58 protein-coding genes and 1 other RNA gene (1 of these 59 running past the window's edge) are annotated in these 57,329 nt (G+C 52.9%); 52 read left to right on the top strand and 7 right to left on the bottom strand.

The genetic code is table 11. The features are described from left to right. The 26 genes from efeB to rnpB form a co-directional block, all read left to right on the top strand. A protein-coding gene (efeB, locus tag N0M98_RS25405; RefSeq protein WP_259619551.1) for an iron uptake transporter deferrochelatase/peroxidase subunit crosses the window boundary here: on the top strand, positions 1–1,027 show its 3' portion. 272 nt of this gene lie to the left of the window's left edge; only the last 1,027 of its 1,299 coding nucleotides appear in the window; the start codon falls outside the window, past its left edge; its stop codon occupies positions 1,025–1,027. Between the two features lie 46 nt (positions 1,028–1,073). After that, positions 1,074–2,870: an FTR1 family iron permease gene (locus tag N0M98_RS25400; protein WP_249862486.1), complete on the top strand. Its 1,797-nt coding sequence runs from the start codon at positions 1,074–1,076 to the stop codon at positions 2,868–2,870. Positions 2,871–3,000: 130 nt separating this feature from the next. Beyond that, a complete protein-coding gene (locus N0M98_RS25395) occupies positions 3,001–3,345 on the top strand; it encodes a histidine triad nucleotide-binding protein (RefSeq protein WP_249862487.1) in 345 nt (114 codons plus the stop codon). Between the two features lie 108 nt (positions 3,346–3,453). Then, positions 3,454–3,627: a 30S ribosomal protein S21 gene (gene rpsU / locus N0M98_RS25390; RefSeq protein WP_010491812.1), complete on the top strand. Its 174-nt coding sequence runs from the start codon at positions 3,454–3,456 to the stop codon at positions 3,625–3,627. Positions 3,628–3,639: 12 nt separating this feature from the next. After that, positions 3,640–4,083, top strand: a complete 444-nt coding sequence (locus N0M98_RS25385; protein ID WP_259619546.1) for a GatB/YqeY domain-containing protein — start codon at positions 3,640–3,642, stop codon at positions 4,081–4,083. Between the two features lie 155 nt (positions 4,084–4,238). Beyond that, the gene (locus tag N0M98_RS25380; RefSeq protein ID WP_259619545.1) at positions 4,239–5,621 is read left to right on the top strand and encodes an NfeD family protein; all 1,383 of its coding nucleotides are present in this window, start codon (positions 4,239–4,241) and stop codon (positions 5,619–5,621) included. Positions 5,622–5,725: 104 nt separating this feature from the next. After that, complete coding sequence (gene floA / locus N0M98_RS25375; RefSeq protein WP_249862490.1) at positions 5,726–6,715, top strand: flotillin-like protein FloA; 990 nt, start codon at positions 5,726–5,728, stop codon at positions 6,713–6,715. Between the two features lie 33 nt (positions 6,716–6,748). After that, positions 6,749–7,246 carry a YqfB family membrane protein gene (locus tag N0M98_RS25370; RefSeq protein ID WP_259619544.1) on the top strand — a complete coding sequence of 166 codons (498 nt, stop codon included), beginning with the start codon at positions 6,749–6,751 and terminating at the stop codon, positions 7,244–7,246. A 402-nt stretch (positions 7,247–7,648) separates the two neighbouring features. Then, complete coding sequence (gene yqfC / locus N0M98_RS25365) at positions 7,649–7,927, top strand: sporulation protein YqfC (protein ID WP_249862492.1); 279 nt, start codon at positions 7,649–7,651, stop codon at positions 7,925–7,927. 8 nt (positions 7,928–7,935) lie between these two features. Further along, complete coding sequence (gene yqfD / locus N0M98_RS25360) at positions 7,936–9,123, top strand: sporulation protein YqfD (RefSeq protein WP_310944481.1); 1,188 nt, start codon at positions 7,936–7,938, stop codon at positions 9,121–9,123. A 28-nt stretch (positions 9,124–9,151) separates the two neighbouring features. Continuing rightward, the gene (locus N0M98_RS25355) at positions 9,152–10,117 is read left to right on the top strand and encodes a PhoH family protein (RefSeq protein ID WP_249862494.1); all 966 of its coding nucleotides are present in this window, start codon (positions 9,152–9,154) and stop codon (positions 10,115–10,117) included. A 71-nt stretch (positions 10,118–10,188) separates the two neighbouring features. Next, complete coding sequence (locus N0M98_RS25350) at positions 10,189–12,450, top strand: HD family phosphohydrolase (protein ID WP_259619542.1); 2,262 nt, start codon at positions 10,189–10,191, stop codon at positions 12,448–12,450. Further along, positions 12,447–13,013 carry an rRNA maturation RNase YbeY gene (gene ybeY, locus N0M98_RS25345; RefSeq protein WP_259619541.1) on the top strand — a complete coding sequence of 189 codons (567 nt, stop codon included), beginning with the start codon at positions 12,447–12,449 and terminating at the stop codon, positions 13,011–13,013. Before N0M98_RS25350 ends, ybeY begins: the two co-directional genes overlap by 4 nt. Continuing rightward, a complete protein-coding gene (locus N0M98_RS25340) occupies positions 13,010–13,711 on the top strand; it encodes a diacylglycerol kinase family protein (protein ID WP_259619540.1) in 702 nt (233 codons plus the stop codon). Before ybeY ends, N0M98_RS25340 begins: the two co-directional genes overlap by 4 nt. A 2-nt stretch (positions 13,712–13,713) precedes the next feature. Beyond that, on the top strand, positions 13,714–14,175 hold the full coding sequence (cdd, locus tag N0M98_RS25335) for a cytidine deaminase (protein WP_510823382.1): 462 nt from the start codon (positions 13,714–13,716) through the stop codon (positions 14,173–14,175). A 61-nt stretch (positions 14,176–14,236) separates the two neighbouring features. Further along, positions 14,237–15,148, top strand: a complete 912-nt coding sequence (gene era / locus N0M98_RS25330; protein ID WP_249862499.1) for a GTPase Era — start codon at positions 14,237–14,239, stop codon at positions 15,146–15,148. Between the two features lie 151 nt (positions 15,149–15,299). After that, complete coding sequence (locus N0M98_RS25325) at positions 15,300–15,446, top strand: YqzL family protein (RefSeq protein ID WP_249862500.1); 147 nt, start codon at positions 15,300–15,302, stop codon at positions 15,444–15,446. 34 nt (positions 15,447–15,480) lie between these two features. Further along, positions 15,481–16,227 carry a DNA repair protein RecO gene (recO, locus tag N0M98_RS25320; RefSeq protein WP_249866501.1) on the top strand — a complete coding sequence of 249 codons (747 nt, stop codon included), beginning with the start codon at positions 15,481–15,483 and terminating at the stop codon, positions 16,225–16,227. Positions 16,228–16,431: 204 nt separating this feature from the next. Beyond that, entirely contained in the window at positions 16,432–17,244 is an 813-nt protein-coding gene (locus tag N0M98_RS25315; RefSeq protein WP_249862501.1) for a pyruvate, water dikinase regulatory protein, read from the top strand. Between the two features lie 95 nt (positions 17,245–17,339). Further along, on the top strand, positions 17,340–17,801 hold the full coding sequence (locus N0M98_RS25310; RefSeq protein WP_249862502.1) for a YaiI/YqxD family protein: 462 nt from the start codon (positions 17,340–17,342) through the stop codon (positions 17,799–17,801). Between the two features lie 40 nt (positions 17,802–17,841). Beyond that, on the top strand, positions 17,842–19,674 hold the full coding sequence (gene dnaG, locus N0M98_RS25305) for a DNA primase (protein WP_249862503.1): 1,833 nt from the start codon (positions 17,842–17,844) through the stop codon (positions 19,672–19,674). A gap of 48 nt (positions 19,675–19,722) precedes the next feature. Continuing rightward, on the top strand, positions 19,723–20,841 hold the full coding sequence (gene rpoD / locus N0M98_RS25300) for an RNA polymerase sigma factor RpoD (protein ID WP_249862504.1): 1,119 nt from the start codon (positions 19,723–19,725) through the stop codon (positions 20,839–20,841). Between the two features lie 128 nt (positions 20,842–20,969). Next, entirely contained in the window at positions 20,970–21,800 is an 831-nt protein-coding gene (locus tag N0M98_RS25295) for a hypothetical protein (protein ID WP_259619538.1), read from the top strand. Between the two features lies 1 nt (position 21,801). After that, on the top strand, positions 21,802–22,581 hold the full coding sequence (locus tag N0M98_RS25290) for a tRNA (adenine(22)-N(1))-methyltransferase (RefSeq protein WP_249862506.1): 780 nt from the start codon (positions 21,802–21,804) through the stop codon (positions 22,579–22,581). Continuing rightward, entirely contained in the window at positions 22,548–23,663 is a 1,116-nt protein-coding gene (locus tag N0M98_RS25285) for a Nif3-like dinuclear metal center hexameric protein (protein ID WP_259619537.1), read from the top strand. Before N0M98_RS25290 ends, N0M98_RS25285 begins: the two co-directional genes overlap by 34 nt. 91 nt (positions 23,664–23,754) lie before the next feature. Continuing rightward, positions 23,755–24,164: RNase P RNA component class A (gene rnpB / locus N0M98_RS25280), an RNA gene on the top strand. A gap of 290 nt (positions 24,165–24,454) precedes the next feature. On the opposite strand, the gene N0M98_RS25275 is transcribed toward rnpB, so the two are convergent. Then, a complete protein-coding gene (locus tag N0M98_RS25275) occupies positions 24,455–26,362 on the bottom strand; it encodes a S8 family peptidase (protein ID WP_259619536.1) in 1,908 nt (635 codons plus the stop codon). 194 nt (positions 26,363–26,556) lie between these two features. Here N0M98_RS25275 and N0M98_RS25270 point away from each other — a divergent pair, with 194 nt between their 5' ends. The 13 genes from N0M98_RS25270 (at position 26,557) to N0M98_RS25210 (ending at position 37,060) form a co-directional block, all read left to right on the top strand. Beyond that, positions 26,557–27,057 (top strand): YpuI family protein, encoded by a 501-nt coding sequence (locus N0M98_RS25270; RefSeq protein WP_249862509.1) that lies wholly within the window; start codon positions 26,557–26,559, stop codon positions 27,055–27,057. A gap of 74 nt (positions 27,058–27,131) precedes the next feature. After that, complete coding sequence (locus N0M98_RS25265; RefSeq protein ID WP_259619535.1) at positions 27,132–28,262, top strand: glycoside hydrolase family 15 protein; 1,131 nt, start codon at positions 27,132–27,134, stop codon at positions 28,260–28,262. 48 nt (positions 28,263–28,310) lie between these two features. Continuing rightward, positions 28,311–28,514 (top strand): DUF1540 domain-containing protein, encoded by a 204-nt coding sequence (locus N0M98_RS25260; protein WP_249862511.1) that lies wholly within the window; start codon positions 28,311–28,313, stop codon positions 28,512–28,514. Positions 28,515–28,547: 33 nt separating this feature from the next. Then, entirely contained in the window at positions 28,548–28,967 is a 420-nt protein-coding gene (locus N0M98_RS25255; protein WP_249862512.1) for a hypothetical protein, read from the top strand. A 139-nt stretch (positions 28,968–29,106) separates the two neighbouring features. Then, positions 29,107–29,802, top strand: coding sequence for a lytic transglycosylase domain-containing protein (locus tag N0M98_RS25250; protein ID WP_259619534.1), 696 nt, complete (start codon positions 29,107–29,109; stop codon positions 29,800–29,802). An 88-nt stretch (positions 29,803–29,890) separates the two neighbouring features. Continuing rightward, positions 29,891–31,063, top strand: a complete 1,173-nt coding sequence (locus N0M98_RS25245) for a cysteine desulfurase family protein (protein WP_259619533.1) — start codon at positions 29,891–29,893, stop codon at positions 31,061–31,063. Then, positions 31,060–32,262 carry a tRNA uracil 4-sulfurtransferase ThiI gene (gene thiI, locus N0M98_RS25240; RefSeq protein ID WP_259619532.1) on the top strand — a complete coding sequence of 401 codons (1,203 nt, stop codon included), beginning with the start codon at positions 31,060–31,062 and terminating at the stop codon, positions 32,260–32,262. Before N0M98_RS25245 ends, thiI begins: the two co-directional genes overlap by 4 nt. A 116-nt stretch (positions 32,263–32,378) precedes the next feature. Further along, positions 32,379–33,047 (top strand): TerC family protein, encoded by a 669-nt coding sequence (locus N0M98_RS25235; RefSeq protein ID WP_249862516.1) that lies wholly within the window; start codon positions 32,379–32,381, stop codon positions 33,045–33,047. Positions 33,048–33,248: 201 nt separating this feature from the next. After that, positions 33,249–35,096 (top strand): translational GTPase TypA, encoded by a 1,848-nt coding sequence (gene typA, locus N0M98_RS25230; RefSeq protein ID WP_249862517.1) that lies wholly within the window; start codon positions 33,249–33,251, stop codon positions 35,094–35,096. A 73-nt stretch (positions 35,097–35,169) separates the two neighbouring features. After that, complete coding sequence (locus N0M98_RS25225; RefSeq protein ID WP_249862518.1) at positions 35,170–35,442, top strand: YlaH-like family protein; 273 nt, start codon at positions 35,170–35,172, stop codon at positions 35,440–35,442. 45 nt (positions 35,443–35,487) lie between these two features. Next, complete coding sequence (locus tag N0M98_RS25220) at positions 35,488–35,925, top strand: hypothetical protein (protein WP_249862519.1); 438 nt, start codon at positions 35,488–35,490, stop codon at positions 35,923–35,925. Positions 35,926–36,147: 222 nt separating this feature from the next. Continuing rightward, positions 36,148–36,420 (top strand): hypothetical protein, encoded by a 273-nt coding sequence (locus tag N0M98_RS25215; protein ID WP_249862520.1) that lies wholly within the window; start codon positions 36,148–36,150, stop codon positions 36,418–36,420. Positions 36,421–36,607: 187 nt separating this feature from the next. Then, entirely contained in the window at positions 36,608–37,060 is a 453-nt protein-coding gene (locus N0M98_RS25210) for a pyridoxamine 5'-phosphate oxidase family protein (RefSeq protein ID WP_249862521.1), read from the top strand. Positions 37,061–37,096: 36 nt separating this feature from the next. On the opposite strand, the gene N0M98_RS25205 is transcribed toward N0M98_RS25210, so the two are convergent. Next, a complete protein-coding gene (locus N0M98_RS25205; protein ID WP_249862522.1) occupies positions 37,097–37,642 on the bottom strand; it encodes a YhcN/YlaJ family sporulation lipoprotein in 546 nt (181 codons plus the stop codon). Between the two features lie 104 nt (positions 37,643–37,746). Here N0M98_RS25205 and N0M98_RS25200 point away from each other — a divergent pair, with 104 nt between their 5' ends. Then, positions 37,747–39,078, top strand: coding sequence for a PhoH family protein (locus tag N0M98_RS25200; protein WP_249862523.1), 1,332 nt, complete (start codon positions 37,747–37,749; stop codon positions 39,076–39,078). 77 nt (positions 39,079–39,155) lie between these two features. Here the strand turns inward: N0M98_RS25200 and N0M98_RS25195 are convergent, their stop codons facing one another. From N0M98_RS25195 to N0M98_RS25185, 3 genes are all read right to left on the bottom strand, one after another. After that, positions 39,156–39,662, bottom strand: coding sequence for a hypothetical protein (locus N0M98_RS25195; protein ID WP_259619531.1), 507 nt, complete (start codon positions 39,660–39,662; stop codon positions 39,156–39,158). 26 nt (positions 39,663–39,688) lie between these two features. Continuing rightward, the gene (locus N0M98_RS25190) at positions 39,689–40,795 is read right to left on the bottom strand and encodes a hypothetical protein (protein WP_259619530.1); all 1,107 of its coding nucleotides are present in this window, start codon (positions 40,793–40,795) and stop codon (positions 39,689–39,691) included. A gap of 121 nt (positions 40,796–40,916) precedes the next feature. Continuing rightward, the gene (locus N0M98_RS25185; RefSeq protein ID WP_259619529.1) at positions 40,917–41,882 is read right to left on the bottom strand and encodes a hypothetical protein; all 966 of its coding nucleotides are present in this window, start codon (positions 41,880–41,882) and stop codon (positions 40,917–40,919) included. Between the two features lie 151 nt (positions 41,883–42,033). On the opposite strand from N0M98_RS25185, the gene N0M98_RS25180 reads away from it, so the two are divergent. Further along, positions 42,034–43,143 (top strand): class I SAM-dependent methyltransferase, encoded by a 1,110-nt coding sequence (locus N0M98_RS25180; protein ID WP_259619528.1) that lies wholly within the window; start codon positions 42,034–42,036, stop codon positions 43,141–43,143. 70 nt (positions 43,144–43,213) lie between these two features. Here N0M98_RS25180 and N0M98_RS25175 read toward each other — a convergent pair whose 3' ends face one another. Beyond that, complete coding sequence (locus tag N0M98_RS25175; RefSeq protein ID WP_249862528.1) at positions 43,214–43,444, bottom strand: DUF2626 domain-containing protein; 231 nt, start codon at positions 43,442–43,444, stop codon at positions 43,214–43,216. 659 nt (positions 43,445–44,103) lie between these two features. Here N0M98_RS25175 and N0M98_RS25170 point away from each other — a divergent pair. The 3 genes from N0M98_RS25170 (at position 44,104) to N0M98_RS25160 (ending at position 46,255) form a co-directional block, all read left to right on the top strand. After that, positions 44,104–44,751 carry an RsfA family transcriptional regulator gene (locus N0M98_RS25170; protein ID WP_249862529.1) on the top strand — a complete coding sequence of 216 codons (648 nt, stop codon included), beginning with the start codon at positions 44,104–44,106 and terminating at the stop codon, positions 44,749–44,751. A 115-nt stretch (positions 44,752–44,866) separates the two neighbouring features. Further along, positions 44,867–45,841, top strand: a complete 975-nt coding sequence (locus tag N0M98_RS25165) for a ketopantoate reductase family protein (RefSeq protein ID WP_249862530.1) — start codon at positions 44,867–44,869, stop codon at positions 45,839–45,841. Positions 45,842–45,859: 18 nt separating this feature from the next. Beyond that, positions 45,860–46,255 carry a DUF3397 domain-containing protein gene (locus N0M98_RS25160; RefSeq protein WP_249862531.1) on the top strand — a complete coding sequence of 132 codons (396 nt, stop codon included), beginning with the start codon at positions 45,860–45,862 and terminating at the stop codon, positions 46,253–46,255. Between the two features lie 112 nt (positions 46,256–46,367). Here the strand turns inward: N0M98_RS25160 and N0M98_RS25155 are convergent, their stop codons facing one another. Next, on the bottom strand, positions 46,368–46,724 hold the full coding sequence (locus tag N0M98_RS25155) for a helix-turn-helix domain-containing protein (RefSeq protein WP_249862532.1): 357 nt from the start codon (positions 46,722–46,724) through the stop codon (positions 46,368–46,370). A gap of 164 nt (positions 46,725–46,888) precedes the next feature. Here N0M98_RS25155 and N0M98_RS25150 point away from each other — a divergent pair, with 164 nt between their 5' ends. The 8 genes from N0M98_RS25150 (at position 46,889) to N0M98_RS25115 (ending at position 57,142) form a co-directional block, all read left to right on the top strand. Next, positions 46,889–47,875 carry an asparaginase gene (locus N0M98_RS25150; protein WP_259619527.1) on the top strand — a complete coding sequence of 329 codons (987 nt, stop codon included), beginning with the start codon at positions 46,889–46,891 and terminating at the stop codon, positions 47,873–47,875. 365 nt (positions 47,876–48,240) lie between these two features. Next, positions 48,241–49,896 carry a peptide ABC transporter substrate-binding protein gene (locus N0M98_RS25145; RefSeq protein ID WP_259619526.1) on the top strand — a complete coding sequence of 552 codons (1,656 nt, stop codon included), beginning with the start codon at positions 48,241–48,243 and terminating at the stop codon, positions 49,894–49,896. Between the two features lie 232 nt (positions 49,897–50,128). Then, a complete protein-coding gene (locus tag N0M98_RS25140) occupies positions 50,129–51,064 on the top strand; it encodes an ABC transporter permease (RefSeq protein WP_259619525.1) in 936 nt (311 codons plus the stop codon). Continuing rightward, positions 51,064–51,978 (top strand): ABC transporter permease, encoded by a 915-nt coding sequence (locus N0M98_RS25135; RefSeq protein WP_310944457.1) that lies wholly within the window; start codon positions 51,064–51,066, stop codon positions 51,976–51,978. The genes N0M98_RS25140 and N0M98_RS25135 overlap by 1 nt, the downstream gene beginning before the upstream one ends. Positions 51,979–51,997: 19 nt before the next feature. Next, the gene (locus N0M98_RS25130; RefSeq protein WP_259619523.1) at positions 51,998–53,023 is read left to right on the top strand and encodes an ABC transporter ATP-binding protein; all 1,026 of its coding nucleotides are present in this window, start codon (positions 51,998–52,000) and stop codon (positions 53,021–53,023) included. Next, positions 53,020–53,976 (top strand): ABC transporter ATP-binding protein, encoded by a 957-nt coding sequence (locus tag N0M98_RS25125; RefSeq protein WP_259619522.1) that lies wholly within the window; start codon positions 53,020–53,022, stop codon positions 53,974–53,976. Before N0M98_RS25130 ends, N0M98_RS25125 begins: the two co-directional genes overlap by 4 nt. A 159-nt stretch (positions 53,977–54,135) precedes the next feature. Then, positions 54,136–55,779 (top strand): bacillithiol biosynthesis cysteine-adding enzyme BshC, encoded by a 1,644-nt coding sequence (gene bshC, locus N0M98_RS25120; RefSeq protein ID WP_375295552.1) that lies wholly within the window; start codon positions 54,136–54,138, stop codon positions 55,777–55,779. 100 nt (positions 55,780–55,879) lie between these two features. Then, on the top strand, positions 55,880–57,142 hold the full coding sequence (locus N0M98_RS25115; protein WP_259619520.1) for an adenosylhomocysteinase: 1,263 nt from the start codon (positions 55,880–55,882) through the stop codon (positions 57,140–57,142). Positions 57,143–57,329 lie beyond the last annotated feature (187 nt).

Genomic DNA, 57,329 nt, shown 5'->3' with positions numbered 1-57,329 from the left:
TGATCTAACGACGACTCGCGTCGAGGAAGTATCGAAGCTTTTTCGCGTTTGGACCGAAGCATCCGCCAATATGGCCGAAGGCCGGATGGTCGGCCCGGACAACGACAAACCGAATCTTCCTCCGGAGGATACGGGGGAAGCGGCAGGGCTGAATCCGAACCAATTGACGATTACGTTCGGCGCGGGACCTACTTTATTCGACGAGCGATTCGGGCTGTCCGCTAAGCGGCCGGAAGCGTTCGTCGATTTCCCGCGGTTTGCGGGCGAGAAGCTGCGCCCGGAATGGTGCGGCGGAGATATCGGAGTGCAAGTATGCGCCGACGATATGCAGGTGGCCTTTCACGCGGTGCGCAATTTGGCTCGGATCGCCCGCGGCACGGCGGTGCTCAAATGGACGCAGGAAGGGTTCCAGCGGACGGCGACCGCCTCCAACAGCGGCGAGACGCCGCGCAACCTGCTCGGCTTCAAGGACGGCACCGGCAATCCGGATACGAATGACGCCAAGCTCATGAACGATCTTATCTGGGTGCAGCCGTCCGACGGGCCGGATTGGATGCGGAATGGAACTTATATGGCGGTCCGGCGCATTCGGATGCGTATTGAAGTATGGGACCGCTCGACGCTGAAGGATCAGGAATCGACCTTCGGGCGGTACAGAAAGAGCGGAGCGCCTTTGGGGGAACAGAACGAGTTCGACCCGATGAGGCTCGATGCGCAGGGACCCGACGGCAACCCGCTTATTCCGGCCAACGCCCATATTCGTCTGGCGCACGGCGAAGGGCAGGAGAAAATATTGCGCCGCTCTTATTCTTATTCGAACGGCATCGATCTGCAAACCGGCCAGCTGGATGCAGGCTTGTTTTTTATTTGCTATAATCGCGATCCGCGCAAGCAGTTCATTCCTGTTCAGCAGCGCTTAGCCAAAAACGACGCCTTGAACGAATATATTTTTCATATGGGAAGCGCGGCATTCGCCTGTTTTCCCGGAGTGCGGCAGGGCGGCTATCTGGGAGAAGGATTACTGTGAGATACTGTGAGAGAGAAAACTATGTGCGACAAAGGGTGGAAGCGCCATGATAAGTAAAACACAACGGCCGCGCTTCGTCGCGGCGGTCGGCGTCATACTGCTGCTTCTTGCCCTGCTCGCTCCGTCAGTCCGGGCCGCGGCCGAAAATTCCGAGCTGGAGAAGCTGCTGCCAATCGTGGGAGGGGCTTTGGTGGAAGCCGGCGACCGTCATTGGGACGAAGCGTCCAAAGAGCTGGAGCAGTTCGAAGCCCAATGGAGCCTGCTGAAGGCTCCATCGTCGGCGCTTGCCGATCAGGTGAGCGCGGCGGCCGCCGAAGCGAAGAAGGCGCTCGGCAATGCGCAGCAGCAGCCGGATGAAGCCTACCAGGCGGTCTCCAGGCTGGCTAAGGCGGCGGGCAGTTATGTGTCGGAGCAGGAACAGGGTGCGGAGAAGGAGGACGGCAAGCAGGCCGCCCGGTCGCTGCTGCCTGTTCTTCAGCAATGTCTGGATGCGATCCGGCAGAACAATTGGAGCAAGGCGCAAACCGCGTTCAAGCAGTTTGTCAAGGAATGGGGAAGGAAAGAAAACGCGATCCGTGCGGATAATACACAAGTCTACGGACAGATCGAGACGCTCTCGGCGATGGCCCGAGTCTCCGTGCAGGCCGATCCGCCGAAAGCCGATTCGGCGGCCGACGGCGTTACGACGCTGATCAAGACGATAGAGGATTATGCGAACGGAACCTTGCAGGAGCAGGCTTCCGCTGCCGGCGGGCAGACGATCGGAGACGCGCTGGCGCTTCTGCGCCAAGCGGACGGCAGCTTAAGCTCGGGCCATACGGCCGAAGCGGTTCAGCAGCTGCAGAGCTTCATCGCCTTGTGGCCGTCCGTCGAAGGAGCGGTCAGTACCCGCGCTCCGGACGTGTATACGAACGTAGAGAACGAAATGACGGAGGCCTTGAGCCGGCTGCTCTCGACCCCGCCTCGTACGGAGGAAGCGGCCGCAATCGTCAATTCGATGCAGACGGAGCTTGAGCCTTTCGCTTCGCAAACGAGCTATACCGCCTGGGACGCCGGGCTGATTTTGCTGCGGGAAGGCATGGAAGCATTGCTCGTACTTGCCGCTCTCGTCGCTTTCTTGCATCGCACGGGCAACGCCGCCAAGCAGGGCTGGGTCTGGTTCGGCGCGCTTACGGGACTTCTGCTTAGCGGCGCTCTCGCGCTTCTGCTCAACTATATGATCGCCAACGTAGCCGCGGGCAGCACACGCGAAATGCTGGAAGGCGTAACGGGGCTTGTCTCCGTCGTGCTGATGCTGACGGTGGGCGCCTGGCTGCACAAAAAATCGCAGATCAGCGCATGGAACAAATATATCGAGAAGCAGGTCGGCGTCGCGCTGATGACCGGCAATTTATGGTCGCTGTTTGTCGTGGCCTGCCTGGCCATTTTGCGGGAAGGGGCGGAGACGACGATCTTTTATATCGGCATGGCTCCTGCCATCGAAGGCGGGCAGCTGGCTGCGGGGATCGGCGCCGCGCTGCTCTTGCTGGCGGTGATCGGGTTTGTCATCGTCAAAGGCAGCATCCGGCTGCCGATCCGGGTGTTCTTCCTCGGAGCTACGGCGCTGATCTATTATCTGGTGATCAAGTTTCTCGGCGAAAGCGTCCATTCGCTCCAGGTTGCGGGCAAGCTCTCCTCGCATGTTCCGGGATTCATTCCGTCCTGGGGCTGGCTCGGCGTGTACCCGACTTGGGAGACGTTCGTTCCGCAGCTTGTCGTCGCGGCGTTTATTATTTTCCAAGTGCTGCGTTATGAGCGCAGAAAAAAGTCGGATACGGATCGCTTGAAGTCGAATCTTGTCTGAATTCAAAACGAGAAAAGAAACTTCGTATTTTTCTTTCGCGCGGAGTTTCTTTTTTTCTCAAAATTAGGTATAGTATTATAAGTAAAAAAGAAGCCGTCAAAGTTTAGGTAGCTGGGAGGACAAACCCGTCATGGATTGTATTTTTTGTAAAATTGTTGAGGGATCGATTCCTTCCAAAAAGGTGTATGAAAATGAGCACGTACTGGCGTTTCACGATATTCAGCCGGCCGCTCCCGTACATATTTTGATCATTCCGAAGAAACACATAGCAACCATGAACGACGTTGAGCCCGGCGACTGGGGCTTGATCGGTGAAATTCATCGCGCCGCCCAACATATTGCCAGACAGGAAGGTGTAGCGGATAGCGGATATCGGCTCATCAACAACTGCGGCAAGGACGGGGGACAAGTAGTTTATCATATTCATTATCACCTGCTTGCGGGTGAAAAACTGGGTTCGCTCGTTGGGAAGTAAAGAATCTTTTTCCCTAGGTTGACACCTAGTTTGTGTATACCCTATAATGAGGTTTGATGAACTGCTTTTTTTCGTCTTGGACGGTCTGTTCGGAGGGAGGGAAAACTGGTGTCAGAAACTCGAGTTCGCAAAAATGAAACTATAGATGCTGCACTTCGTCGCTTTAAGCGCTCCATCGCAAAAGATGGCGTACTAGCGGAGGTTAAAAAACGCAAGCATTATGAGAAGCCAAGCGTAAAACGTAAGAAGAAGTCAGAGGCTGCTCGTAAGAGAAAGTTCTAGGAGGCTTAATCGATGAGCTTAAGCGAGAAACTAAACGAAGATATGAAGCTTGCGATGAAGAGCCAGGACAAGTTTAAACTCACCGTAATCCGTATGGTTCGTGCAGCTATCAAGAATATTGAGATAGATCAGCGTAAAACCTTAGATGACCAGGAAGTACTTGATGTTCTGAGTCGCGAGATCAAACAGCGCAAAGATTCCCTCCAAGAATTTGAAAAGGCCGGACGTGATGACTTGGCCGAAACCGTTAAGGCAGAGATTGAAATTCTGATGGAGTACTTGCCGCAACAGTTATCTGAGGAAGAAGTAAAAGCCATTGTACAGCAGACCATCCAAGAAGTGGGTGCTTCTTCCAAAGCGGATATGGGAAAAGTCATGGGTGCGTTAATGCCTAAGGTGAAAGGACGGGCTGATGGCAAACTTGTCAATCAAGCCGTTCAACAACTATTATCATAGCTAGTAAGGTAAGGACACTCCCGTTTCGGGGGTGTCTTTTTCTATAGGCTTCGCAGCGTTCTCGGAGGAAATTTTTGCAAGAATGAATCGAATCCGTTATGCTTTACGTAAGTATGTTATGGATTTGGAAAATGGTTGAAGGAGGTCTCAGACGGATGTCCAAAGCCAAAACCGGAAAGCTGGCGCTAAGGTCTTGCTTTCTGCTGCTGTTAGGTCTGCTTATGCTGCTCCCGTATGCAACGGCTTTCGCAGACAATCAAGCTCCGCCGGCCCCTCCCGTTTCCGCTCCGGTAGCCGTCATTCCCGTCCATCAGACGATCGAGACGGGGCTTCAGAAGTTTCTGGAGCGGGCGATACGCGAAGCCGAGGATTCGAGCGTGGTATGCATCATACTCGATATCGACACGCTCGGAGGCAGAGTCGACTCGGCGGAGGAAATCGGCGAGCTGATTAAAGGGAGCAAGGTGCCCACGGTCGCTTATGTTCACGGGCGAGCGGTCTCGGCCGGAAGCTACATTGCGCTGAACGCCAATCAGATTGTGATGGAGCCGGGCAGCACGATCGGGGCGGCGGCCGTTGTGGATGCCGGCGGCAATGAAGTGGAGAGCGTCAAAGTTATCGCTCATTGGGCAAGCCAGATGCGCTCCGCGGCGGAGCTTCGGGGGCGCGATCCGCAAATCGCCGAGGCGATGGTGGATAAAAACGTCGGTGTCGACATGAAGGCGATTAATCGGACCGTGCCGAAGGGCCAACTGGTGTCGCTGACCGCAGAGGAGGCGGTAAAGGTAGGGTACGCGGAAGCGACGGCATCGAATATGCAGGAGGTTATCGGTTTCATTAAAGCTGCCGATCATCCGGTGCTCAACATCGAACCGTCGCTTGCCGAGAAATTTTCGCGCTTTCTGACGCAGCCGTGGGTATCGATGCTGCTATTGTTTCTGGGCATTGCCGGCATCGCCATCGAACTGTTCGTTCCCGGCTTCGGTTTGCCCGGCATTATCGGTCTTCTTGGTTTCGGTTTGTATTTCTTCGGGCATTATATCGTCGGGTTCGCGGGGGTGGAGGACATAGCGCTCTTTATTATCGGCGTTGTGCTGCTGGTTATCGAAATTTTCGTTTCGAGCTTCGGGATTTTGGGGCTGATCGGCATTGCGTGTTTGTTCAGCAGCGTCGTCATGGCCGCTTACAATACGAAGCAGGCCGCGCTGCACTTGAGCGTCGCGTTCGTGCTCGCCGTCATCGTCGTGGGGATTTTTATCTGGATCTTCAAGGACCGAGGCGTTTGGAACCGATTTATTTTGAAGGAGGAGCTCAGGTCGGAAAAAGGTTATAATTCAGTGCCTATTCGCACCGATTTGGTAGGCAAGTCGGGAACTTCGATCACGCCGCTGCGTCCGGCCGGAACGATTTATATCGGCGACGAGCGAATCGACGTCGTCACCTCCGGCGAGTTTATCGCCGTGGGCAAGCAGGTGGTTATCGTCCAAGTGGACGGAGCGCGTATTGTCGTGCGCGAAGCCGGCGGAACGATGCATTAGCTCCGCGATGCTAACGAAGCTAGTTTTTTCTGGCGAAAAAACTCAAAGCGAATGCTTACGAAGCCAGTTTTTTCTGGCGAAAAAACTTTTAGGAGGTTCAACCCATGGATCCAATTGTGTATTTCCTTTTGCTGGCGGCGATCATTATTATCGCGCTGTCCGTATTTTTAAGCTTTGTGCCGATTATGCTGTGGATTTCGGCGCTCGCCTCGGGCGTCCGCATCGGTATTATTACGCTGGTGGCGATGCGGCTGCGGCGCGTTATTCCAAGCCGTATCGTCAATCCGATGATCAAGGCGACCAAGGCGGGGATCGACGTTACGATCAATCAGCTGGAGAGCCACTTTCTGGCGGGCGGTAATGTAGACCGCGTCGTCAACGCGCTGATCGCCGCGCATCGCGCGAACATTCATCTGGAATTCGAACGCGCGGCAGCCATCGATTTGGCGGGCCGGGACGTCCTGCTGGCCGTACAGATGAGCGTCAATCCGCGCGTTATCGAAACGCCTACGGTTTCGGCCGTCGCCAAAGACGGGATTGAGGTTAAAGTTATTGCTAGAGTAACGGTAAGAGCGAATATCGACCGCTTGGTCGGGGGCGCCGGGGAAGAGACGATTATCGCCCGCGTCGGCGAAGGGATCGTTACGACGGTAGGCTCCTCCGGTTCGCACAAAGACGTTTTGGAAAATCCGGACATGATTTCCCGTACGGTGCTCGGCAAAGGTTTGGACGCCGGGACCGCCTTCGAAATTTTATCGATCGATATTGCGGATGTCGACGTCGGCAAAAATATCGGGGCGCATCTGCAAACCGAGCAGGCGGAAGCGGATAAGCGCATCGCCCAGGCCAAGGCGGAGGAACGCCGCGCAATGGCCGTCGCCCAGGAGCAAGAGATGAAGGCCCGCGTCGTTGAGATGAAGGCCAAGGTGGTCGAATCCGAATCGCAAGTGCCTTTGGCGATGGCCGAAGCGCTCCGCGGAGGCAAGCTCGGCGTCATGGAATATATGAACCTGAAAAACATCGATGCCGATACGCAAATGCGCTCTTCTCTGGGCAAAATGAATGAGACCGGCAAACATGAAGATCAGGAGTAACGCTTCCTCCATGATCGCAAGGAGGGTGAGAGCATGAAGCTGATACAATTTCTGCTCAGCAACTGGTATATCGTGGTTATTCTGTACATCGTCCTCAGGACGATTGCCAGAACCGTGAAGCCGCCTGCCGGCAGCCCGCCTAAGGCGGGTCCTGGCGGAGCGTCGAAGCAAGGAATGCCTTCCTTCGGAGGCGGAGAGGGCGGCTGGGGACGCACGGTCAAGCAGACGGTAACCAAGACGATGCAGAAGTCTGCTGCGAACAACAGGCAGAACGACCAAGGCGCCGCCTTGTCGTCCCAATCCTCTCAGCAGCCTCAGAATGGCGCTGGGAGGGGTTACCAGTCTGCGGAAGGCCTAACTTCCAAAGCAAGCTCTTCCGCCGCTCCCAGGCGATTACAGAGCGTGCCCGCGGCTTCACAGGCGGAGCCGGCGCAACCGACTGTCGCTCCTTCGGCGAGCCAACTGGCGCAAGGCGTTATCTGGGCCGAAATATTGGGGCCTCCGAGAGCCAAAAAGCCTTACGGCAAGTAATGCCGCAAGCACCGACTTTCAACCTGAACAGGTTGGAGGCCGGTGCTTTTTTTTGTTGTTTAGGAAATGATGCGCAGCCATATCCTGCGGATATCCGGGGGCTCCCCCGAAAGTAGTGTCTAACCATAGAACGATCCCAGAGGAATGGTTAGACGCCGATCCAGCTTAGGCTGGATGCGGAAGGAATAAGCTCTAGAGTATCACGTCACTTTTGGGGGATTTGTTCTTTTCTCAAGAGACGCCGCCGCTTTCGGGATATGAACAGGAATTGCTGTGCTCTTTCATAATTCGCCCGCTTCCAGCATATGGTGTAAATAGCCTGTGCTGCGTTAGCGGTGCTTTGAACGGCATGGCGAAAGCAAGTTAACTGATAAGCTTACACCAACTTTAAGGGGGAAATGTATGCGCAGTCTGACCCGCAAGTTCAATCAATTGACCGCTAAGCTGCTGGACCTTCCCCAGGACGTGGTGCTTGATTTGCCCCGAATGACGCTGATCGGCAACATGCAGCTGTATATCGAGAATCACCGCGGCGTGCTGCACTTTTCCGGCGAGCTGATGAAGCTGGCGCTTTCCAAAGGAAGCTTGGAAGTAAGGGGAAGAGAGCTGGTGATTCGAGCGATTTTACCGGAAGAGGTATTTATAGAAGGGGTTATAGAGGACGTTAAATTTATCCCGTAAAGAGGTGCATGTCATTGAAATCATCTTTTCTCTTATCGCTGCGAGGTTATGTGCTGGTGGAAGTTAGAGGGGGACGCATCGAGAAGCTGGTGAACGGCTTGACGGATAAACGGATGACGGCATGGGATATTCGCATAATGGACGAGTCGCATGCCCAAATGCATATACTGATCAAAGATTTTTTCCGGCTTCGTCCGCTGTTGAAGGAGACAGGCTGCCGGGTGCATGTGAAGCGGCGCCACGGCGTTCCTTTTTTGTTGGACAAACTGGAGAAGCGCAAGCTGTTTGCCGTAGGTATCGTCGGCTTTATCGTCGGGCTGTACTTGCTCTCTTCCGTCGTTTGGCAGGTGCGGGTCGAGGGCAACGAGACGATCAGCACGCAGCAGATTTTGCAGGCGGCCAAGGGCGAAGGCATTTACCAATGGCAGTGGAAAAACCGGCTGCAGGATGCGGACGTGCTGTCCAAGCTGCTGCAGAGCAAAATACCCGGCACGGCTTGGGTAGGCGTAGAGGTTCACGGTACGCATATCGTGATCAAGGTGGTGGAGGCGACGATTCCGAACAAGCCCCCGCTGCTGAGCCCGCGCCATTTGGTCGCATCCAAGAACGCGATGGTGACGTATATTTTGGCGGAAAAGGGGCGGCCGGCCGTCAGGCCGAATACGTATGTGAAAAAAGGGGACATCCTGATCTCGGGCATTCTGGGCGACGAAGTCAACCAGCAGACGGTGGTCGCCTCCGGCGTGGTGAAAGGGCTCGTATGGTATACGCCCAAGGTCGAGGTTCCTTTGGTGCAGCATTATAAAGTGTATACGGGGGAAACGAAGGATCGATCGTATCTGGTAATCGGCAGCAGGGCGCTGCAGCTGACAGGCTACGGCAAGCCCGGCTTCGAGCAGTCCGAAACGATCGCGGATCGGAAAACGCTGCAGTGGAAAAACTTCGTCCTGCCTTTCGGCTGGCTGAACGAGCGGGTTATGGAAGTGAACGTAAGAGAGAAGCAGATCACTCCGGAGGAAGCGAGACAACTGGGTGTAGAGCACGCGAAGCAGGCGATTATAGAGGCGGCGGGCAAGGACGCCAAGGTGGTCAATGAAAAAATTTTGCATGAAAAGACGGAGAATGGTAAAGTTTATATGGAAGTACATTTGGAAGTGGAAGAATCTATCACTGAGGAGCAACCTATCGTATCATAATGTGTTCGCTTGAAGGAGAAGAGGCCTGTTGATTGACAATGTACGGATTGTGAAAGTGGCTTTGAAAAACACGGCGGAAGGGCTCGCTTTATTCGGCCCGCAGGACAAGTTTCTGCATTTGATCGAGGAGCAGACCGACGCCAGAATTCAGTCCCGCGAGGAAGAAATCGTCATCCAGGGAAGAGCGGGAGAGACGGAATCGCTGCTGCAGCTCTTCGAGGTGCTGCTGGAGCTGGTGCGCAACAACTACATTTTGAACGAACGGGATATCCACTATGCGATCGAGCTGTCCAAACAGATGAAGGCGGACCAGCTGCTGGATTTGTTCAAAGGGGAGATCGCCACCACGCATAAAGGCAAGCCTATCCGCGTGAAGACGATCGGGCAGAAGCAGTACGTTTCCACGATCAAACAGAAGGATATCGTCTTCGGCATCGGTCCGGCCGGTACGGGGAAAACGTATATCGCAGTCGTGCTCGCCGTTGCGGCTTTGAAGCTGGGACAAGTCAAGCGGATCGTTCTGACGCGTCCGGCGGTGGAGGCGGGAGAGAGTCTCGGCTTTTTGCCCGGCGATTTGCAAGAAAAGGTTGACCCTTACTTACGTCCATTGTATGATGCTCTTAACGATGTATTAGGGCCTGAACAGGTCATCAAGTCGCTGGAAAGAGGGCTTATCGAGATCGCTCCGCTCGCCTATATGCGCGGCCGGACGCTGGACGATTCCTTTATCATTTTGGACGAAGCGCAGAACACGACCCCGGAGCAAATGAAAATGTTTTTGACCCGTCTCGGCTTCGGTTCGAAGATGGTCATTACAGGCGATGTGACGCAAATCGATTTGCCGCGCGGCAAGTCGTCCGGACTCGTGGAAGCGCACCGCATTTTGAAACGAATTGAAGAAATCGGATTCATCGAATTTGCCGAAGCGGATGTCGTCAGACACTCATTGGTTCAAAAAATTATCGTCGCCTACCATGAGGATAAAGAAAAATAGCTCGCCTCGGTCCTGTGCCTGCTTAGGTTCCGGCGCCCACGGAAGAGCTGTGAAAGGGATGACCTTTCGAGATGAAAAACCAGGTTTCGATCCAAGGCAAGCTTCAATACCGGCTTGCAGGCTGGAAATACAGCGCCCTCGTGCGCTTTCTTCTGTTTTTAGTGCTAACCGTCCTTTTTTATACGGCGCTGATGGGCAGGCTGATTCCGCAGACGTACGACATCACGCTCGGCTCGGTCGCGGAGAAGGATATTTTGGCCCCTCGGGCCATCGAGAACGCCATCGCCACCGAAAAGGCCAAAGAGGATGCCGCTCAGCGCGTACAGCCTGTCTACCGGATCGTCTCGCTGAAGAACGAGCTGATCATCGAAGCGATGTTCGAGAAGCTGCAGCAAATCAATGCCGATACGGAAGTGACGCTTGGCGACAAGGTCAATATTTTCAAAACGGTCATTCCGAATCTGATTGACGACCATGTGAACAGACAGATCAAGCTGTACACGGACAGCGGACAATATAACGATACGCTGCTGCAGGAAATGCGGCAAAAAATTACCGAACAGCAGTACCGCATACCGGAAGAGACGTATTACAAGATGCCTCGCGTATCCAAGGAAGACTTGACCGCGATGGAGCCGGTAGCCAAGGAGATCGTCACCCGCCTGATGAACGACCAGATTATGGACGCTCAGACGGCTAGGGCCAAGGTCGCCGAACTTGTAAATACGTCGACGCTGACCAAAAGCACGGCCCGCGAAATGGTGCAGGAGCTGGTGCGGGAAGCGATTACGCCGAACAAATTTTTCGATCAAAAAGGCACCGACGAAGCGAAGGGGCATGCCCGCGACAACGTGAAGCCGGTGTATATCAATAAAAACGATGTGCTGGTCAAAAAGGGCGACATCATTTCCGAGGAAATATATCAGCGTCTTAGCGGGCTGGAAATGTTGAAGGATGAAACAAGCTATGCGCCGAAGCTCGGACTGGCCTTGCTTGTGGTCATGTTTACGTTCGTTATCTTCATGTTCGTGAAGCAGAGCGCGCTGTCGATCAGCCACAGCAACGTGCAGCTGTTGATGCTTGTCCTTATTATGTTTTTGAATATTCTCGGGATGAAGCTGTTCTCGCTCGTGCAAAACCTCGATTATCCGTATATCGGTTTCCTGGCGCCGACCGCCATGGGAGCGATGCTGATTACGATTTTGCTTGACGCCAATTTGGCGTTTATCGCGGCGGTGTTGTTCAGCGTCATTGCGAGCGTCATCTTCAATACGGATCATTTGCAGGCATTCGATTTCCGTTACGGACTGCTTACCCTTGTGACCTCGTTCGCGGCGATTTTTTCGATTCAGCGCGCGAGCCAGCGTTCTTCCATATTGAAGGCAGGGGTTATCGTGGCGCTGCTCGGCATGGCTCTCGTAGGGTCGCTGATGCTGATCGAGGATCACGAGACGAAAAAGAGCGTGCTGTTCGCCTTCTCCTTCATTGTGGGAGGAGGGCTGTTGACCGCGGTGTTCGTTATCGGCTTGCTGCCGTTTTTCGAAGCGGCGTTCGGCATCTTGTCCCCGCTGAAGCTGGTGGAGCTGTCGAATCCGAATCATCCGCTGCTGCGCAAGCTGCTCACGGAGACGCCGGGCACTTACCATCACAGCGTTATGGTGGGCAATTTGGCGGAGGCGGCGGCCGAGTCGATCGGCGCCAACGGACTGCTGTGCCGGGTCGGGGCTTATTATCACGATATCGGCAAGACGAAGCGGCCGAACTATTTTATCGAAAATCAGTCGAACATCGAAAATCCGCATGACAAGATGGACCCTGCGCTCAGCAAATCCATCATCGTCGCCCATGCCAGGGACGGAGTGGAAATGCTCAGCGAGCATCACATTCCGAAGCCGATTCGGGACATTGCCGAGCAGCATCACGGAACGACGCTTCTCCAATTTTTCTATCATAAGGCGAAGAAAATCGCCGAAGCGGAGAACGACCCGAAGCCGGTGGAGGAAGCGGATTTCCGCTATCCGGGGCCGAAGGCGCAGTCCAAGGAGGCCGCGATCGTCGGCATCGCCGATTGCGTGGAAGCGGCCGTGCGGTCGCTGCGCAGCCCGACGCTGGAGCAGATCGATTCGATGGTGCGCAAAATTATAAAAAGCCGGCTGGATGACGGTCAGTTCAACGAATGCGATCTTACGATCAAAGAGCTGGATCAAATTGCCAAAATTTTGAATGAAACGCTGCTTGGCATTTTTCACTCCAGAATCGAATATCCGAACGATCTGCAGGCGCAAAATCAGAACGACGCGTCCAAGCAGGTGAAAAGGAGTCAGAACGAATGAGTTTGCGCTTGGAATGGAATAACGAACAAAATGAATATGCGATTTCGGATGAGCTGGCCGCCAAGCTGCATCAATTGCTGCGCTTGGCCGGCGAAGCGGAGAACGTTACGGACGGCGAAGTTGCGCTGACATTCGTCGACGACGCGGAAATCCATCGCTTGAACAAAGAATACCGCGGCATCGACAAGCCGACGGATGTGCTTTCGTTCGCGATGCAGGAGATGGGCGAGGACGAGATCGAGATCGTGTTCGACGAAGACGATTTCGTGTCCGAGGACGAGCTGGAGCAGGTTCGGGCTCTTGACGGCGAGCCGGCCCAGATTGGTGAAGACGAAGAAGATGAAGAGTCTTACGAGGAGCCGCTCGGGGATATTATCATTTCCGTTCCGAGGGCCATCGCGCAAAGCGAGGACTACGGCCATTCCGTGGAGCGCGAGCTCGGATTTTTGTTCGTGCACGGCTTCCTGCATCTGATCGGTTACGATCATCAGGATGAGGAAGAGGAGAAAGTGATGTTTGCGAAGCAGGAGCAAATATTGCAAAAGGCGGGATTGATTCGTTGAGACCTAAGGTGAAGTGGCATCGAAGCTTTCGGTTCGCGTATGAGGGAGTGAAGTACGCTTTATCCACGCAGCGCAATATGAAGTTTCATTTTTTCGCCGCTTTCGTCGTGCTGCTGATGGCCTTGTATTTCCATCTGCACAAGCTGGAGATTTTATTTATTCTGCTCGCCGTGACGCTGATGATCGTCACCGAGCTGATCAATACCGCAGTGGAAAAAGCCGTGGATCTTGCCATGCCCGACCGTCATCCGCTGGCTAAAATAGCCAAGGATGTGGCCGCAGCCTCCGTACTGGTGTCTGCGGCTTTTGCCGCTATCGTGGGCATGATCGTGTTCTATGAGCCGATCGACGCGCTGTTCCGCGAGGCGAAGGGAATCGAGGGACACAGCTTTTCCGCTGCTATGGTCTGGATTTTGCTAATTCTTGTCATCTTGACGGTTACCGTTGTGGAGACGCGATTTTCAAGCAAAGGAAACCGTGTGCAGCCGAGCTTGCTTTCGGCCATAGCATTTGCCGTCGCAACTTTTATCACTTGTTACGTTACGGTTGCCTTTGTAGCGCTTCTGGCGTATTTGCTGGCTTTTTTGGTTATGATGGTTTTATACGATAAAAGAAGCCGGGCTTTCCCGTCGCTGGCGCTGGGAGCCGTGATCGGCAGCTTTGTGTCGGTACTCGTCTATTATTTGGTTCATATGTAGAGCTGCAGCAAGCACATCAAACGAAAACGGGGTTGGTTGAGATGAAGCGAGATGCGTTGGTCGCCATGGCCAAAGAGGCTATGAAGAAAGCTTATGTGCCGTATTCCAAGTTTCAGGTAGGCAGCGCTCTGCTAGACAGCAAAGGGAACGTGCATCTGGGCTGCAACGTGGAGAATGCCGCCTACGGCCCTACGAATTGCGCCGAGCGAACCGCGCTGTTTCGGGCGATTGCCGACGGAGAAGCGCCGCGCTCCTTCCGCGCCATCGCGGTTATCGGCGATACCGCGCAGCCGATCACCCCTTGCGGCGTATGCCGTCAGGTGCTGATCGAGCTGTGTCCGCCGGATATGCCCGTGTATATGGCTAACGTCCGCGGAGACATTACCGAGACGACGGTAGCCGCGCTGCTGCCGGGAGCTTTTACCCAGGATGACCTTGGCTCGGACGGGAAACGCTCGAACTGAACGGGGAGCCGAAGAAAGATCATCATTGCAATTGATTGACAAATGGAGGAACTTTACTGAAATGACATCGACCGCTAATAAAAAAGCATTCAAATCCGGGTTCGTCGCCATTATCGGCCGGCCTAACGTGGGCAAATCCACTTTGATGAACCACGTCATCGGGCAAAAGATCGCGATTATGTCCGACAAGCCGCAGACGACGCGGAACAAAATTCACGGGGTATATACGACAAACGATTCGCAAATCGTTTTCCTCGATACGCCCGGCATTCATAAGCCTCAGTCCAAGCTCGGCAACTACATGATGAAGGTGGCGGAGGGAACGCTCGGCGAGGTCGATGCGATCTTGTTTCTGATCGACGTCGTCGAAGGGCTCGGCGGTGGAGACCGCTTTATTATCGAAAACCTGAAAAAAGTAAAAACGCCGGTCATTCTCGTCATGAACAAAATCGATCAGGTTCAGCCGGAAGAGCTTCTGCCCGTCATTACCGCTTATAAAGATCTGTATCCGTTCGCGGAAATCGTGCCGATCTCGGCTATTCAAGGCAATAACGTCAATACGCTGCTGGAGCAGGTCGTCAAATATTTGCCGGAAGGACCGCAGTACTACCCGGCGGATCAAGTGACGGACCATCCGGAGCAATTCGTCTGCGCCGAGCTTATCCGCGAGAAATTATTGCACTTGACCCGCGAGGAAGTGCCTCATTCGATCGCCGTCGCCATCGAGGATATGAAGGTCGAAGAGAACGGCGTCGTCCATATTTCGGCGGTTATTTATGTGGAGCGCGACTCGCAGAAAGGGATTATTATCGGCAAGAAGGGCGCTTTGCTGAAAGAAGTCGGCCAGAAGGCGCGGCGCGATATCGAAACGCTGCTCGGCTCGAAAACGTTCCTGGAGCTGTGGGTTAAAGTGAAAAAAGATTGGCGAAATCAGGAGCGGGTGCTCCGCGATCTCGGATTCCGCAACGACTAAAGGCAGAACGGCGTTCAATCCAGTTATTACTTGGCATACTTCCGTCTTCTTCGTATCATCCTATATCTTGTCGACAGGTTTGTTCATCTAAAAGCCTTTGTTTACAAGCAGCTTTCCTACAGCACGCACTTAGGAGAGGAGATGGATACACATGAGAGATTTTTCGTGGAAGTATTTTTCAATGACAGGCGATGTGGACGCCTACCTGCTTTACAAAGAAGTATCTAACGATGAACATCATTCCGAGCCCGATTCGGAAGAAGATCCCCTACTTGAGACAACGGAAGGGATACAATAGCCTGCACTTGCTTGGCATGGGAGAAGAGAGGACGATGCAGTACAGAGTTCAAGGAATTGTGATCCGCAGTATGGATTACGGGGAAGGCAACAAGATCGTAACTTTATTTACCCGGGAGCTGGGCAAGGCAGCCGTCATTATCAGAGGCGCCAAAAAAGTAAAGAGCCGCTATGCCTCCGTAGCCCAGCTGTTCACCTGCGGAGATTATTTGTATTTCAAATCGGGCCAGCTCGGAACGCTGAATCATGCGGAAATTGTGGAGTCCCATCACCGCATCCGCGAGGATTTGCATAAGGCGGCCTATGCCTCCTATATGGCGGAGCTGACCGATCGGATGCTTCCCGATCAAGAGGCTAACGCTTTTTTATTTGAGCAGCTGAAGGCGGGACTGCAAGGAATCGACGAAGACAAAGATATGCAGATCATTTCGTTTATGTACGAAATGAAAATATGGATGCAAGCCGGCTATCAGCCGGAGCTGGACGCTTGCGTATCGTGCCGGTCGGCCGAAGGAGCGATGCGCTTCAGCAGCAGTCTCGGCGGAATATTATGCGAGCGCTGCCGGGCCAAGGACCCGGGGGCCGTGCCGCTGTCGCCGGGCGGCTGGAAGCTCTTGCGTCTGTTCGCCCATACCGACATCCGGCGGTTAGGGCAAATCGACGTCAAGCCGGAGACGAAAGAAACGTTAAAGAAGCTAATGCGCACTTATTTTGATACTCATATCGGACTTCAATTAAAATCGCGTCATTTTCTCGATCAAATGGAGAAATACGGCGTATAATGCTTTGACATTTTTATTGCGGTTTGATAATATAATATATTAACATTAAATGCGACTTCTCGTCCGGCTTAAGGTCATCCAAGGCTAAAAGCGGCGGGAATTTTTTGTTTGAAGAGACACTATCGTCTTCTGCAAAAGATTTTCGCAACAAACGGCTAGTACATACGTATTATTAGTAGCTTGTCAAAAGAAAGTAGGTGCAGCATGACGGGAATAGCGAATCCCATTATTTATGTAGCATCCGATTCGGCCGGAGAAACGGGGGAAGCGGTCGTTCGCGCGGCCATGGTGCAGTTCTATCCGCAAATAATGGATATGCGCATCGTTCCGTTTCTGGAGGACCGGGCGGGCATCGACAAATTGATCCAAACTGCCAAACAGAGGGACGGCATTATCGTATTCACTCTCGTTATCCCGGAGCTTCGAGATTATCTGGTGGAGCAGGCGCTCCGCCATCAACTGCCCTATATCGATCTGCTAGGCCCGATTATCGGATCGCTGGAGAAAAAGCTGCAGCAGGAGTCGCGTCATCAGCCGGGGATGATCCATCCGCTGGACGAAGATTACTTCAAGAAGGTAGAGGCGGTCGAATTTGCCGTGAAATATGACGACGGCCGCGATTTTAACGGCGTTCTGCAAGCGGATATCGTGCTTGTAGGCGTCTCCAGAACGTCCAAGACTCCGCTGTCGATGTATTTGGCCCATAAAAAATATAAAGTAGCCAACGTACCGCTCGTACCGGAAATTCAGCCGCCGGAGCAGCTGTTCACCGTATCGAACAAAAAAATTATCGGGCTTCGCATCAATCCGGAGAAGCTGAACATGATCCGCTCCGAACGGCTCAAAATGCTCGGCCTGCCGCAGAATGCCACGTACGCCAATGTCGAAAGAATCAACATGGAGCTTGAATATGCCGACCGCATCATGAAGCGGCTCGGATGCCGTATCATTGACGTATCGAATAAAGCTGTCGAAGAAACGGCGAGCATGATCTTAGAACTGCTTCAAGGAAGATAGCTCTTTTTTCCCGTCATGCAAGCAGGATTTTTTATTTCTTCATCGTATATAATATTACGGTGGTACTTTAGAACGAATTCGGTGGGACAAAGACTATGTCTTTCAAAATTATTGTGGATGCCGATGCTTGTCCGGTTAAGTCGGAAATCGTCAAAGCCGCTGCGCAATTTCATGTCGATGTGATGATGGTCGCTTCCTTCGATCACCGTCTCGCTCCTATGGAAGGCGTGCAGATCGTTCAGGTCGACCGTTCCGATCAATCGGTAGACTTGTACATAGCGAACCGGATCGCCCCCGGAGATATTCTGGTGACGCAGGATTTCGGCCTGGCGGCGCTGGCGCTGGGGAAAAAGGCTATCGCTTTATCCAATCGCGGACAGCATTTCAACGACCGGACGATTGACTTTTTACTGGACCGCAGGCACGAGCAGGCGAAGCAAAGGCGCGGCGGCAAGCATTCCAAAGGGCCGAAACCGTTTACCGACGAGGATCGACATTTTTTTCAACATTCTTTGACAAAACTTTTGCGAAGCTTGCAGGAGATTTCACAGAGATAGCGAATATTATTACGTGTTAATTTGATTGAAGGTGGATAGGATGAGTAACGGACGCATCCCGCAAGAAGTCATTGAGGCCGTTTTGAAGCATCATGATATTGTGGATGTAGTCGGCCGGTACGTGCATTTGAGCAAACAAGGCCACTATATGAAGGGACTGTGTCCTTTTCATTCGGAGAAATCGCCGTCGTTCACCGTCACACCTGAAAAGCAAATTTATCACTGCTTCGGCTGCGGCGCAGGCGGCGGCGTCATTCAGTTTTTGATGGCGATCGAAGGCTATACGTTTACGGAAGCGATCAGCGGCTTGGCCAAAGAAGCCAATCTGGATATCGGCACTTACGCGCAAGCGGACGGCCATGTTCAGCAAAATCCGGAGAAGACGAAGCTGCTCGAAGCCTACGAGCTTGCCGGTAAGCTGTATCAGTATATTTTGAAAAATACCGAGCAAGGCAAGCAGGCGATGCAGTATTTGCGGTCGCGGGGCTTGAACGACAAGGTGATAGAAACGTTCGGCATCGGCTATGCTCCCCCCCAGTGGGATACGCTGGCTCAACTGCTTGAAAGACGTCAATTTCCGCTGCCTCTGATGGAAAAGGGCGGTTTGATCTCGTCAAGACAGGACGGTCAAGGCTACTTCGATAAATTTCGCGACCGGATTCTGTTTCCGATCCATGATTGGAAAGGACAGCTCATCGCTTTTGGCGGAAGGGCGATGGGGGACGTGCAGCCCAAATATTTGAACAGTCCCGAGTCGATATTGTTTCACAAAAGCCGGAGCCTTTATAATATGCATCTGGCAAGGCCGGCCATTCGAAAGCTGCGTAAGCTGGTGTTGTTCGAAGGCTATGTCGATGTGATTAAAGCTTGGGAAAGCGGCATTACGAACGGGGTCGCTACGATGGGAACCGCGCTCACCGATGAACATGCGGATGTCATACGCAAACAGGCCGATCAGGTCGTCGTTGCTTATGACGGGGATTCCGCTGGGCAGAATGCGGCATACAAAAGCATTCCGATTCTCGAAAAAGCGGGCGTTCAGGTTCAAATAGCGATGATCCCCGGCGGGAAAGATCCCGACGAATATATTACAAGTCAAGGTTCTGAACGATTTGTACGGGAAGTGATTGAAGCTGCCGTACCGTCGATCAAATATAAACTTCTTTATTTTCGCAAAAATTATAAACTGCAGGAGGATGGCGAGAAGCTTCGTTACATTCAACAAGCGCTCAAAATCATTGCCGATATTCCTTCGCCTATTGAAAGAGAGCATTACGTTAGAGATCTTGTAACCGAATTTCCTTATTCTTACGAATCGGCGCTGCAAACCTTGAACGAAATTAGACTCCAAGCGGAAAAAAACAACAAGTTCGGGGATAATAAAGACAAAGCGTGGAATAATGTTATGAATGACGGAACACCTCGGGAACGGAGTCCTTCCTTATATCGTGCTTATCATAATGCGGAGCGTCAGCTCTTGGCCATCATGATGTATGACCGTGAAGTGGCGCATTACGTAGAGCGGGAGCTGGGGGATCAGTTTAACGTTGATGCTCATGCGGCATTGGCTGCTTATTTGTATGCTTATTACGCACAAGGATTCGAACCGAATCCGAGCAGCTTTATGGCTATGCTTCAAGAAGCGGACCTGGAAAGTTTGGCAAGTTCCTTAGCGATGATGGGCAATTCACACGGGGTCAACGATCAGGTCATTGACGATTACATCCGGGAGATAAAAAAATACCCGCAGCAGCAGCTAATCGAGCGAAAAAGAGAAGAAATGATTCGCGCAGAACGTTCAGGGGATATTACACGGGCCGCACAAATAGGCATTGAGATTATTTCCCTAGAAAAGCAGTTGAAATCATCTTGAAGCTTCCAGCAAGCAGGAAGATGACTCTAGGGAGGAGGGAGTTGGATTATGGCGAACGATCAACGCACGGAGATAGAGACAGAGTTGACGTTAGAGCAAGTCAAGGAGCAGCTAATTGAGCAGGGCAAGAAGCGTTCCTCTTTAACCTACAAAGATATTATGGAGAAACTGGCTCCTTTCGACCAGGATCCTGAGCAAATCGACGAGTTTTTCGAACAGCTCTCCGAGCTTGGAATCGATGTAGGCAACGAATCGGACGAAGAGCATGAACTCGGCCGGATGGATCAGGAGCATGACGATTTTCATTTTGACGACGATTTGTCGCTGCCTCCGGGCATTAAAATCAACGATCCGGTACGCATGTATTTGAAAGAAATCGGTCGAGTCCCGCTGTTATCCGCTGAGGATGAGGTGGATTTGGCGAAACGGATCGAGCTTGGCGACGAGGAAGCGAAGCGCCGGCTTGCGGAAGCAAACCTGCGGCTTGTCGTAAGTATCGCCAAGCGTTATGTAGGCCGCGGCATGCTCTTCCTTGATTTGATTCAGGAAGGCAATATGGGTCTGATCAAAGCGGTCGAAAAATTCGACCATACGAAAGGTTATAAATTCAGTACGTACGCGACCTGGTGGATTCGTCAAGCCATTACCCGGGCGATTGCGGACCAAGCAAGAACGATCCGGATTCCGGTACATATGGTGGAAACGATTAATAAGCTGATTCGCGTCTCAAGACAGCTTCTTCAAGAGCTCGGCCGCGAGCCGATGCCGGAAGAAATCGCCAAGGAAATGGATCTTAGCACGGATAAAGTTCGTGAAATTATGAAAATCGCGCAGGAGCCCGTATCATTGGAAACTCCGATCGGAGAAGAAGACGATTCGCATCTGGGTGATTTCATCGAGGATCAGGAAGCTCTTGCTCCTGCGGACGCAGCGGCTTACGAACTGCTCAAGGAACAGCTGGAAGACGTTCTCGACACGCTGACCGAGCGGGAGGAAAACGTACTTCGCCTGCGCTTCGGATTGGATGACGGGCGTACCCGCACCTTGGAGGAAGTAGGCAAGGTGTTCGGCGTCACGCGTGAACGGATTCGTCAGATCGAAGCCAAAGCACTGCGTAAACTGAGACATCCGAGCCGCAGCAAACGATTAAAGGATTTTCTTGAATAAAGCTTTGCCCTTATCGACCTTTCTGCACCCGCTGCAGTCAGGTCTAATTTTTTGTTTCACCTCAACCGATAAATAAAAACAGGTAAGACGAATAGGATATCGATTCAGTAAGAGGTGAACAAGAACAAATGGATGATAGACGTAAGATCATTATCCGGGAAATCGAGCAGTGGCGTAAAAGCAAGCTGCTGCCGGAACATTATTGCGATTTTTTGCTAAACTTATATTTGGAGGAAGGTTCCGGGAAACCGTCCGGAGGATTTCTTGGCATTTCGACCGATACGATCAGAAACAGTAATTGGAAGATATGGGTACTGTTCGTCGGGATTTTGGCCGCTATTTCTTTAGCTGCTCTTAATTTTACCGCTTTTGATTTACCAATGCAAATCGCCGTTTCTTTATTGTTCTTATTTCTTTGTTATGCGATCGGCAGCTTGCAAAGATCCAAGGAGCCTGTAAGGGCGCAAATATTGTTCGGAATGGCCTCGCTGTTTTTGCTGTTTATAGGCGTGTTTATGCTCAAGCTGCATCAAATTCACGCACCTGTGATCGTCGTCAGCTATGTCGTTCTATGCAGTCTCGTATGGCTGCTCACGGGGCTTATGGCAAGGTTCATGCTGTTTCAATTAAGCGGCTGGGTCGTACTCGTATTTTGCTACGGCTGGCTTCTGCATTATCAGCTCGACTCGCTGAATTGGGCGACGCTGGAGCTGAGCTGGGTGCCTCTTAGCATATTGTTTGGCTGGCTCGGCTGGATGCTTCACGAAAGGAGCAAGCAGATCGGCACCGTATTCTTGATGCTGAGCTGTATCGTTTGGTTTATGCCGGAATTGTATGGTATGCTGTATGCCGAACTATATGGAGAACAAATCGTTCAATTGGCGCTCGTAGGTAAAATCTTTTTTGAAGCGGGCATTTTATTTGGTTTCAGAAAAAAATGGATAGAGTGGGTTGCTTAACATGTTGAAATTGTCGAAACGGCTTGAGTGGATAGCCGAGCAAGTTCCGGCGGGAAGCAGACTTGCCGATATCGGTTCGGATCATGCACTGCTCCCGGCCTATTTGGCGCAGCAGGGGCGAATCGTCAAGGGCATTGCGGGGGAAGTCAATCGCGGGCCGTTCCAGGCGGCGTCGAAGCAGATCCGCGAAGCCGGATTGGAGCGCACGGTCGACGTGCGTCTGGGAGACGGGCTGGCCGTTATCGCGCCGGGAGAAGCGGACGTCATTACGATCGCCGGGATGGGAGGCGCCTTGATCTCCGCCATTTTGGAGGCGGGACAGGCAAAGCTGGCGGGCGTAAAGCTGCTGGTGCTTCAACCGAATGTCGGAGAAGAGAACGTGCGCAGCTGGCTGCTCGCGCATGAATGGACGCTGCTGAAGGAACTGATATTGGAGGAAGACGGGAAAATTTACGAAATCTTGGTCGCGGCATCGGCACAGCCGGCAGAAGCTTCCAATGATCGTTTATATGCGCCGCGGCTCCTAAACGGGCCGAACGGCGGGCTTGAAATCGGCCGCGAGCTTTTGCTCAAAATGGGGCCTTACTTGCTGCAAGCTCAAGACGAAGTATGGTTCCGCAAATGGGAGCTGGAAATAGCGAAGCTGGAGATGATTGAACGGCAGCTTGCGCTGTCGTCCCAGCCGGAAGCTCGTCTTAAGGAGCGGGAGCTTGAGCTGGAGAAGAAACGGATTAAGGAGGTACTCACATGTTTGCAAAAGGACAAAACGTCATCCAACTGATGGAGGAGCTTGCTCCAAAGCATTATGCCGTACCTGACGATAAAATCGGTCTTCAGCTCGGCACGCTGAATAAGGAAATTACCGGCGTGCTGATCGCTTTGGACGTTACGGATGAAGTCGTCGAGGAAGCGATTCGTCTGCAGGCGAATTTGATCATCGCGCACCATGCGATTATTTTCCGGCCCCTTGCCCATCTGCAGACGGATTCTCCCGCAGGCCGCTTGTACGAGAAATTAATCAAGAACGATATTGCGGTGTATATCGCCCATACGAATCTCGACGTGGCCGAAGGCGGCGTCAACGATCTGATGGCCGAAGCGCTGGGGCTGACCGGGCTGTCGCCTCTTGAGGATATTCATACCGACAAGCTAAAGAAGCTCGTCGTTTTTATTCCCGAAGATCATCTGGAGCGGGTGCGCCAGGCGTTATTTCAGGCGGGAGCGGGCTGGATCGGCCAATACAGCCATTGCAGCTTCAATATCGAAGGGACCGGCACTTTCGTGCCGGAGGAAGGCAGCGAGCCGTTCATCGGCAAGCAGGGGAAGCTGGAGCAGGTCAAGGAAGTGCGACTTGAGACCATCATTCCGCAGAGCATCGAGCGAAAAGCGATCCAGGCGATGCTGAAGGCCCATCCGTACGAGGAAGTAGCCTATGACCTGTATCAGCTCGATCTGAAGGGCCGCACCTTCGGCCTGGGCCGCGTCGGCAAGCTGGAGACGGCCGTTACGCTGCGCCAGCTGTGCGAGCAGGTCAAACAGGCTTATGACGTGCCAGCAGTGAGGCTGGTAGGCTCCCCGGACAAGGAAGTGCGCAAAATCGCGGTGCTCGGCGGCTCGGGCAGCCGTTACGTGCGTCACGCACAGTTTGCCGGGGCCGACGTGCTGATTACCGGCGATATCGATTATCATACCGCTCACGATGCGCTCGCGGCAGGGATGGCATTGATAGATCCCGGGCATAATGTCGAGAAAATTATGAAGCAGGGCGTAGCCGGTTACTTGCAGCGCAGACTGCAGGAGAAAAAATCGGATACGGCGGTATTCGCCTCGCAGATCGATACGGAGCCGTTTCAGTTCGTGTAAATGGCAAAGGTTCGAAAAATGGCTTCATTGGAAATAACGAAACGGTTGTTTTTTACGGCGATTCGCTGTATACTAGCAAATGCACATCAGGAAAGCTTGACAGACAATCGCTGGTGAGAAATCACGAGAGGAAAGTCCGGGCTCCGTAGGGCAGGATGCTGGATAACGTCCAGTCAGCGCGAGCTGAAGGCTAGTGCCACAGAAATGGACCGCCGATGGCGAGGACTTCGGTCCTTCGCACAGGTAAGGGTGGAACCGTGGTGTAAGAGACCACGAGGAGATATGGTGACATATGTCCTGGTAAACCCCATTTGGAGCAAGACCTAGTGGAACGCAAATCTCTTCGGGAGATGAGTCCTAGCCCGGGACGCGTTCGGGTTGGTCGCTTGAGCCGGGCAGCAATGTCCGGCCTAGATAGATGATTGTCGCTTCAACGGTGGGAGGGTGGTACCCGTTACGACCACTGGAAGTACAGAACCCGGCTTACGGCAAGCTTTCCTGGAACCGAGAAAAACCGCCTGCGAAGGCGGTTTTTGTGCTGTTAGGAAATGATGCGCAGCAAATTTCCTGTGTATATCCAAAGGGGCTCCCCCGAAAGTAATGTCTAACCATAGAACGATCCCAGAGGAAGGGTTAGACGCCGATCCAGCTGAAGCTGGATGCGGACGGAATAAGCCTCAGAGCATCACGTCACTACCCTGGAAATTACTCTTGGTACCCCATTTCCATTGTCTGTGGTGCCGCGTCGGCGGCATGGATGGCTTTTGGGGGATTTGTTCTGTTAGGAGGGATTATCTTCCCCACAGACGATCAAGCAAGCGCTGCGTCCATTCCGGCAGCGTAGATACGGGTTCGGGCTGCTGCTGCGGACTTTGCATCGATTGCGGGTTTTTGGTCGCTTCGGCCCTTTTTAAAGCCGCTACGACGTCGATCAAGCCGTGTCCGTAATACTTATCTTTTCCTTTCGGTCCGATATCTTGTGCCGTCTCTCGCATAATTTGCATCACTTCCGTATTTTTCAAGTCCGGATTGACCGAGCGGATCAGCGCCGCAAGCGCCGTAACATGCGGGCTCGCCATTGAGGTGCCGGACAGCGCCGCGTATTGATTATGCGGATACGTACTGGCAATGCTTACGCCGGGAGCGGCTGCATCGACATAGTCTCCGTAATTGGAGAAGGAAGCTTTGTTCTTGTTGGAATCGGTGGCCGCCACGGCGAACACCTCCGGATAAGCGGCCGGATATCCTGGCGTCTCGGTATTGTCGTTGCCGCTGGCCGCGATCAGGACGACGTCGTGGTCATAGGCGTACTTGATGGCGTCATGCAGGAAATTGGCGTCGGCATAGTTGCCCAGACTCATATTGATGACCTTGGCGCCGTGATCGGTGGCCCATATGATGCCTTGCGCGACGGAATAGGTGCTGCCTGCGCCGCTTTGATCAAGCACTTTGACCGGCATAATCCGGTTGTACCAGCTCATGCCGGCGACTCCGATATTGTTGTTGACTACGGCTCCGATGACTCCGGCGACATGCGTGCCGTGGCCGACGTCGTCCAGCGGCGCCGCGTCCGTATTGACGACATTGTACCCGCTGATCAACTGGTCTTTGAGATCGGGATGATTGATATCGACGCCGGTATCGACGATGGCGACCTTGATTTGATCGGAGCCTTTGGAAATCGTCCAGCCTTGCTCCGTTTCGATATTCGGCAAATTCCACTGGTAACGCTGGTACAGCGTATCGTTAGGCTTGAGCTCGTCCGATATTTGCGCTTCCTTCCGCGCGGTATCGGCGTTCACGGCGGAATCGACCGCTTCGCTATTGGTTAAATACAGAAAATGCGGCTCCGCATAAGCGACGTTCCATTTCTTGAAGTAATTCATCAATTGTTTGGCTTCCATCTGCTTCGATTCGAATATATAGGTGTAGCCGATTTTCCGATAATGGGAAGTGCCGATTTCGGAATCGATTTTGGCTAAATCGGCCTGTGTCGGCTCCTGGTTGAATCTGACGACGACCTGATTGACGTGATAATGGCTGGTACCTTCGTTTTCTTCGGGATGACGGACTTTCACATCGCGCAGCGTACGGGAATCGACGGACTCGATTTTATAATGATTGTCAGCCGGATACGTCACGATGCGCAGGTTTTTCAGCTGATGATTTTCCACATGTTTGAGAATGCTTTGTTTGACAACGCCCAGCAGCGCGGTTTCCGAGCTGTTTGACGGCACCCCTAACACGAAATACGTATCTCCGTCAAATTGGAAGGGAAGGGATTGATAGCTCTCGCCCCGGTCCGTTTTTTGCTTTGCTTCCCGGAGCTTCGGTTCCGTCATAGTACGCAGGGCATCGGGGAGGCTTCCGGCTTGGATGCCTTTATCGACAGTTTGGGAACGCTGGGTCCAAATAAGCTGCTCCATGTGCGGATGCTGCTGCTGCAAAGCAACGAGCTCCTGTTGTTTTTTCTCTAACGGCGCTCCTTCGCTTACGTTAAGCACTCTCCGCAGCTCCAGGCTGCACTGCGTGCGGCATAAGTCGTCGGTCAGCTTCATATCCTGCGACAAGGTAGCCTGCTTGACCTTCAGCTCCTCCTCGGGGGAAAGGCTGGCGATGCGCGGCGCACCTTCATTGCGGGGAAAAAGAAGCGCGCCGAAAGCAATGAGCAGAGCGAAAGATAATGCATATTTCCACATCGGACTGACTCCTTTTTTATAGGTTTATCGTTAGAGTCTCCGCGGGGTATTGTTCTTACAACCGGAAATCTTCCCCTTAGCTCATGTTAAGTCATTTTCCATATTACTTTTAACTACAATTTGTGGTAGGATGGAGAAAGAAAGTCGTTTATTCAACCAAATGTTTTGTTTTAAATACAGGAGGTCTTGTGATTATGGCGAATTTTAATGTTAAAAATGTATGTGAAACTACGAAATCCAAACTAAGCGATGCGATCGCTAAAATGGAAACGTTCTTGAACGAACATTCCCTGCAGCAGCTGAATTCTGAGATGGATTCCACGATGGAGGAATTTTATAAAGGCTATTTGTCCGACATAAGACATTTGTTGGTATTCAGCGAAGTCGCATACGAGAAGCTGGGCGTGAGCTTGCGCCGTCCGACCTTTAACGTGGAATATGCGGAGAAGGTGCTTTACGAAGTGTATCACAGCTGCGTCAATAACTTCTTCTATCCGAAGAACGAATGCTATTCCGAGGACGGACGCTATGCTTATACGGGACAAGATGCGATCCGCTTCCGCAAAAAACCGACCCGCGCGGTGCGCGATTTGACGATCGAGCTTTCGAAAATATTCGAAACGCTGCGCGAAGATTTGGCTTACTACGAGACCGACTACATTACGCAAAAGCGGATGCAGGGCGAACGGGTATAAAACAAGCGAATTGGAAAATACTTACTAGAGATGCTGCAAACGCATCTCTTTTTGTTTAGAGGGGAGTCGGTTCCATGACCAATAAGCTAACGATCCATGAGCTCGCCGAAATCAGCAAGCAGATTATTCGGTATAATCAGCATTCTTCGGGCGGTTATATCGCTTGCCCGTTATTCGTTCATTACGGCTTCAGCTGGCTTCGCGACGGCAGCTTTATCGCAAACGCCATGGATACGGCTGGTGAGACCGCAAGCTCGGAGCTGTTCCACGGATGGGTAAACCGCGTCGTCGCGCGGCAGAAAGACCACATCGAGCAGCTGCTGCAGCGTCATGTCCGCGGAGAAGCGATAGGGGAGCATGAATTTCTGCATACCCGCTATCATTTGGACGGCCGCGATGACAAGAATTCGGAATGGGGGCATTTCCAGCTTGACGGTTACGGAACGTGGCTGTGGGGGCTTGCCGAGCATTTACGGGCTGCGGGGGCGTCGGCCCTTCCCGACACCTACAAGGTCAGCGCAGAGCTGACGGTCCGGTACTTATGCGCTTTTTGGAAGCTGCCGAATTTCGACTGCTGGGAAGAGCGCAACGATCAGGTGCATCCTTCGACGCTGGCTTGCATTTACGGCGGTTTGAGCGCTATCGAGCCTTATCTGGAGATTCCCGGAATTACTGAGACGATACATAATATTCGCCAGTTTCTATTGGAACGCTGCGTACATCCCGAAAGCGGCCATATTGTGAAAAGTTTGCGCCCCGTACCCGGCGAAGATAGGTATGAATTCGTTCATGACGGAGTGGATGCGAGCTTGATGTGGCTGTGCCGTCCATTTGGCGTATTTGCCGCGGATGATCCGGTGATGGCGGCGACGATCCAAAAAATCAGGACGGATCTGCGCACGCCTCAGGGCGGTGTCCGGCGTTTTCCAGGCGACGAGTATTACGGAGGCGGGGAATGGATTCTGCTGACGGCGTGGTTAGGGTGGATTGAGACCGAGCTTAACCGCCGCGACGAAGCGGAAGCCGCACTGGCGTGGATCGCCCGGCAAGCGGATGAACTCGGAAGGCTTCCGGAGCAGGTGCCGAATGCGCTTCTTTCCATGGACACATACGAGGGATGGGTGAACCGATGGGGACCGCCTGCCAGTCCGCTGCTTTGGTCGCACGCCATGTACCTTGTGCTATATTCCCAGCTGTACCGTTAGTATAGCATCCCCCCTCTGCCGGGCACTCCTAAGTAAGGGGTGATAAACATGCCAGATGTCAAATGCAGTGTATCCAACTGTACGTTTTGGGCGGAAGGAAACAACTGTGCGGCCAACTCGATTATGATCGAGGTCGACGAGCATGCCCATGCCGATTTCAGCTCCGAGTTCGCTGAAGATTTCCAAGGCCATCAGGACAAGGCGGCAGATGTGCGCAGCACCTGTTGTCACACGTTCAAGCCGAAGAAATAAGCGGCTATCAGCTGCATGAGGGAGGTATGCCGTATGGCAGGTCATAACAGCAGAAGCAGGGACAAGAAAAACCGTTCCGCCCGTCCTCAGAGCTCCATGAAAGTTGTGCACAAGCAGGCCGCCGCAAAACATTCGGAGGAATATGCCGCCGAGCTTACGGCTCCGTTCGGAGCCCCTGTACAGGCGCCTGTTGAGCTTGTCGAGGTCGGAAGCCGCCGCGATGCTGCCCGAGAGAAGGAAGAGTCGCAAGAACAAAGCCGATGGCTCGGATATTCCGCCTTAACATTAGGCGTGCTTTCCTTGTTCATGTTCCCGGCGCTGTTCGGCGGGGCCGCCGCGGTACTCGGATTCTTCTCGTATAATCAGGGGCGGAAAGCTATGGGGGTATGGTCGATCGCTCTTGGACTTGTTTCTATGGCAAGCTATTTTTTACTGGCCCCGGCGTATTCATAACGATTTTCCGTACAGCGGAAGCAGGCTCTCTGGGCCTGTCTTCCTTTTTTTTCGGCAGGAAAAGACAAAAAGAACTGGATGACGAGCCCAAAACAGTGTACAATAAGTTTTGAAACTTTGATCAGGGAGTCATCTTTCTATGAACATTGATCCAAGAACTTTAAAAGATCTTCTCCAATTGCAGTTGCTGGGCAAAATGAGTCTGCTGTCTTCAGGCGATTCGGCTGCGGAAAGCGACGATAATTCCGATTTCGCCGATTTGCTTAATTCCTTGCTTACTTCCCAAGGATTGGACACGCAGACGGCAGAGCCGGGCTTTGCGGCGGGAGCAAGCGTAAGAACTTCCCTTAAGCCGGCAAGCTTCAATCCATCGTTCGCGTACGCTGCTGCGGCTCCGCAGATGAAGGCGGCGCAATCGGCTGGAGAGCTGGAACCGATTATCGAAGCGGCAAGCCGCAATCACGGCGTTCAGCCGAGCTTGGTCAAGGCGGTCATCGATGCGGAATCTTCGTTTAACTCACAAGCGGTTTCACGCGCCGGAGCCAAAGGATTAATGCAGCTGATGGATGGAACGAGCCAAGGACTGGGCGTTAGCAATCCGTTCGATCCCGAACAAAACATTCAAGGCGGCACCCGCTATTTATCCGATTTGCTGCGCAAGTATAACGGGAACAGCGGCGTAGCGTTGGCGGCTTATAATGCAGGCCCGGGACGAATCGACCGTTTAGGGATAACGAGCGATCAAGAGTTGATGTCGAAGATGCATCTGCTGCCCGGCGAGACGCAAGGTTACGTGAGCAAGGTGCTTAGATTGCAGCGTAATTACGAAGCTTAACGCAGCATAACAAAGACCTACCTTAAGCGTCCTTTGAAACGGGGCGCAAGCTAGGTCTTATTTTTATGAACATTGGGAGGTTATCAGCATGCTGTATTTGGATTATGCGGCTACGACGCCTCCTTATGACGAGGTAGCGGATACGATGGCCGAAGTGATGAAGAAGCATTTCGGCAACCCGTCTTCCCTGCATCGTATCGGAATTCAGGCCGAACAATTGCTTCGGCAAGCACGGACGGTCATTGCGGGCTGTCTGAACGTGCGCCCGGACGAAATACGGTTCACTTCGGGAGGGACGGAGAGCAACAATTTGGCGATCGTAGGAGCGGCTGAACAATTCCGCCACAGAGGCAGCCATTTGATTACGACCGCGATCGAGCATGCTTCCGTATACGAAACGTTCAGACAATTGGAACGCAGGGGCTTCCGGGTTACGTATTTGCCCGTGGACGAGACCGGCTGCGTAAAGCTGGAGGAGCTTGAGAAGGCGCTGTCGGACGATACCGTTCTAGTGAGCGTCATGGCCGTTAATAACGAGATGGGGCGGCTGCAGCCGATCGGCGAGATCGGGGCGATGCTGAAGCGGCATCCCAAAGTGCTGTTTCATGTCGATGCGGTGCAAGCCGTCGGGAAGCTTCCCATCGATCCCGCCGCGCAGCGGATCGACTTGTTCTCCTGCTCCGCTCACAAGCTCCGCGGGCCGAAGGGAATCGGCTTTCTATACTGCCGCCACGGCTTGGAGCTGCAGCCGCAAATTGTCGGCGGCGGCCAGGAGAGCGGCTTGCGCTCGGGAACCGAGAACGTGCCGGCAATCGTCGGCATGGCGAAGGCGGTGCGGATCGCTTGCGAACGCCGCGCTGATTTTGCCAGGCATACCGCCCTGCTGCGCGAGCGCATCGTCAGCGGCATACGGGCTATCCCGGAGCTGTCGCTGACCGGATCGAAGCGGGCGGAGGATATGGCGCCGCACATCGTTCACTTCACGTTCCCCGGTATGAAGTCCGAAGTTATTGTTCATGCTTTAGAACAGCATGATATTTATGTATCGACCCGGTCGGCCTGCTCTTCGGGAGCGAGTTTGCCGAGCCGAGTGCTTCTCGGGATGGGGTATGACGGTCAAACGGCCGCTAACGGAATCCGCATCAGCTACTCGCTGGATCAGACGATGGATGATGCGAAGCGGCTGTGCTCGGCGCTCGGACAAGTTGTAGAGCAATTGAAGCCGGCTATGAAGACGCAGCAAAGACGGAGGTCATTATGAAACCGGATGTCATTGTTCTCCGGCTCGGAGAGCTTACATTAAAAGGAAAAAATCGGCACCGATTCGAGAAGGCTGTATACGAGCAAATCAGGCGGGCCATGCGGCCTTATGAGAAGCTGACCTTTGTCAGAGACTTCGGCAGAGTGTATGTGGAACTGAACGGCGAGTCTTACGCGGACATCGAGCAGCGGCTCCGCAATATTCTCGGCCTGGCTTCATTCAGCCCGGTTTATTCCGCGCCGCTGGAGCTTGAAGCGATCGAAGCTGCCGCTTTGGCGGCGATGGGCAGTCTGGACGAGGCTCCGGCGACGTTTAAAGTGACGGTGCGGCGGGTCAATAAACGTTTTCCGTACGATTCGCAGGAGATGAACAAGCGGATCGGGGGAGCGGTACTGAGAGCGATGCCGGAGCTGAAGGTCGATGTGAACGCGCCGGCGGCGGAACTGAAGATCGAACTCCGCGAGCAGCGCGCGCTTATCTATTCCCGGGTTATCCAGGGTGTCGGCGGATTCCCGCTCGGCACCAACGGCAAGGCGATGCTGATGCTAAGCGGCGGCATCGACAGCCCTGTAGCGGGCTATTTGGCCTTGAGGCAGGGATTAAAGCTTGAAGCGGTGCATTTTCACAGCTATCCGTTTACCAGCGAAAAGTCGCAGCAGAAGGTCAAGGAGCTGGTCAGCAAGCTCGCCGAATATGCCGGCGACATCAAGCTGCATCTCGTGCCTTTCACGAATCTGCAAACCCGTGTCCATCAGGCATATAAGCAGAATTTGCTGATTACTATATTAAGACGGGCTATGTTCCGGATTACGGAAAAGCTGGCCGAGGAGCAGAAAGCTTCGGCGATCGTTACGGGAGAAAGTCTCGGCCAAGTGGCGAGCCAAACGCTCGGCAGCATGAACGTCATCGGGCGCGCGGTAGGTCTGCCCGTTCTCCAGCCGCTGATTTGCATGGAGAAACAGGAGATTATCCGCGTAGCGGAAATGATTGATACGTTTACGATCTCGATTCAGCCCCACGAGGATTGCTGCACCTTGTTTCTGCCGCCCTCTCCGAGCACGAATCCGAACCTGCGCGTCGTCGAGAGCATTGAAGGTCATATGGACTGGCTTCAGGAGGAAATCGACAAGGCGGTCACCGAGACGCAGACGGTGTGGATCGGAGCAGGGAAGCAGGCGGCATTCTCCGACTATTTCTAATCGAAGCAAGCGGTCGGCGGAAATTTATACGTTGATTTTGAAACATATCGAGGCCGGCTCCGTATGAACTAATAAACGGATTGCGGGTTGACAGCGAACTTGGAGGGTTGGAAGACATGTTAGAATGGTTTTTACTTTTTTTGCAGATTATGTTGATTAACATCGTGCTGAGCGGAGACAACGCGGTCGTCATTGCGCTGGCCAGCAAAAATTTGCCTATAAGCCAACGGAAGCAGGCAATATGGTGGGGAGCCTTCGGCGCCATTGCGCTCCGCCTCGTATTGACCGTCATCGCCGTGTACATATTGACGGTGCCGTATATTCAGGCCGCCGGTTCGCTGCTGTTGACCTGGATCGCGATCAAGCTGCTGATTGACGATGACAGCCATACTAACATCAAAGAAGCTTCCACGCTCGGTAAGGCCGTTTGGACGATTATCGTCGCCGATTTCGTCATGAGTCTTGACAATGTGCTGGCCATCGCCGCCAAAGCGAATAACGATCTTACGGTCATTATTCTCGGGGTCGGCCTCAGCGTGCCGATCATCATATGGGGCAGCACGCTCGTTATGAATTTGCTGAACAAGTTTCCGATCCTGGTGTTTCTGGGCGCGGGGATTCTCGGGTACACGGCTGGAGAGATGTTCGTCAAGGACGAAACCGTATCCCATCTGCTGCTGTCCGGCGTTCCGCATTGGATCGTCCCGATCGCGGCGACGGTCATCGTGATCGGCGCTGGGGTGATTAAAAAAATCATCGGAAAGCCGAAGCCGCATCATTCCTGATCGATCCAAAAGTAAAAAGGTTGTAAATGGCATTACAAACTTATCGTTTTACCTTGCCTTTTGCGCCGATTAGCCGTATAATAAACGTAAATGTCAAGCGTCGGCGCTTATGTCCGACGCTTGTTTTGTGAACGGACCTCGGCCCGCAGCGGTTTTAATGCGAATGCGGCAGGGTCAAATTAAGGAGAGGTAAGGGAAAACATGCATTCAAGAGATAAAATACGCAACATTGCGATTATTGCACACGTCGATCACGGCAAAACGACTTTGGTAGACAAGCTGCTTCAACAATCAGGCACGTTCCGCGAGCATGAAGCGGTTCAGGAGCGCGCGATGGACTCCAACGATCTGGAACGGGAACGCGGCATTACCATTTTGGCCAAAAACACGGCAATTCGATATAAGGATTATTTGATCAATATCGTGGATACCCCGGGACATGCGGACTTCGGCGGCGAAGTCGAACGGATTATGAAAATGGTAGACGGCGTTCTGCTCGTCGTCGATGCTTTCGAAGGCACAATGCCGCAGACGAAATTCGTTTTGCGCAAAGCGTTGGAACAAAACCTGACACCTATTGTTATCGTCAATAAAATCGACCGTCCGAACGCCCGTCCGGCTGAAGTTGTCGATGAGGTGCTTGACCTGTTTATCGAGCTGGGAGCCAACGACGATCAACTGGACTTCCCGGTCGTGTACGCTTCGGCGTTGATGGGCACCTCCAGTCTGGAATCCGATCCGGCGAAACAGGATGACAACATGCAGGCTATTTACGACACGGTCGTCAATCATATTCCGTCTCCTACCGAAAGTGTAGAGGAGCCGCTGCAATTCCTCGTCACCTTGATGGACTATAACGAATACTTGGGCCGCATCGCTATCGGCCGCGTGAATCGCGGCGTCGTGAAGCAAGGGCAGCCGATCGCCGTTATCAACCGCGATGGCGTCACCAAGCAAGCTCGGATCGAGAAGCTGTTCGGCTTCCAGGGCTTGAAGCGAATCGAAGTGGAGCAAGCCGGCGCGGGCGACATCGTTGCCATTGCCGGCATCAAGGATATCAACATCGGCGAAACGATCGCCGATCCGGCTAATCCGGAAGCATTGCCGGTGCTCAAAATCGACGAGCCGACGCTGCAAATGACATTCCTTGTCAATAACAGCCCGTTCGCAGGCCGCGAAGGCAAGTGGGTCACTTCCCGCAAGCTGCGCGAGCGTCTGTTCAAGGAATTGGAAACCGACGTCAGCTTGCGCGTCGACGAAACCGACAGCCCGGATGCGTTTATCGTCTCCGGCCGCGGAGAGCTGCATCTCGGCATCTTGATCGAGAATATGCGTCGCGAAGGCTTCGAATTGCAAGTATCCAAGCCTGAAGTGATCATCAAAGTCATCGACGGCCAAAAGATGGAGCCGCTTGAGCGACTGATCATCGATATTCCCGAAGAGAGCATGGGGGCCGTAATGGAGAGCCTCGGAACGCGCAAAGCGGAGATGGTCAATATGGTCAACAACGGTTCCGGCAACGTCCGCCTGGAGTTCCTGATTCCGGCGCGCGGCTTGATCGGCTACCGTACGTACTTCCTGACGCTGACGCGCGGTTACGGCATCATGAACCATGCGTTCGACAGCTACGGCCCTTATTACGGCGCGGGCGTCGGCGGACGGCACGAAGGCGTGCTCGTTTCGAGCGAAACCGGAACGTCGACGATGTATGGCATGCTGTCCGTGGAAGATCGCGGCATTCTGTTCTTGGAGCCGGGCACGGAAGTGTACGAAGGCATGATCGTCGGGGAGCATACCCGCGATACCGACATCATCGTTAACATTTGCAAAGAAAAGCAGTTGACCAACATTCGTTCCGCTGGTAAAGACGATACGGTCAAAATGAAAACTCCTCGCTTGTATTCGTTGGAACAGGCGCTTGAATACTTGAACGACGACGAATATTGTGAAATTACGCCGAAATCGATTCGTTTGCGCAAAAAGATTTTGAACAAAAGCGAGCGCGAGCGCGCCGAGAAGCACCGCAAAATGGCTGAAGCTAACGCATAATGATATAACTCGCAAAGAAAGCTCTGAGCAATCAGGGCTTTCTTTGTAGAATTTTAGAAGGAGGTCGTCTCTCGTGACAGAATGGTTTAGAGCGCATCCGTTCATTACCTACATTATCATTTTTGTGTTGATTTCCTATGTGTATAATAAAGTATTCAAAGCGCGCAGGCTCCCGATATTGAAAGAAGCCGTCATTTACATCATGCTCGCTTTGGGCGCCGGTCTGCTGCTGTTATTCCAATTGGGAGCGCTGCCGATTATTCCGAGCCTGACGGTAGCGGTCGCTTTAATGCTTCTGGTGAGAGTCCGTTACTTTATTCAAGATCGCGAGAAAAAGCAGGAATAGCGAAAAAAAGCAGAGCCTGTGTATAGCGGGGAAAGCGAGGGGCGTATGAAAAGCTATTGGTTAACGCCGGTCGAGTTTTGCGCAGACCGTACGATCATGCCGGGAGAGCGGATCGAGCTGGGTCCGGAGCAGGACCGGGAACGTTTCCTCGCGCTTGTCAAAGCGGTGCATTCGCGGATGCTCGTGCCGTTCAAAGCGAACCTGCTGCTGAGCGAGGAAGCGGAGCTGGCATGCGGCGTGGATGAGCTGCCGTTCGATCTTTCGTCGTCAGAGGAGATCGCTTTTGATGAGCGGCTTGCGCTGTCGCATTGCGCCTTGGCTTACATCGACAGGCTTCCTTCCGCCTCCGAGATGTCCGGCTGGCTGCAAACGGCCGCAAAGCGCGCCGCAGGGGAGACAGGAGCTGAACGTATCGCCGGGTGGCTGCATATGATGAACAAATGGAATGAGCAGGGGCTGCCCGTCATGCTGCTGGTTCAGTAGACCGTGTTTTTCGCCCTATTTCTAAAAGCCCGGTGAAAAAGTCAACGAAGCAAGCGAGAGCGATCTGGAGAAGCGAAGCGTTCGCCTTTGTTCCCGGATTTCACCCGTTTTAAGGGCTTACCTATTCAAGAAGTCCGGGAACAAGAGCGATCGGAAGATGCTTTCGCATGCGCAGTCGGCATTTTTCACCATACTTCTAAAGCCCTAGGAGGAAAAACGAACTTGAAACTTGAGGATGCGTTCTTTAATTGGCTGCAGATGAAAATAGTCGAAGAAGCTCGGCCCGACGATCGAGCGGCCAAGGATACGCGGATGTTTTTCGAGGAGATTTTGCGCGAAGATCACGCTATCGCTTGGTTTGAGACATCGGAAGACGAAACCAGAATACATATTGACTACGAAGCGCAAGGAACGAGCAAGAAGCTGTTCTTTGACAAGGAACACGCCGAGCAGTTGCTGCATGATATTAATTCCAATCCTAAGTACAATCAGTGACATATATGACGGACACTTTCGATAAACTAAAATAAATCGTCCGAAAGGAGTGTCCGACCATCGCTGAAGCGCCGAACCGCATCTCGATCACTAGCAGCAACTGCCTGTGGTTGCCAAGCAATTCCTGTGATATAATGGTGTCACCCAAACGGCATAAATTCTAAGAATAGACGCAGGAGGGGTAATCATGGCAGAAACGATCACAGTACTGCCGGAGCCATTGGCAGCAGCTTTGCAGAAGGAAGCCTTTGCATTGCTTAGCACCGTGGATTTCGAATCCGGCTCGCCCAGCATGAACGCTGTTTCCTGGATTTACGCCAAAGACTCGGGAACGATCCGTTTTGCTGTGGATCGTCGCTCCCGTATCGTAAGCAATATTAATAACCATGCGCTCGTTAATGTGACATACATTGGCGAAGGCTCCGTTCATGCCATTTACGGCAAAGCGCGCTTGGTAGCGGAGACGCTGGCCGATGTGCCGCTTAAGCTGGCATGCTTTGACGTGGACATTACCGCGGTGCGTGACGCGATGTTCTACGGCTCGCGTATTTCGGTTGTGCCCGAATATGAGAAAACCTATGACAAACGCGCCGCCGAGAAGCTGGACGCGCAAGTTTTTGATGCTATGCAAAAAGCCTAGAATGCTGTCGATTCTAGGCTTTTTCAACATATCCCGCTACAAATTGGCATTCGGCATCTGCGGTTCCGTACTTTCGGGAGCCGGGGCAGGCTCTACGTCCCGGGGAATTTGCGGCATAATCCGGCCGATAATCTCCGCCATTTCCGTTGCGAATCCGCTGATCGGCTTGCCGTTCATCACATGATCTCTGATCCTTTGGATCCGATGCGACAAATCCATATCCGCCGTAACGATGGCATCGACTCCGTAAGGATCTTTTTTCAAAGCTTCCGCGACCGAAAGCTTGATAGTTCCAACCTTGGAACGGTCCATTTCCGGAGGCAAATTGATCCCTACAACCGCCGTGTTTCCGAAAACGACGCAATTGGCGCTTTCAACCTGCGGGATGCTGGTGGCGATTTGCTCCAAACGTTCGGAGACGGCCCGGGAATCGATGATTTCCTTTTTCTGAGGCGCCGTTTGCTTCACTTGAATTTGTCGATTCGTATCATTCGTCGGAGAGGGGGAAGCTCCATTCTTTGGTGATTGGTTACAACCTACCAATACGGACAACAGCACAATACAATAGACAAACACTCTCATTATCGATCGTCCTTTCTATCCCTTAATTGCTTTGGTTAGTTTGTCCTTACTAGTTGCTTCCTATGTATAACGGCAACCAAACACCAGATCTGGGAGGGACTCAAATGGAAAAAATTTTTGTATTGGATACCAACGTGCTGTTGCAGGATCCTAACGCAATATTTGCTTTTGAGGATAACGAGGTGGTCATTCCGGCGATCGTATTGGAGGAGATTGATACGAAGAAGCGGAACGCGGATGAGCTGGGGCGCAACGCCAGGCAAATTTCGCGCATGCTGGATGGGCTCCGTTCTCAGGGACGGCTGTATGAAGGCATCAGCCTTCCCAGCGGCGGCAGCTTGAAGGTAGAACTCAATCATCGGAGCTTTGCCAAGCTTCAGGAAGTATTCGCCGAAGTGACCAGCGATAACCGCATTTTGGCAGTCGCTTTAAACTATCATTTGGAAGAGCAGGAGAAACCGCATCCGCGGCCCGTCATCATCGTCAGCAAAGATACGCTCGTCCGGATCAAGGCGGATGTGCTGGGGCTGACCGCGCAGGATTATTTGACCGACCGGATCGTCAATATGCCCGATATGTATACGGGGTATTTGACCATTCATGCGCATCCTTCCATCATCGACGAATTTTACACGTATCGTTACTTGAGCGTCAGCTCGCTCAATCTGGCATACCCGCTGCACCCGCATGAGTTCGTCATCCTAAGAGACGAGATGGGAACGTCCAAGTCGGCGCTGCTTAAAGTCAATGCCGAAGGAAAGAAGCTGGAGCCGCTGTTTTTGAGCAATGATCCGGTTTGGGGGATCGGCGCGCGCAATGCGCAGCAGCGGATGGCGCTGGAGCTGCTCCTGAACGACGATATTCCGATCGTTACGCTGACGGGCAAGGCGGGAACGGGCAAAACGCTGCTGACGCTGGCCGCCGGCCTGATGAAGGTCGAAGACGAGCATAAGTATAAAAAGCTGCTGATTGCCAGACCGGTCGTGCCGATGGGCAAAGATATCGGGTATTTGCCGGGCGAGAAGGAAGAGAAGCTGCGTCCGTGGATGCAGCCGATTTACGACAATCTGGAGTTTTTGTTCGATACGAAGAAGTCGGGGGATATCGATAAAATATTGGCCGGACTCGGCAGCATTCAAGTCGAAGCGTTGACGTATATTCGCGGCCGTTCGATTCCAGGCCAGTTCATTATTATAGATGAAGCGCAGAACTTATCCAAACATGAGATCAAGACGATCGTCTCCAGGGTCGGAGAAGGCAGTAAAATCGTTCTGCTGGGCGATCCGGAGCAAATAGACCATCCGTACCTGGATGCCTCCAGCAACGGCCTCACGTACGTTGTAGAGCGTTTCAAGGGCCAAAATATTAGCGGGCACATTACGCTGGAGCGCGGGGAGCGTTCCCATCTGGCTCAGCTCGCGGCGGATTTACTGTAATCGAGCTAAGAAGAAGACGCAAGGAGCGGCAGCCGAATATTCCGGCCGTTCTCCTTGCGTCTTTTTTCGGAAGAAGGTTAGTTTTCCGCCGACAGAGGCGAAATTTCACAGCCGTAGGCGCGGGCGATACGCTCCATCAGCTCGTCCGATTGAATGTCCGCCGCGCAGCACATTTCGCCGTTTTGCTCAAACGAGGCTAACAGATGCTCTTCCATCTGCAGCAGCGCTTGAGAAGGCTCGGCCTGCGGCCCTCTAGAGCGGAGCGTGTACAGGAAGACGGCATCGGCATAGGCGTAAATGCGCCCTCCCTGGCTGCTTGTAAACCCATAATCCGTGAACGAAGGCCTAAGCTCGGCTCCGTCCGGAAAGAGCAGCAAGTCGAAATTCTCGCAAGCAACCCCATGCCGTTCCATAACGGCGCGGGCTTCTTCTTGCTGACGGCGGCTGCCGAAAATAAGCAGTTCCTTGTCTCTGTCGATGGGCGGGGAGCTTTCGGCGAGCTCTGCGATGATTTGCGTATCGATGCCCGGCCGCCTCCCTTCGGGTAAATCCATGTCCAGACCGAATGTGCGAATAGGTTCCACCGGCGTATTCCTCGCTTATCGATAAGTTATAAAGCCAGCTTGAGCAGAATGCTCAGCTTTCCTTCCTCCTGGCGAACCTCGGTCACTTGTAAAAAAGAAGCGAAGGCTTGCGGATAAATGCCGAAGTCGAAGTCTTTCATCATGGCGTCGATCGTCGATTGCGGCAGATCGAAGCCGTTGAACTGCAGTTGTTGTATAGTAAAGCGGATAAACTTGGTTTTGCCGTCGTTCTTGACGGCCAAATCGTAGGAGCCTTTTATAGTTACTTCCATATCGTCCTGACGGCCGGTAGCGATAATGTCGCTGCGGGTAAAACGAAAGCTCATGTTTTGGAAGATCGGGTTTTTGGCGCGCAAAAAGGCGTTAAGCTCTTCATCGGTGATCTGAAACGTGTACTGAAAGCCGTTCATGATCAGATGCGTATTTTTCCCGCCGCCGCTGTCGCTTGCGCTTACCAGCTCGGGCAGCTGCTTCATTGCTTGGGCGAGCGCGAGAAAATAAGTTTTAAACAGCGGAGCTCCTTTTTCCTGCCACTGCAAGGTCAGGTTCGTCATCTCCTGCAAAAGCGTAGGCGCGGCATTGGGTTGCTTGGCCAAGTCGGCGTCGATTTGCTGCTGGAGCGCCGTCAACCGTTCCTTTTGTGCCATATAATTATCCTTAGCTTGCTGGAGCTCGGCTTGTGAGGTTTGCAGCTCGCTTGTCAGTTCTTTGAGCTTCTTCTGATTGTCCAAATGCTTCTGCAGAGCGTCGCGGTCGCTCGTCATGATCATCTGCAAATATTCGAGCGTAACCAAGGCGTCCTTGAAGGAGCCGGCGGAGAACAGCAGCATCCACAGTGAATCCCGGTCTCCCATATAATAAGCGCGCAGAACGCGTCCGGCATGCTGCTTGGTCTCGCCGGACAACGCTTGCTGCTGCTCCAACTGCCGCTGCGTCGACGTTTGCTGCGCATTCAAATTTTGCTGCTGCCGCTCGATTCGTGCAAGCTCCTGATCGATTTCATAGACGGTCAGTCCCTTTTGAAGCAGCTGCTTCGACTCTTCCGAAGTGACCGCGGCATGAACGAAAGGCGGAGAGGACAGGCATAGACCAAGACAGATCAAGATGCAGGCTGCTCGTTGAAAGGGCCTCATCGGATTATTCCTTTCCGGATAAGTTCTGAATCATGCTGAATCGTGCAAATTCAGATTACCACAACTCTATGTGCGATAGGTTAAAAAAATACTTCTTCCGAAGAAGAAGTAGAACGGCCGATTATTTTTGCGCCGCGCCGGCCGGCTTCAGAAACAGGAGGAGCTCCTCAAGCGATTTTTGCTTGGCGGGAACTTCTCGTGCGAAGGCCGGATTCCGGTTTATATCGGATAAGGCATGCGTCCAGATCAGATGATGTTCATTGGCGCTGCCGCCGCTTGTAAATACCAAATCCCATTTTTGCTCGCGAATAAACCCGTCGCTATCGATTCGCATCTCAATGGAGCTTGGGGCACGCAGTCTGATCGCTCCTAAGGCCGAGCTCCAGGCGTCTGAGGCAAGCCCGTTCGTCTTCAGCTGGGCGGACAACGAGGGCAGCACGCTCTGATTGAGGTAATCGGCGACGGCCTGTTCGTTCTTGGGCGTCACGCTTAAGGCGATTTGTTTGCCGGGGCTTCCGTCCTGCAGCGTCACGGCTTCTTTCGTCGTCTGGAGCCAATCGGGGTCTGCGCCGCTGAGCAGCTGTTTGGTTATTTCGGCCGTCAGCCTGCCGGTATTCTTCAACGCGCCGGATGCGTCGCTCCCGGACGCCTGGTCCTTCGGAGGCGCGATGGGAAGCGTCATGTATTCATCCTGCTTATTTAATGGTGGCATATGGAAATACAATTTGCTATCTTTAATGAGAACCGGAATATCGATGGCGGTTCCGCCTGCAGGGGTAACCGACAGGTCGGCCTCCATACGGGGAGGCTCCAGCGCGGCGACGCCTTTATAATCTATTTGGCTATCCTTCAGCAGAGCGAACAGCGTCGCCGTCATCGGGCTGGTCTGTCCGAACAGCGCGGCGTCCGCTTTCAGCTCGACGGACCCTTGGAAGCGGTAGTTTACGATTTCCTGCTGTTTGGCCGCGGCCTGCAGAAGGTCCTGCTTCAACTGCTTATTGTCCGTGCAGCCGGTCAGGAACAGGGCAATGCCCGTCATCGCAACCAAGGCGATATAAATGGAAAACTTGCGGTAAAAAGACAACATAAAAGCCCCTTCCGGATGATTTCTGAACCAACCTCTATTATACCGACTCTGGTCTTATTTGTCTTTAGTCTAGAAGTGCGATGTAAGAGCGGCCGAAGTGGCCGAAACAGTCTAAGTGATTCATGCGGAATGCGGGGGAAGGGGGAGTCGGGTGTACGGCAGCGAACAACTAGTAAAAGCGATTCGGGAACGAATCGGACGAAGCGCGGACCAGGCGATACGATTTCGCGATTATATGCAGATGTGTCTTTATGAGCCGGAATGCGGCTATTATTCGAGCGATCGGGTCAAAATCGGCCGATCCGGCGATTTTTACACCAGCGCTTCCATCGGATGCTTGATAGGCGAGACGCTAGCCGATTATATCGCCTCCCAGACGGCCGTAAGGGACGCCGGAGGGGCGGCAACGATAACGGAATGGGGCGGAGGAAACGGACGGCTTGCAAGGCAGCTGCTGGACAGGCTGGAGGCCGCATATCCTGACTTTTATGCCGGGATTACGTACATTTCCATCGAGAAAAGTCCCGGACATCTTGCCATGCAGCAGGAGGAGCTTAGCGGGCACCGGGATCGCGTGCGCTGGATGACGGAGCAAGAGTGGCTGAACGGGGCGCCTTGGAACGGCGCTTTCATTATTTCGAATGAGCTTGTCGACGCAATGCCGGTTCACCGCATTCAGGCGCTGCAAGGGCGGCTAATGGAGCTGTATGTAGAATGGGATGAGGGACGAGACCGGTTTGCCGAGAAGCCGCTGCGCGAGGCGGAGAAGCCTGTCGCCGATTATTTGGCGGCCCAGGGAGCAGTGCTGCGGGAAGGGCAGCTGGCGGAAGTGAACCTGGACGGTTCGCGCTGGATCGCCGAAGCGGGATCTGCGCTCGGAAGCGGTCAGATCATTACGATCGATTACGGCGACGCGGCCGAGGAGCTTTATGCCCCGCACCGGATGAAGGGCACCTTCCTCTGCTACCGGCGTCATGCTGCCTCGGACGATCCTTACGCTGCGCCCGGAGAGACGGACATGACGGCGCATGTGAACTTCACGGCGCTGATCGAAGCCGGAGAACGATCGGGCTTGCGGCTGAAGGAGTACAAGACGCAGAAGCAGTTTCTGGTGGATAACGGAATTTTGCACAAGCTGCAAAATACGCTGAACCCCGATCCTTTCAGCCCTGAGGCCAAGAGAAACCGGGCGATCCGTCAATTGCTGCTGAGCGATCAGATGAGCGAGCTGTTCAAGGTGCTCGTCCAAGAAAAAAGGTGATCCTGCTTCTCGAAGCGGATCACCTTTTTTTCCGGTTTTCTCCGGAATGCTGTTCTTACGGGGACGACCGTTAAATGGACATTTTGAAAAATGACCAATACGTGAAGCCTGTGAACGACAAAATCATGTAGCCCCAAAACAGCAGTATGTAGGTACGCTCGGATAACTTCATGTATCCCAGCAATACGAAGAGAACCGTCTGGGCGAAAAAGATCATAGCCATCGGAACCATATCGCCGGCGAGCGCCATCAAACCGATAACCAATGTCCAGAAGCCAAGCACGCGAAACATGCGATCCATTCTGCATCCCCCTTAAAAATTTGCGTAAGAAACCGGCTCCGCGAGTCTGCGAAAATTACGGAAGCGTTTAACAAACCAACCTTAAAATGCGGTCGCGCATCTTCGAATAACATCGACGGACGGTTTTCTCTCCACATAAGAACGTTGGCAATTGCATAAGCGACAAGCGCTGCATAAACGTTCTTATTGGCGATAAAACCAACCTTAAAAAGCGGTCGTTCATCTTCGAGTGACATCGACGGACGGTTTTCTCTCCACATAAGAACGTTGGCAATTGCATAAGCGACAAGCGCTGCATAAACGTTCTTATTGGCGATAAAACCAACCTTAAAACGCGGTCGCGCATCTTCGAGTGACATCGACGGACGGTTTTCTCATTGGCGTTATTTACTAATAGACATTATAACGGTTGCTTTCCATAGTGTAAACGTCCAATACGTGACGATTTTAAAACATTTTCTCCCGTTTCGGTTTCAGTTTGCCCAGGCCGGCATGAAAAGATGTATGAGTCCATTGAAAAATGGCAATACAAAATAGTAGAAAACGATTCTATGAACTCTACTATGGGCATAGAGATTAAGTAAAGCAACATTCCATGTCTTACTTTCGATAGATGAATGGATGATTGATTCCCCAGGGGTTAGGAGGACTGCTCTTGTATGACAGCCATTAGACAAGATGCTTGGAGCGATGAAGATGATTTAATCTTGGCGGAGGTGACCTTGCGTCATATTCGCGAAGGCAGTACGCAGTTGACCGCTTTCGAGGAAGTCGGTGAAAAAATCGGCAGAACTGCGGCCGCCTGCGGCTTCCGCTGGAATAGTTTCGTAAGGAAAAAATACGAGGCCGCTATACAAATAGCGAAAGCCCAGCGCCAAAAAAGAAACCAGCAGAAAAAGCATACCGCTTTTGCGGCGGTTTCGAGCAGTTCTGCGGTACTGGAGCACGCGGAGCATGCGAAATCCGGCGACAGCTTCTCGGAAGAATCTATTTCTATTGATGCGGTCATCCGCTTTTTGCGTCAATGGAAAGGCACTTATCAAGAAATGTCGCGCCATATTCGCCATTTGGAGAAAGAGCTTAGCGAAAAGCAGGATGAGCTCGACCGTTTGCGCAGCGAGAACGATGAGCTGAACAAACAGGTCAATGAGGTGGAAACGGATTATCGGGTGGTTAACGACGATTATAAAGCGCTCATACAAATTATGGATCGCGCCCGCAAGCTGGCGTTTCTTGTTGAGGAGGAAGACGAGAACAAAGCCAGATTCAAGATGGACGCGAACGGTAATCTCGAAAGAATAGAATAAGATTATCCCAAGGCCCTGCAGGGAGCATCTGCGGGGCTTTGGTTTGTCTGCGGCAAGAAAAATCTGGTATGATTAAGCTAGCGTAAATCTAAGAAAGAGCAGGGGGATACAGGGAATGATGAGAGTCAGAGTGGTAGGAGCGGGAGCGCTCGGCATGCTGCTCGCCGCCTCGCTCTCCGTCCGCGGAACGAATGTCGAGCTTGTCGCCCGCAGCGGCGAGCAGGCCGCGCGGCTGGAAAGCGAAGGGCTGCTGCTCACGGACCGGGACGATGCGGGCGAGCCGCTGTCCGTTACGGCCCGGCCGCGCATCTTCGCGGCGGACGAGCTGGCGTCCGGCGGCGCCGCCAAGCATGGGCCGCCGGACGTTGTGCTGCTTACGGTGAAGCAGACGGCGGTCACCGATGACTTGGCGCGGGAGCTGGCCGACCAGTTGAAGCCGGATAGCCGGCTCGTTTGCTTTCAGAACGGAATCGGTCATACGGATGTCCTGAGCCGCCATATTTCTGCGGGACAAATCCTGATTGCCGTAACTACGGAAGGGGCGCTGCGGCATTCCCAGAGACATGTGGAGCATACGGGGCGGGGATCGACCTGGCTCGGCAGCCTTGAAGAAGGGGAGGCGACAGGCAGCGCCGCAATGCAAAAAAAACTGCAAAATCTGTTTCAGGATGCAGGATTCGCAGTATCTCTGTCGAACCAAATCAATAGCAAAGTTTGGAATAAGCTGATGATCAACGCCGTGATCAATCCGCTGACCGCCATCCTGCAAATTCCTAACGGGATGCTTCTGAAGCTGCCCGCGGCGATGCCGCTCATGCGCGGACTGTACGAGGAAGGCGCCGGGCTGGCGAAGCAGCTCGGGATCGGACTGGCGGACGATCTGTGGGATCAACTGCTCGACGTATGCCGGCTTACGGCGGCCAATTCGTCGTCCATGCTGCAGGATATTCGGGCTCGCCGTCGTACCGAATTGGATGCTATTACCGGAGGGCTGCTGGCCCAAGCGCGCCGGATCGGAATGGAACTGCCGACGCACGCGGCGGTGTATCAGCTCGTTCGGGCGATCGAACAGCAGTGGGCTATATTATAGTATAACAGGAGGTCTGCCGTGAGCGGATTCATAGCATGGCTGCAAACCGTTTATACGTTTTTGGCGCTTGTCCCGTTCGTATGCTTTTTCGCGGCTTGGGGGATCGTTTACGGCTTGACGAAGGAGAAGAAGAAAGCGACATATATGGCGGTCGACATTACGACTTTATTTTTGATCGGTTCCGTAACGGTAATGACGCGCAATATCTTCCAATCCGGATTCGGCCTATGGGCCGTGATTTTGCTGTTTCTGGTCGTCGGAGGCCTGCTCGGCAGCATGCAAAGCAGACTAAGAGGCAAGATCGATCCTTTAAAAATCGTAAGATCGCTGCTTCGTATCGGATTTGTCGTGCTATCGGCGAGCTATGTCCTGCTGCTGTTTATCGGCATCGGCAAATATATCGCAGCAAGCTGAACCTCTCGGCAGGCGCGATAGAAATCAGGCTGAATCTCCGGCCGTCCCCGAATGAAATCCGGAGGAAGCCGGCCCCTTTTTTCGTTGAGAACTTAATGAATTGCCCCGTTGTCTAGCTTCCTTCCATTTCCCGCAAAGTTCTTACGAAAGCGATGAAATGCTTCAACTCTCCCCGGGAAAGCGGTTTACCGTCTACCGCGAAACGGGATGATTCCAATCCTACCAGCTCGATAGGCTCGCAAATGTTTTTGTTCGGATCAGAAGGGGGTTGAACGGACTCCCTGCCTAGTAAAAAATCGACAGAGGTTCCAAACAGATCCGCAAGAAGCTTGATCGCTTCCAAGGATGGCTCGCGGTAGCCCGACTCGTAGCCGGCGTATGTGCTTTTGGCGATGCCCAGCCGGTCCGCCGTATACTGCAATGACCAGCGCTTACATTTTCTAAGCTCAATTAATCGATCCAGAACCATCAGATTTCCCCCTTATATCAAATCCCATTATAACACCGCCTTTCGGATACTCAAGATAGTTGTTCGCGAATCGCGTAAATTTCGCTTGATTTATTCATTTTGCCTGCATATAATAAGCTAGGAAAGTCGCATTTTGCGTACGATAGATTATTAGAGGTGTATTCATGAAGAAATTGCTATTGTTGGCCACTGGCGGAACCATAGCGTCGGTTCAAGGCGAGGACGGGTTGGCTCCCGGAATGGATGCCAAGGATATCATCAGTTTTTTGCAGGACAAACATCCGGACTACCAAATGGACAGCATGCTGCTTATGAACATCGATAGCTCCAACATGCAGCCCGAATCATGGGTGAAGATTGCCGAAGCGATTCACAGCAACTTCGAGCAGTACGACGGTTTTGTGATTACTCATGGAACCGACACGATGGCCTATACCTCTGCGGCTCTTTCTTATATGCTTCACAATGTCAATAAGCCTGTCGTAATTACCGGATCTCAAGTGCCCATTAACTATAAAAAAACCGATGCCAAGCGCAACATTATCGATGCGATCCGCTTTGCTTGCGAGGACGTGAGCGGCGTATTTCTCGTTTTTGACGGAAGAGTCATCAGGGGAACGAGGGCCGTGAAGATCAGAACGAAAAGCTACGACGCATTTGAAAGCATCAACCATCCTTACATCGCTCATATCCATGATACGACGATTAAATATGTCGGCGCGAAGCCCAAGACGAATAAGAAGCTGAAGCTCGATACTTCGCTTTGCCCCGATGTGTTTCTGCTCAAGCTGGTACCCGGCACCAAGCCGGAATTGTTTGACTTGATCAAGCATTTGTACAAAGGCGTCATTATCGAAAGCTTCGGCAATGGAGGGATTCCCTTCCAAGGCAGAGACCTGCTTCCCAAGATCAGAGAACTCATCGCTTCCGGGGTTGCCGTCGTTATTACGACCCAATGCTTGGAGGAAGGCGAGGATTTGAGCTTGTACGAGGTCGGACGCAAAGTCGCACAAAATTTGATCATTATTTCCGGCGATATGAATACCGAAGCGATCGTTCCGAAAATGATGTGGGCTCTCGGCAAAACGGGCGACTTGTTTGAAGTGAAGAAGCTCATGGAGACGCCCTATAATTACGATTTGACGCCTTGATCTTCTTGCTTTCTGCTATCCTCGAAAAAAAGTGTGCGGGGCCTTGGTCTGCCCGGTTTGCGGTCAGTTTGTCCCGTCCATTGCATAATGACAGCAATTCAGGAAATAATAATCTCGATTATTCCCCGGAGCCTGCGTCCTGGCTTATTTCGGCGCGTATCTTTGCACGTCGTTAATTGACCATGGGATAAAATTCTTCTAGTATTAATTGACCTAGGGTTGTATAATTACTCTTTGGCAACGGTTTCACCGATTTCCATAGTCTGATTATTTTCACAATTGAAATTAGGGTGTAAACTCTGAGTCATGCTAAAAATGACAAACAGAGATGCCATATAATTACATATATTATGAGGAGGATGTCTATGAAGTTAAAAAAACTTCTAGTCTTGGCGACTGTAACGGCGATGTTCGGTACGGCTGCGGCAGGCTGTTCGAGCAATAACCAAAATCAAGCCGGGGGGGCTGGCACGCAAGCGCCGGCACAAGAGCTGAGAATTAACCTTTCCGCCGAGCCACCTGCGCTGGATAGCTCGATCGCGACAACGAATCCAGCCTTCACGATCATCAATGCGTTGAACGAAGGGCTTTATCGTTTGGATGCGGAAGGTAAACCGCAGCCGGCGCTCGCCAAGGAACTGCCGAAAATTTCCGCCGACGGTCTGGTTTACACGATTACTTTGCGCGACGGCTTGACTTGGGCGGACGGTACGCCTCTGAAAGCCAGCGATTTCGAATATGCTTACAAGCGTACGCTGGACCCGGCTACTAAGGCGAAATATGCGTCCATGCTGTCGTGGATTAAAGGCGGAGCTGCGTTGAATACGGCGAAGCCGGAAGAAGTGGAAGCGAAGAAAGCGGCAGTCGGCGTGAAAGCTACAGACGACAAAACGCTTGAAATTACGCTGGAAAAACCGATCGCGTTCTTCACCGACCAGTTGTCGATGCCGATCTTTTTTCCGCAAAAGCCTGATTTCGTAAAAGCGCAAGGCGATAAATACGGCGCTGACGCGGACAAGGTGATCGGAGCCGGCCCGTTCAAGCTGGAAAAATGGGATCATGAGCAGCAGCTCGTATTGGTGAAAAACGACAAGTATTGGGATGCGGCGAACGTAAAATTGAACAAGGTTACCGTTAACGTGGTGAAAGAGGCGAGCACTTCTCTGAACATGTACGAAACGAACCAGGTCGATTTGACGGAGCTGAAAGGCGATCAATACGCGATGTATCAAGGCAAGCCTGATCTGGCTCTGAAGAAAGAATTCGTATCGTCTTACGTGATGTTCCAAGTAAATAAAGTACCTGCATTCGCCAACGCGAAAATTCGTCAGGCGCTCGGCATGGCGATTGACCGTAAAGCGTTGAACGAAGTCGTTCTCGGCGGAGCTTCGATTCCTTCTACAGGTCTTGTGCCGGGGACCGTTATGGACGGCAACAAGCAGGAGTTCCGCAAAGTTGCCGGAGATACCGAGCCTCCGTTCGATGCGGCTAAAGCCAAAACGCTGCTGGCCGACGGCTTGAAGGAATTGAATATGACATCCCTGCCTCCGTTCAAGCTGACTTCCGACGACACGGATTCTTCGAAGAAAACAATCGAGTTTATCCAAGCTCAATGGAAGCAAAATCTGGGCGTAGACGTTACCGGCGAACCGCTGCCGTTCGCGCTTCGCGTCAAAAACATGCAAGAAGGCAACTTCGACGCGCTGATCGCGCTTTGGGGAGCCGACTACAACGACCCGATGACGTTCCTGGACATGTGGGTAACCGGCAACAAATCGTTTAACTACATGCAATACAGCAATCCGGCCTACGATGATCTGATCAAAGGCGCGGACAAAGAAGTGGATTTGGCGAAACGTTCCAAAATGCTGGTTGACGCCGAGAAGCTTCTTATGAACGAAATGCCTCTTGCTCCGCTTTATTTCCGGACAAGACCTTATGCGAAGAGAACGAATGTCGACGGATTGATTCTTCCGGCGATGTCCAAAGAATGGGAACTGAAATGGGTTTCCATTAAATAATAGAGCAATGAAGTAGTGGCTGATTTCGCCTGGGGATGGGGCCGTTCTGATAGCCGTTTAGAACGGTCCCGTTTCATTTTTGTTTTGAAGTGAAAAGGAACAAGCGGAACTGCTTCGCAAACATAGTCCTGATCATATTCGGGCCGTCTATGCTTGCGAAGCAGTTTGGCTCCTTAAGACAGCGGGTCCGACTGTTTAACGCAGGTATTCAATTAAGTGCAGGAGGTGTATTATGCTTCGCTATACATTGCGCCGTTTGGTCTATATGGTGATTACCTTGTGGATGATCGTCACGTTCACCTTCGTGCTGATGAAAAATTTGCCGGGTGATCCTTTCGGTGAAGAAACGCTCAAACTTACAGCAGAGCAGAAGCAGCTATTATACGCTCAATATGGATTGGACAAACCGATCTGGGAGCAATATTTGAAATATCTTAATAACGTCATCCACGGTGATTTGGGCGTGTCCTACGCGTTTCCTACCCGTAAAGTGACGGAGATTATCGCGCAAGGATTTCCCGCTTCCCTGGAACTTGGGTTGTGGGCGCTGCTTATCGCCATCATTGTCGGTCTTACTCTTGGAATTATCGCTTCGCTGAATCATAACAAAGGCTGGGATATCGGAGCTATGTTTACCGCCGTCGTCGGCATTTCCGTCCCGTCCTTCGTGCTTGCGCCCTTATTGTCTTATTTCGTAGGGGTCAAATTAGGGTGGCTGCCCGCCGGAATGTGGACCGGCCCGTCCAGCCGGATACTGCCTGCGATTTCGCTGTCTTTCGGTACGATTGCCATTATGGCGCGTCTGATGCGAACCTCAATGCTTGACGTGCTCAGCCTCGATTATATTAAAACGGCGAAGGCCAAAGGCTTGTCGCAGCGCGCCATCGTCGTACGCCATACGCTGCGCAACGCGATTCTTCCCGTTGTCACCGTACTTGGTCCCGTGTTCGTTAACCTGATTACAGGGACGCTGATCGTGGAACAAATCTTTGTCGTGCCGGGGCTCGGCAAACATTTCGTACAGTCGATCTATTCGAACGATTATACGATGATAACCGGACTTACGATTTTTTATGCATTCCTGTTAGTCGTCGTTTTGTTCCTGACCGATATTTTGTACGGTTTGGTTGACCCGCGCATACGTCTGACCAAGGGAGGTTCCAAGTGATGCAAATATCGAAGGACATGTTTCAGCCGGTAGCGAAAGGGACTGACCGTGGCGAAGTGATCGTGCGGCCGTCCATGACGTATTGGCAGGATGCCTGGAGAAGATTGAAGAAAAACAAACTGGCCATGTTCGGCTTGGTAGCGCTGATCGTTCTGGCAGTTTTGTCCATATTCGGCCCGATTTTTTCTCACTACGATTATGCAACGCAAAATTACGATATTAAAAATTTATCTCCGTCTTCCGAGCACTGGTTCGGTACGGACGACTTCGGTCGGGACTTGTGGGTCCGCGTCTGGTGGGGAACGCGCATTTCGTTGGCCATCGGGATTGTAGCCGCACTGCTCGATCTTGTATTCGGCGTATTGTACGGCGGGATTTCCGCTTATTACGGCGGTCGCGTCGACGACGTGATGCAGCGGATCATCGAGATTATTTATTCCATTCCGTTTCTGCTGATCTCCATCCTGCTTATTGTCGTCATCGGTCCAGGATTTAAAACCATCGTTATCGCTTATGCGATTACGGGATGGGTTCCGATGGCTCGTCTGGTGCGCGGTCAAGTGCTGACGCTGAAGGAACAGGAATACGTGCTGGCCGCCCGGACGCTCGGAGCGAGCGGAGCCCGCATTATTCTGAAGCATTTGGTGCCGAATGCGCTCGGTCTGATCATCGTACAAATTACGTTTATCGTTCCGTCCGCGATTTTTACGGAAGCTTTCTTAAGCTTTATCGGATTGGGCATTCGCGTTCCGCTTGCTTCCTTGGGCGCACTTCTGTCCGACGGCGCAAGCGCGATTCGGTTGTACCCTCACCGTATTATTTTTCCGACGATTGTCTTCAGTTTAATTTTGATGAGCTTCAACCTGCTCGGCGACGGTCTGCGCGATGCGCTGGATCCGAAGATGAGAAAATAATCCGCAGGAGGTGCCAATCATGAGTGAAAATATATTGGAGGTCAAAGACCTTAAGGTATCCTTCCGCACTTATGCCGGCGAAGTCCAGGCGGTACGCGGCGTGTCCTTTCATTTGAAAAAAGGAGAAGTGCTTGCGATCGTAGGCGAATCCGGCTGCGGAAAGTCCGTTACCGCTCAAACGATAATGAGGCTGATCCCGTCCCCTCCGAGCGTCATTAAGGGAGGCTCCATCCGATTCGATGGCAGGACGGAAATCACTCAATGCTCCAATAAACAAATGGAAAAAATTCGCGGGTCCGAGATGGGCATGATTTTCCAGGACCCGATGACCTCGTTGAATCCGACGATGCCTATCGGCAAACAAATTACCGAAGGGTTGATGAAGCATCAAAAAATAAACAGCGTCGATGCCAATAAACGCGCGATCGAAATTTTGAAGATGGTAGGTATTTCCAACCCTGAAGGACGCATTCATCAATATCCTCATGAATTTTCCGGCGGGATGCGCCAGCGCGTTATGATTGCGATCGCACTCGCCTGCAGTCCGAAGCTGCTGATCGCCGACGAGCCGACGACCGCTCTCGACGTAACGATTCAAGCGCAAATCATCGATTTGATGAAATCATTATCGGAAAAGACGGAGGCGTCCATTATCGTCATTACGCATGATCTCGGCGTCGTGGCGGAGATGGCGCAGCGCGTTATCGTGATGTATGCCGGAAAAGTAGTGGAGCAAGGGACGGTCGACGAGCTGTTCTACAACCCTCAGCATCCGTATACATGGGGGCTGCTGAAATCCGTGCCTCGTCTCGACCAGGATACCGACAGCGATCTGGTGCCGATTCCGGGAACACCTCCGGATTTGTTCGCTCCGCCGAAAGGCTGCGCCTTCGCGGCACGCTGTCCTTATGCCATGAAAGCCTGTCTCGAAATCGATCCCGAGCATACGGTGCTTACGGATACGCATTCGGCCGCCTGTTGGCTGCTTCATCCCGATGCGCCGAAAGTGGAACGGCCGCAAGAAGTGGGAGGTGGATCGCGATGAGCGAACAACCTATTTTGGAAGTACGCAATTTGCAAAAGCATTTTAACGTCGCCAACGGCAGTGTCTTAAAAGCCGTCGATAATTTGAATTTTTCTATCGGACGGGGCGAAACGTTCGGTCTGGTAGGGGAATCGGGCTGCGGCAAGTCGACCGCCGGGCGTACGATCATCCGGCTGTACGAAGCGACCGGCGGAGAAGTATTATTCAATGGTGAAAATATTCACCATCTGCGCGGCCGCAAGCTGCACGATTTCCGCCGCCAAATGCAGATGGTGTTCCAGGACCCTTATGCATCGCTGAATCCTCGGATGACGGTCGGCAACATCATTGCCGAGGGCGTCGACATCCACGGGCTGTACAGCGGGGCGAAGCGCAAGGAACGTGTGTTCGAGCTGCTTGATGCCGTCGGACTCAACTCCGAGCATGCCAGTCGTTTCCCGCATGAATTTTCCGGCGGTCAGCGGCAGCGTATCGGCATTGCCCGGGCGCTGGCGATCGAACCGCAGTTTATTATTGCGGACGAGCCGATCTCCGCTCTGGACGTATCGGTGCAAGCCCAGGTTGTCAATTTGTTTAAAAAACTGCAAAAAGAGCACGGTCTGACATATTTGTTCATCGCACACGATCTGGCCATGGTCAAGCATATTTCCGACCGGATCGGCGTTATGTACCTCGGCAAGCTGGTCGAGGTGACGACTTCGGAAGAGCTGTACGCGAAGCCGCTGCATCCTTATACGCAATCGCTGCTCTCTGCGATCCCGATTCCGGACCCCGAGATCGAGCGCACGCGCGAAAGAATTATTCTCGAAGGCGAAATTCCGAGCCCGCTGAACCCGCCGAGCGGCTGCCCGTTCAGGACGCGCTGCCCTAAGGCGATGCCGGAATGCGCGGCCGCGATGCCGGAATTCAAAGAAGTGGAGCCTAATCATTACGTCGCGTGTCACTTGTACTAATCGTTATTTATATAGGAAGCCGGACCGCCCGCAAACGCCGCCGTTTGCCGGGGGGACCGGCTTTCCGTTTGCAATCGGGCGTTTTCCGTTTTGACGATTGTGCCGAACATGTGTACAATCAAGAGGTACATATTATTAGTGTAAAGCGAGGCGGCTGCCGTGTTGAAAGTTGAATCTATTCATTGGAAATCCAGCCAGCCTATCACAGAGGATTACGTTCATGATTACGGCAAGGTGAGCGCCTTGTTCGATTATAATCCATGGACCGGCTCGTCATGGGCGGAGAGGGCGGATTGGCTGGATAACGGCCGGGCCTTTGCGGCCGACCGGAACCGGATCGCCGATGTGTTATCGGTCTTTAACCGGCGTCTTAACAACGCTCCGGAAGCGCTCGACGCAATCGAGACGCTGCGTTCGAACGACGCGCTGTGCATCGTCGGCGGCCAGCAGGCCGGGCTGTTTACAGGTCAGGCTTTGGTCATTTATAAGGCGGTTACGATCATTCGCGCGGCAAGAGAAGCTTCGCAAAGATTGGGACGCCCCGTCATCCCGGTATTTTGGATTGCCGGAGAGGATCATGATTTTGACGAGGTCAATCATATGTATTCCTTGTCGCAGGATCTGCAGGTGAACAAAATCAAAATCGATCATCCGAGCGGCAAGCGCAGCTCCGTAAGCCGGCTGGAAATCGCCGCCGAGCAGTGGGAGGAAGCGCTTCGGCAGCTCGACTCCTCGCTGATCCCGACGGAGTTTAAGGACGGCTGGATGGACGCCGTAAGGGCGATCGTCGCATCCTCATCCACGCTTGTGGACGTCTTCGGGCAATTGCTGGCGAAGCTTTTCGGTTCCTACGGCTTAGTGCTGCTGGATTCGGACGATCCGGCGCTGCGCCGGGCGGAGGCGCCGATGTTCCGGAGCATCCTGGAAAATAACGCGCCGCTCGGCGAGGCTTACCGCCAAGGGAAAGAACAAGTGAGAGCGCTCGGCTACGAAGCGCAGGTGGAGATGAACGAACGGGGCGCCAACCTGTTCATTTTCGATCAGGACGAGCGGGTTTTGCTGTATGCCGCAGAAGGGAAAGACGGCTGCTTCACCGATAGGAAAGCGGAGCGGAGCTATTCGCTCGGACAGCTGCTCGACTGGACGGAAACGTCGCCGGAGCGCTTCAGCAACAACGTGCTGACGCGGCCGCTCATGCAGGACTACGTGCTTCCCGTGCTCGGGACCGTGCTCGGCCCGGGGGAGATCGCTTATTGGGCGCTGACGAAGCAGGCGTTCCATCAGGCGGGCATGAAGATGCCGATTGTCGTTCCGCGCATGGAGTTCACGCTGCTGGAAGGCATCGTACAGAAAAATATGCAGAAATACGGGCTTACGCTTGAGGATGTGCTGTACCGTCTGGAAGAGAAGCAGCAGCAGTGGCTGCGCGAGCAGGATCAGTTGAAGCTCGAAGAGCGGTTCGAGCAGGTCAGAACGCAGTTCAAGAGCAGCTACGGGCCGCTCGTCGAGCTGATTGCCGGCGTGAACGGCGGACTCGGCAAGCTCGGCGAAACCAATATGAACAAAATTATCGAGCAGATCGATTTCCTCGAACATAAGGCCGCCGACGCCGTGAAATCCCAGCACGAGGCTTCTTTGCGCCAATATCAGCGCATCGCCTTGTCCGTGCTCCCTCTCGGGAAGCCGCAGGAGCGGGTTTATAATATTATCGCTTACTTGAATAAGTACGGCAGCGATTGGCTGCGCGAGCTGATCGAAGGCGAGCTGGAGCTCGACGGGCTGCACAAGGTTTGTTATTTGTAAGCGAGATTTTGGAAGCATGGTGAAAAAGAGCGGAGGGGCCATTTGAATCTGGAAAATTACATTTAAAAGCATGGTGTAACTTAGATTAGGAGGATGAAGAATGAATACGAAGGAACGCAGCATTATTAGAGACTTGTCTTTGGCGCCGGAAGGCCATTTGAAGATCGATTGGGTTAACGCTCACATGCCCGTATTGAACCGCATCCGCGAGCAATTCGAGAAGGAGCAGCCGTTCAAAGGCTTGAAAGTGGCGATCTCGCTCCATTTGGAAGCGAAAACCGCATATCTTGCCAAGGTCGTTAAGGCCGGCGGCGCCGATGTAACGATTTGCGGCAGCAATCCGCTCTCGACCCAGGACGACGTGTGCGCGGCGCTTGTCGAGGACGGCATTACGGTATTCGCCAAGTACAATCCGGAGCCGAAGGAATATAAGGAATTGCTGCTCAAGACGCTGGAAACCGAGCCGGATCTAATTATCGACGACGGCGGCGATTTGGTATCCATCCTTCACTCCGAGCGCAAGGATTTGCTTAAAAACGTGCGCGGCGGCGCGGAAGAGACGACAACCGGGATTTTGCGCCTGAAAGCGATGGAGAAGGACGGGGAGCTGCAGTTCCCGATGGTCGCGGTCAATGACGCGTTCTGCAAATATTTGTTCGATAATCGTTACGGCACGGGCCAATCCGTATGGGACGGCATTAACCGGACGACGAACCTCGTCGTGGCGGGCAAGACAGTCGTCGTCGTCGGCTACGGCTGGTGCGGCAAAGGCGTGGCGATGCGGGCCAAAGGGCTCGGCGCCAACGTCGTCGTCACCGAAATCGACGCGATCAAAGCGGTGGAAGCTTATATGGACGGCTTTGCCGTCATGTCGATGGAAGAAGCGGCCAAAATCGGCGATTTCTTCGTCACGGTAACCGGCAACCGCGACGTCATCCGCGGCGAGCACTACAAAGTAATGAAGGACGGAGCGATTTTGTCCAACGCCGGCCACTTCGACGTGGAAGTCAACAAGCCGGAGCTTGACGCGCTGTCCGTGTCCAAGCGCACGGTGCGCCGCAATATCGAAGAGTATACGCTGCAGGACGGCCGTAAGTTCTACCTGATCGCCGAAGGCCGCCTGGTGAATCTCGCCGCAGGCGACGGACACCCTGCGGAAATTATGGATATGACCTTTGCGCTGCAAGCGATGTCGCTTAAATATGTGAACGACAATTACAAGCAAATCGGCAAGAAGGTCGTAAACGTGCCTTACGAGCTGGATGAGCAGGTAGCCCGCTTCAAGCTGGCTTCGATGAACATCTCGATCGATTCGCTCACCGAAGAGCAAAAAACGTACCTGGACAGCTGGGCCGAGCATTAATCGCCGGCCGGCGCCGCCGAATAGATGCAGTCTCTCCCGAATGGCGGAGAGGCTGTATTTTTGTCTAAGAAAACCCCCAGTTCGACTGGGGGTTCAGGAAAGCTTATAGCTATGAGTAAAAATCCCTTGACCTTTATGATAAGATGATAGCCGGTCTGCCAACCGCAACATCAAATCAAGGAGGACA

This window comes from Paenibacillus doosanensis (assembly GCF_025060755.1).
In the GTDB taxonomy this organism is placed as follows: Bacteria; Bacillota; Bacilli; order Paenibacillales; family NBRC-103111; genus Paenibacillus_S; species Paenibacillus_S doosanensis.
This window is presented reverse-complemented; position numbering and strand designations above follow the sequence as displayed.

Excerpts from the sequence above, each read along its gene's own strand:
- N0M98_RS25400 (WP_249862486.1), top strand. The coding sequence starts at position 1,074 with ATGATAAGTAAAACACAACGGCCGCGCTTCGTCGCGGCGGTCGGCGTC.
- N0M98_RS25395 (WP_249862487.1), top strand. The coding sequence starts at position 3,001 with ATGGATTGTATTTTTTGTAAAATTGTTGAGGGATCGATTCCTTCCAAA.
- N0M98_RS25385 (WP_259619546.1), top strand. The coding sequence starts at position 3,640 with ATGAGCTTAAGCGAGAAACTAAACGAAGATATGAAGCTTGCGATGAAG.
- N0M98_RS25380 (WP_259619545.1), top strand. The coding sequence starts at position 4,239 with ATGTCCAAAGCCAAAACCGGAAAGCTGGCGCTAAGGTCTTGCTTTCTG.
- floA (WP_249862490.1), top strand. The coding sequence starts at position 5,726 with ATGGATCCAATTGTGTATTTCCTTTTGCTGGCGGCGATCATTATTATC.
- N0M98_RS25370 (WP_259619544.1), top strand. The coding sequence starts at position 6,749 with ATGAAGCTGATACAATTTCTGCTCAGCAACTGGTATATCGTGGTTATT.
- yqfC (WP_249862492.1), top strand. The coding sequence starts at position 7,649 with ATGCGCAGTCTGACCCGCAAGTTCAATCAATTGACCGCTAAGCTGCTG.
- yqfD (WP_310944481.1), top strand. The coding sequence starts at position 7,936 with ATGTCATTGAAATCATCTTTTCTCTTATCGCTGCGAGGTTATGTGCTG.
- N0M98_RS25350 (WP_259619542.1), top strand. The coding sequence starts at position 10,189 with ATGAAAAACCAGGTTTCGATCCAAGGCAAGCTTCAATACCGGCTTGCA.
- ybeY (WP_259619541.1), top strand. The coding sequence starts at position 12,447 with ATGAGTTTGCGCTTGGAATGGAATAACGAACAAAATGAATATGCGATT.
- era (WP_249862499.1), top strand. The coding sequence starts at position 14,237 with ATGACATCGACCGCTAATAAAAAAGCATTCAAATCCGGGTTCGTCGCC.
- N0M98_RS25325 (WP_249862500.1), top strand. The coding sequence starts at position 15,300 with ATGAGAGATTTTTCGTGGAAGTATTTTTCAATGACAGGCGATGTGGAC.
- recO (WP_249866501.1), top strand. The coding sequence starts at position 15,481 with ATGCAGTACAGAGTTCAAGGAATTGTGATCCGCAGTATGGATTACGGG.
- N0M98_RS25315 (WP_249862501.1), top strand. The coding sequence starts at position 16,432 with ATGACGGGAATAGCGAATCCCATTATTTATGTAGCATCCGATTCGGCC.
- N0M98_RS25310 (WP_249862502.1), top strand. The coding sequence starts at position 17,340 with ATGTCTTTCAAAATTATTGTGGATGCCGATGCTTGTCCGGTTAAGTCG.
- dnaG (WP_249862503.1), top strand. The coding sequence starts at position 17,842 with ATGAGTAACGGACGCATCCCGCAAGAAGTCATTGAGGCCGTTTTGAAG.
- rpoD (WP_249862504.1), top strand. The coding sequence starts at position 19,723 with ATGGCGAACGATCAACGCACGGAGATAGAGACAGAGTTGACGTTAGAG.
- N0M98_RS25295 (WP_259619538.1), top strand. The coding sequence starts at position 20,970 with ATGGATGATAGACGTAAGATCATTATCCGGGAAATCGAGCAGTGGCGT.
- N0M98_RS25290 (WP_249862506.1), top strand. The coding sequence starts at position 21,802 with ATGTTGAAATTGTCGAAACGGCTTGAGTGGATAGCCGAGCAAGTTCCG.
- N0M98_RS25285 (WP_259619537.1), top strand. The coding sequence starts at position 22,548 with ATGTTTGCAAAAGGACAAAACGTCATCCAACTGATGGAGGAGCTTGCT.
- N0M98_RS25275 (WP_259619536.1), bottom strand. The coding sequence starts at position 26,362 with ATGTGGAAATATGCATTATCTTTCGCTCTGCTCATTGCTTTCGGCGCG.
- N0M98_RS25270 (WP_249862509.1), top strand. The coding sequence starts at position 26,557 with ATGGCGAATTTTAATGTTAAAAATGTATGTGAAACTACGAAATCCAAA.
- N0M98_RS25265 (WP_259619535.1), top strand. The coding sequence starts at position 27,132 with ATGACCAATAAGCTAACGATCCATGAGCTCGCCGAAATCAGCAAGCAG.
- N0M98_RS25260 (WP_249862511.1), top strand. The coding sequence starts at position 28,311 with ATGCCAGATGTCAAATGCAGTGTATCCAACTGTACGTTTTGGGCGGAA.
- N0M98_RS25255 (WP_249862512.1), top strand. The coding sequence starts at position 28,548 with ATGGCAGGTCATAACAGCAGAAGCAGGGACAAGAAAAACCGTTCCGCC.
- N0M98_RS25250 (WP_259619534.1), top strand. The coding sequence starts at position 29,107 with ATGAACATTGATCCAAGAACTTTAAAAGATCTTCTCCAATTGCAGTTG.
- N0M98_RS25245 (WP_259619533.1), top strand. The coding sequence starts at position 29,891 with ATGCTGTATTTGGATTATGCGGCTACGACGCCTCCTTATGACGAGGTA.
- thiI (WP_259619532.1), top strand. The coding sequence starts at position 31,060 with ATGAAACCGGATGTCATTGTTCTCCGGCTCGGAGAGCTTACATTAAAA.
- N0M98_RS25235 (WP_249862516.1), top strand. The coding sequence starts at position 32,379 with ATGTTAGAATGGTTTTTACTTTTTTTGCAGATTATGTTGATTAACATC.
- typA (WP_249862517.1), top strand. The coding sequence starts at position 33,249 with ATGCATTCAAGAGATAAAATACGCAACATTGCGATTATTGCACACGTC.
- N0M98_RS25220 (WP_249862519.1), top strand. The coding sequence starts at position 35,488 with ATGAAAAGCTATTGGTTAACGCCGGTCGAGTTTTGCGCAGACCGTACG.
- N0M98_RS25210 (WP_249862521.1), top strand. The coding sequence starts at position 36,608 with ATGGCAGAAACGATCACAGTACTGCCGGAGCCATTGGCAGCAGCTTTG.
- N0M98_RS25205 (WP_249862522.1), bottom strand. The coding sequence starts at position 37,642 with ATGAGAGTGTTTGTCTATTGTATTGTGCTGTTGTCCGTATTGGTAGGT.
- N0M98_RS25200 (WP_249862523.1), top strand. The coding sequence starts at position 37,747 with ATGGAAAAAATTTTTGTATTGGATACCAACGTGCTGTTGCAGGATCCT.
- N0M98_RS25190 (WP_259619530.1), bottom strand. The coding sequence starts at position 40,795 with ATGAGGCCCTTTCAACGAGCAGCCTGCATCTTGATCTGTCTTGGTCTA.
- N0M98_RS25185 (WP_259619529.1), bottom strand. The coding sequence starts at position 41,882 with ATGTTGTCTTTTTACCGCAAGTTTTCCATTTATATCGCCTTGGTTGCG.
- N0M98_RS25175 (WP_249862528.1), bottom strand. The coding sequence starts at position 43,444 with ATGGATCGCATGTTTCGCGTGCTTGGCTTCTGGACATTGGTTATCGGT.
- N0M98_RS25170 (WP_249862529.1), top strand. The coding sequence starts at position 44,104 with ATGACAGCCATTAGACAAGATGCTTGGAGCGATGAAGATGATTTAATC.
- N0M98_RS25165 (WP_249862530.1), top strand. The coding sequence starts at position 44,867 with ATGATGAGAGTCAGAGTGGTAGGAGCGGGAGCGCTCGGCATGCTGCTC.
- N0M98_RS25155 (WP_249862532.1), bottom strand. The coding sequence starts at position 46,724 with ATGGTTCTGGATCGATTAATTGAGCTTAGAAAATGTAAGCGCTGGTCA.
- N0M98_RS25150 (WP_259619527.1), top strand. The coding sequence starts at position 46,889 with ATGAAGAAATTGCTATTGTTGGCCACTGGCGGAACCATAGCGTCGGTT.
- N0M98_RS25145 (WP_259619526.1), top strand. The coding sequence starts at position 48,241 with ATGAAGTTAAAAAAACTTCTAGTCTTGGCGACTGTAACGGCGATGTTC.
- N0M98_RS25140 (WP_259619525.1), top strand. The coding sequence starts at position 50,129 with ATGCTTCGCTATACATTGCGCCGTTTGGTCTATATGGTGATTACCTTG.
- N0M98_RS25135 (WP_310944457.1), top strand. The coding sequence starts at position 51,064 with ATGCAAATATCGAAGGACATGTTTCAGCCGGTAGCGAAAGGGACTGAC.
- N0M98_RS25130 (WP_259619523.1), top strand. The coding sequence starts at position 51,998 with ATGAGTGAAAATATATTGGAGGTCAAAGACCTTAAGGTATCCTTCCGC.
- N0M98_RS25125 (WP_259619522.1), top strand. The coding sequence starts at position 53,020 with ATGAGCGAACAACCTATTTTGGAAGTACGCAATTTGCAAAAGCATTTT.
- N0M98_RS25115 (WP_259619520.1), top strand. The coding sequence starts at position 55,880 with ATGAATACGAAGGAACGCAGCATTATTAGAGACTTGTCTTTGGCGCCG.